Source organism: Mongoliibacter ruber (genome assembly GCF_003003005.1).
GTDB classification, from domain to species: domain Bacteria; phylum Bacteroidota; class Bacteroidia; order Cytophagales; family Cyclobacteriaceae; genus Mongoliibacter; species Mongoliibacter ruber.
Genome location: NZ_PVTR01000009.1, coordinates 1 through 47,530, shown reverse-complemented (window position 1 = coordinate 47,530; position 47,530 = coordinate 1). Strand labels below are relative to the sequence as shown.

Sequence of the window (47,530 nt, the reverse complement as noted above, 5' to 3'; positions counted from 1 at the left end):
CGTCGGGACGCTTTATCCAGCCGATAAAAGAAAAGACCTGCATTTCTGCAAGTCTTGATTTATTGTGGAGGATAACGGAGTCGAACCGATGACCTCTACACTGCCAGTGTAGCGCTCTAGCCAGCTGAGCTAATCCCCCAATATTTATAAGTCGATTGGAGCGAACCTCCAAAATAATCTATCCTCTGAAGAGATTCGAACCGATGACCTTCCCGACCTTCGTCGGGACGCTTTAGCCATTACGATGAATATCGGAATAGTCTCCCTTAGGGTTTGCAAATATAGAAAGGGATTCTATTTGCACAAACCTTTTTTATTAATCTGCGGAATAATTTACCCTTGTCAGGATACTCCTTCCTAGTGTAACTTCGTCGGTATATTCAAGTTCGCCACCTATGGGTATACCTCTTGCTATTGTACTTACCTTGATATTCAGCGCTTTGAGTTTTCTGGTAATATAAAATGATGTAGTGTCTCCTTCCATTGTCGCTGGTAATGCTAAAATCACTTCCTCGACTTTATCTTCGGTTTCTGCAAGTCTTATCCTTTCCATCAAAGACTCAATTTTCAGTTCATCAGGACCTATTCCCTGAATTGGGGAAATCACACCCCCTAATACATGATAAAGTCCCTGATATTGAGAGGTGTTTTCAATGGCCAGAACGTCTGGAATATCTTCCACCACGCAAATGATCGAGCGGTCTCTTCTCACTCCCCTGCATATGCTACATACATCAGTGTCTGAAATGTTGTGGCATTTTTGGCAATACTTGATTTCTTTTCTCAAAGCCAATAGGGCATGGCTCAATTCTTCTGTCACCGATTCTTTTTGCTTGAGTAGGTGCAATACCAGTCTCAAAGCTGTCTTTTTCCCGATTCCGGGAAGACGACTCATTTCATTGACAGCATCTTCGATTAATTTTGAAGGGAAGTTCACAGAGAAACTTTTTAGACGATTGCGGCTTGTATTCCTGCATCAAGAATAGCCTCGCACATTGGTTTGAGCTTATTTCTGCTTCCTTTTTTTACTGTGCATTTGCCCTTATAATGGACGATAAGCGTGCACTGTTCTGCCTGTTCTACAGAGTGTTGGCAGACCTTGATAAGGATTTTAGTTACGTGCTCAAAAGTATTTACATCATCATTGAAGACGACTAGTTCACACTCGTCTGTGTCTATCTCTTCCTCTAGTAAAACTTCTACTTCTTCCAACTGTGGATAAGCTTGTGTATGGTAATTCATTTTGCAAATTTAATTATTATAAACAATTTAGCGCAATTGTCTCCTAATCCCTTATGAATTCAAATTTAGTTTTAATCGTAATAACATCATATTTTGTCCTCCTGTTTTTGATTTCTTGGTTTACTTCAAGAAATGTTTCAAAAGACACGTTTTTCACGGGGGATAGACAATCGCCGTGGTTTTTGGTAGCGTTCGGGATGATTGGCGCCTCCTTGTCAGGAGTAACCTTTATCTCTGTACCTGGCGAAGTGGGCAATACAAGTTTCCATTATTTCCAAGTGGTGTTGGGGTATTCAGTGGGTTACCTGGTTATAGCCAAGGTGTTACTTCCGCTATATTACCGACTCAACCTTGTGTCTATTTACGCTTACCTGGAAGACAGGTTTGGCTTTTGGTCATATAAAACCGGTGCTTTTTTCTTTATTCTTTCAAGAACTTTGGGTTCTTCCATCAGGGTTTTTTTGGTGGCTGGAGTGCTTCAATTGATACTTTTTGACCAATGGGGAATTCCTTTTTGGGTATCTGTTCTGATTACAGTTTCCTTGATATGGATATACACTCACCGTGGTGGAATCAAGACGGTGGTGTGGACAGACACTCTTCAGACATTTTTTATGTTGCTTGCTGTAGGGGTTAGTATATATTTGGTTGCCAAGGACTTGGGTATTTTGGGGATTTCTGACTTTGTAGGAACAATATCAGCAGACTCCAGGTCCGAAATATTTAATTGGGATTGGCAATCAGGAACCAATTTCTTCAAGCAATTCGCTTCTGGTGCATTTATTACCATAGTCATGACAGGCCTAGATCAGGACATGATGCAGAAAAACCTTACCTGCAGAAATATTGGTGATGCTCAGAAGAATATGTTTTGGTTCACCATAATTTTGGTTTTCGTCAACCTTCTATTCTTATGCCTAGGCGTTCTTCTTTATCTTTATTCTGAAGCAAAAGGCATTCAGATCCCACTAAGAACGGATGATTTATATCCTATGCTTGCCACTCAAGAGTTTACGGCATTTGCAGGGATAGTCTTTGTCCTTGGTATTACGGCAGCCGCCTATTCAAGTGCGGATTCAACCTTAACTGCCTTGACTACTTCGTTTTGCTATGATTTCTTAGAAATTGAGAAAAAATACGAAAAACAGAACCAAGTCAAAGTCAGAAAACGCGTTCACTTGGCTTTCACGGCCTTGATGTTTTTTGTGATACTTGCTTTTCGTTGGATCAATGATCAATCTGTCATCAATGCAGTATTCATTATTGCAGGTTATACCTATGGGCCATTGCTAGGCTTGTACTCCTTCGGCTTATTTACCAACTGGAAAGTAAAAGACAAGTTGGTGCCTTATGTCGCAATAGCCGCTCCCACCTTGGCATTTATTATTAGCCAAAACTCAGAAAAACTCTTATGGGGATATAAGTTCGGCTTCGAAGTGCTGATACTTAACGGCCTACTGATGTTTACCGGTCTTTATTTACTTAGGGTAAAAAATAATTAGAGCTCTTGCCTTGCAATGAGCTCATTGATTTTTTTTAGCCTTAGGATGTTGCTTTCCAGATTACTAGATGATCCATCAAGGTCTACCAATACAGATATCTGTCCATTTTGGGGGCTGTGTCCGTTGGTCTTTTTAGAAAAATCATAAGAATGGTTGACAGAAGGAGCTATGGAAATCAATTCCTGAACGTCCACTTCATAAAGTTCAGCCAGCTTGATGGCATCTTCCATTTTTAAATTTGATCGACCCTGCTCATATCGGGAATAGGCAGTGTAGTCCTTCTTTCCCAAATATTCGGCTATATATTCCTGAGTATAACCTCGTAGTACTCTGTGTTTTCTAAGGTTTTCTGCGATGTGACTTTTTAGGGCTGTTTCCATATCTGTTACTGTTTAAAAAATACTTTGCAAAAAGCATACACATTTGACCCATTACGCTAATAAAAAGTTAAAAAAGATTGATTTTGGCAAAAAAATACCAATAAAAGGTGGTTATTGATCTAATTTTAGGTCATTTGGATCCCAGAAAAAATTGGGGAAGTTCTTTATTTGATCCTGTTCAATAATGAGACCTTCTGCTTCTAGCTTTTCCTGCATTTCCCCTGGGTTGCTAAAATGATGCTTGCCAGTCAAAACCCCATTCCTATTGACTACTCTATGGGCGGGTATATCAGGTTGGGTATGTGAAGCATTCATGGCATACCCTACCATTCGAGCACCACTTTTGAGCCCGAGGTAATTTGCTATTGCCCCATAGGATGTTACTTTTCCTTTTGGAATGAGTTGGACCACTTGGTAGATCAGGTCAAAATGATTCTCCTTACTTTTTTTCATATAATATTTCCAATAGAATTTCGTCAAACTCTTCTCTGATTTCCGGCTCTTTTTCCGGGTCTATCCCAATAATTATTTTAAAAGCGATTTTCTCTTTGTAGATACCGCTCAAACCTACGATAAACTTTGATATTTCTTTCGACTGTAACCGGTTCGAAAGTTTAGGCTCGATTTTGTCTCTTATTTCTTTAAGACTCATTTGAGTTTCTACAGGTATTTCAAAAATAAATTCTACATCCTTTCTATCAGTAAACCGGTAGTTGATCACATGAGTGCTGAGCATCAGGTTGTTTGGGATCATCATGGTAAGTCCATCATCTCTTTTGAGCACAGTGTTGAGGAGAGTGATATCTTTGATGATTCCTTTTTGCTCATTGATTTTAATCATATCTCCCAAAGAAAATTGATCGGTAAACATGATTATTAGTCCATTGACGGTATTTGTGATATATTCTTTGGAAATGATTGCAATAGCTGCAGCTACTATGGTCAAACTGGTCAAAAACTCAAAAGGTCGGAAACCAAAGGCCATGATGAGTGCTGAGATGAATACAATTGAATTTAGTATATTGGAAATCCATGTAATACCAAGAAGAAAGTTGCCATGAAGGTTTTCGTCAGATTGTTTTCGAAGATAGAACCTTGCGGTAAGCATTCGGGCGAGGGAAATTAGGATGTTTCCACCCAATAAAAAGAGCAGAGCTCCGATTATACTTTGCAGTCCTGATATCCCTGATGCCCATTGGTTGAATGGGATTGAAGTTTTACTCAAAAAAAATAAGACGATATATAAGAATAACTTAAGGACAAATATTCGCAATTTGCGATTTTCTGAGATCCTGAATACAGATTTTGTGTGTGACATGGATGATTAAAAACATTATAAAAGCACTTAAAACTAAACAAATGTAAATATGGAAAGAAATATAATTATAACAGGTGCAGCTGGAAATTTAGGGCAAGCTGTAGTTGAAAAATTTAAACGTGAAGGGTATAGGGTGATAGCCACGGTTTTACCGGATTCGGGTGAGGAAGTGGAAGAGGCTGATGATGTCTACGAAGTAGATGTGACCGATGAAAAATCAGTTGTCGAATTCGCCAAGGAATACCAGTTACAATACGGAGAAGTGGACGCTATCGGACTATTAGTGGGCGGTTTTGCCATGGGTACAATTGAGGAAACCGGCCTTGATCAGATCCATAAAATGGTTACACTAAATTTTTATTCTACCTATAATATGGTAAAAAGCTTTCTTCCTTTGCTCAAAAAGGCAGATTCTGGATGTTTTCTGTTTGTAGGGGCCCGTCCGGCACTTCAGCCTTCAGATGGCAAAGGTGTTGTGGCATATGCTTTGAGTAAAAGAATGGTAATAGAGCTGGCAGATTACGTGGCTGAAGAAGCTAAGGATACCAATGTAAGATCACATGTATTTGTGCCTAGTGTGATAGATACTCCTGAAAACAGAGCGTCTATGCCCGATGCGGATTTTCCTCAATGGGTATCGCCGGCAGAAATCGCTGAAGCCATGCATTATGCTGTCAATAATCCTGCTTTGAGGAATATGACATTTAAGCTTTACGGTGGAGTTTAAACCAATTACCATACAATATGAAACGATTTACACAATTGACATTCTTTATCTTTTTACTGAGCTTGGGACTGACTTATGCGCAGACCAGTACCGAAACCAGGAGACTCGACAATTTCAATGCGGTCAAGGTGAGTACCTCTATCAAGGCGGAACTCGTCCAAGGGAATGAAAATAAAATTGAAATCAAGGCAACAGGGATTGACTTGGACAAGATTGAATCCAGTATCTCAGACAAGACACTTGAAGTCAAATTGGGAAGGGGTAATTTTAGAAATCATTCGGTCAATGTTGTCATTACTTACAGGGATATTCAAGGTATAGAAGCTACGACCAGCGCCAGTGTAGTAGCCAAAGATGCTATCGAAGCTGCGGAGGCATACCTCTTTGCTGCTACTAGCGGATACATAGAAGCTGATGTCACTTCTGAAGTTTTACGAATTGAAGCGGCAACCAATGCGAGAATTGTGGTCAATGGCGAAGCTGATGAATTGAGGATAAAGGCTTACACAAATGCTGAGGTGGATGGGAAAAATTTTGATGCATCTGATGTAGATGTTTTGGCAAATACTGCCGCATCTGTATATTTCAATAGCACGGGTTCCATTGTAGGTTCTGCAGCCACTGCAGGAAAGATCTATTATGGAGGAAATCCCAAAAGTATGGAAGTGAAAACAAGTACAGGAGGAAGCATTCAGAAAAAATGAGAAAATCTATAATTTTTACACTCCTTTTATTTGGCTTTATGTCTCTTCAGGCAATTGCTCAAGAAGAAAAAAATGTGGAAGCTGTCATTGCCTCATTGTTTGAAGGAATGAAAAGTAAAGATGCAAGCCTTGTAGAAAATGCATTTCACAAAGATGCCTTGATGCACACGGTACAGAGTGGAGAGGATGCTTCTTCATTGGGTAGCAATAGCGTCAGAGATTTTATCAATAGGATAGCAACTACACCGGCCAATACTATATTAGATGAGAGGATCTTGGAGTATCAAATCAAAATTGATGGAGATATGGCATCTGCATGGACTCCTTATGAATTTTATGTCAATGAAGGGTTTAGTCATTGTGGTGTCAATTCATTCCAGTTGATCAAGACCAGTGAAGGCTGGAAAATTACTTATGTAATCGATACCAGGAGAAAAATAGGTTGTAGGTCCAATTAATCGTTTGAAGAATATTTATAAAAAAAGCCCATTGGAGTCCATTTGATGTCCAAGGGGCTTTTTTGTTTTTGATAAAAGCTTACCGTTGAGGGACAAAGCCTAAAAGTTCGGTTGCCCCATCCAATAAGGTGAGCTTGTTTTTGCCCACCTTGAAGTTATTGGCTTTTGATAAGGCAGAAAGAAACTGATTTTCACCATCACCTTCACATGCTTTCTTGGTCATGGCACCAGGGTCGAGATTTATACCATCGGCTTCAATATTGAAGCTTCCCGACAAATTGTTACATCCTGTAAATCCCGTCAACCTGCCTTCGTCCATGAAATTCAAAAATGGCAAGCCGCCTGAGAATAAAGAGCCATCCAATGTATTTCCTAATAAGGAAGAGAGTACCCAGTTGTTACCGGTCAGCAAGCTCATTGGATTCAAATTGCCTACAGAACTGCAGGAAGCAAACGATAGCACTGCCACTAAACTTAAGATTGAGAAAAACTTTTTCATAATGTTCAATAAGGTTAAAATTAATTGGTAGGGTTATTTTAAAACATTTAATACGTATTAAGTTACTAAAAATTGACAATTAAATAATAAAATTTGATTTTTTTGGTGTTACTGTGTTTAGTTGTGTGATATCTCAATTTATCAAAGTGGTTCCCAAATAAAATATGGATCTTTCTTTTATTTTCTACCTAAATTACCTTTATTTTTATTGATGTATTCTCAATAAGTCTATCTAAAAATTAAAAAAACAATAAATCCTTTTTGGATTACGCTTTTTTGTGAGTAAGATTGTCAAGTCAAAAACAAAACAATGAATTCTTTAGCGGCAGTTAGTTTTTTTACCACCATGAACCACATGCAAATGTTGTCATGTTCTGCTTTGTCCATGACAGGTACCTTCTTTTTTGCAAACACTACCATTACGGGGTAATCCCGTTTTACCACTCATATAGCCCAATTACGATGGCCCATTTCTATGGGTTAGCGTTTCTTTAATCATTTGATCATACACCAAGCCATAATCATGAAAGTAATCAAATTCGGAGGTTCTTCCGTAGCCAATCCCAAAAACATAAAAAAGGCCTTTAGTATTCTTCAGCAAAAGAATCAAGAAGGGGAAATTGCAGTTGTTTTTTCAGCTTTTGGAGGAGTCACGGAAATACTACTTCAATCAGCGGAAAAGGCAAAACTTGGAGATAAATCCTACATTGATGATGTCAAACTATTGGAAGAAAGGCATTTTGAAGTAGTAAAGGAAATGATCCCTATTAAACTTCAGTCTCCTGTTTTGACTTATATCAAATTGAGATTCAATGAGCTGGAAGACCTTTATCATGGTATTTTTCTAATTAAAGAATGTTCTCCAAGGACGCTGGATTATGTTGGGAGTTTTGGGGAACGTTTGTCAGCTTACATTTTAGTCGAGCTACTCAAGCTGGAGGGATTTCCTGCGGTGTATTTGGATGCAAGAAGTGTCATTCGGACCAACGATCGCTTTGGGAATGCCAAAGTCGATTTTAGTGTTACCAATGACTTGATTCAGGATTTCTTCCATCAGAATCAAGGCATAAAAGTTATCACTGGTTTTATTGCTTCTACTGAAAAAGGAGAAACTACCACACTTGGAAGGAGTGGGTCAGATTATACAGCCGCTATTTTTGCATCTGCACTTAATGCCGATGCATTGGAGATTTGGACTGACGTTTCTGGGGTAATGACCTCTGATCCAAGACTGGTGTACACCGCTTTTACCATTCCTCAATTGAGTTATGCTGAGGCAATGGAGCTTTCCCATTTTGGCGCCAAAGTCATATTCCCTGCGACCATGCAGCCGGCAATGAAAAAAGGAATTCCTGTTTTTATCAAAAACACCTTTGCTCCGGATAATGCAGGCACACTCATCAATAATGATGCTCCCAATGGAAAGATCATTAAAGGCATATCTTCTATGTCTGGCATTTCATTACTTAATATTCAAGGTGCCGGTCTAATAGAGGTAGTAGGGGTGAGCAGACGGGTTTTTGGAGCCTTGGGGGATGCAGGAGTCAATGTCATTTTGATCTCTCAGGCCTCATCTGAGCATAGTATCTGTGTAGCCATCAAAACTTTTGAAGTAGCAAGAGCCAAAGAAGCCATTGAAGGGGAGTTTATTTACGAAATTCGAAATGGAGAAATGGATCCGGTGATTGTGGTTTCGGAAATGGCCGTTGTAGCTGCAGTTGGAGAAAACATGAAACACAACCCCGGGGCAAGCGGAAGGATGTTTCAGTCTCTGGGACAAAACAATGTCAATGTATATGCCATCGCACAAGGAAGTTCCGAATTGAATATTTCTGCGGTGGTTTCTCAAGCTGATCTTCAAAAGGCACTCAACGCCTTACATGAGGCATTTTTCCTTTCAGATAATAAAGTCCTCCACCTGTTCTTAGTAGGTGTGGGGCTAATAGGCAAAGCACTTACCAAAATGATTTCCAACCAAAGGGAAAAGCTTCAGAGAGAAAATGATTTGGATATTCAGATTCATGGTATAGCCAATAGTAGGTTTATGGCTTTTCATGAGGACGGGTTTGATTTGAAAAATTGTCCTGCTCCAGAGGATGCCGAAGGTGCCCAGAAAATGGATATCGATAAATTTCTACAACAAATGGAGGAAATGAATTTCTCCAATACCGTTTTTGTGGACTGTACGGCAAGTCAAACTGTGGCAGATGTGTATGACAGGATTTTGGAAGCCAAAATAGCCATAGTCACCCCAAATAAAAAAGCCAACTCCAGCTCACTTGAGAAATATAAGGAATTGAAAAAACTGGCTTATAAGCGTGGAGTTAAGTTTTTATATGAAACCAACGTGGCAGCAGGCTTACCAGTTATCAGTACTTTGCAGGATTTGATGTTGAGTGGAGATAAGGTCATAAGGATTGAGGCTGTATTGAGTGGTTCTATGAATTATATTTTTTCAGAATTTGAAAACGGTCTTTCATTTAGCGAGGTTGTTCGTCAGGCTAAGGAAAAAGGATATACCGAACCTGACCCGAGAGATGACTTAAGTGGTATGGATGTTGGAAGGAAAATATTGATTCTAGGGCGTGAGGCAGAGCAGGATTTGCACTTTGATGACATCAGCATCCAAAGTATGGTTCCAGAAGACTGTGTGGATTTAGAGGAGGTGGAAGCTTTTTTTGAACAGCTAAAAACCCATGATGATTCATTCGAAAAGCTTTTGGAAGAAGCCAAGGCCAAAGGAGAAAAACTACGCTTTATGGCCACATTGGAAAATGGAAAAGCGAAAGTTGGATTAAATTCTCTAGATGCTTCTCATCCTTTCTATTCTTTGAAGGGGAGTGACAATATGATCTTGTTTACCACCGAAAGGTATCATGATTTTCCAATGATCATCAGAGGACCAGGTGCAGGTGCAGACGTGACAGCTGCTGGTGTTTTTGCAGATGTAATCAGGTTAGGTAATTACTCCAGGTAAGATGAAAAAAATAACCGCTTTTGCTCCAGCTACAGTCGCCAATGTCTCTTGCGGCTTTGATATTTTAGGTTTTGCGATCGATCAACTAGGTGACAGAGTCACAGTAGCATTGAATGACACGCAAGAGTTGAAGTTGGCGGATATTCAGGGAGACGGAGGGAAGTTGCCATTTGAAGCCAAAAAAAACACTTGTTCCGTGGCGATAAGGGCCATGTTGGATCATTTAGGCTCGGATCAAGGGATGGATATTTACTTGGAAAAGGGGTTGCCATTGGGTTCTGGCATGGGGTCCTCTGCCGCTAGTGCCGCCGCTGCTCTGGTTGCGGCAAACACCCTTTTGGGTACGCCATTTTCCAAAGAGGAATTGGTGCCGTTTGCCATGGAAGCGGAAAAAATAGCTTGCGGCGCTGGGCATGCTGATAATGTAGCTCCTTCATTGATGGGCGGATTTGTATTGATAAGGGATTATAATCCATTAGACTTGATCAAACTTCCTGTTCCTTTGGGTTTGCATTGTACTTTGCTCCATCCGCATTTGGAACTGAATACAGCAGATTCCCGATCAGTTCTGAAAAAGCAAATTTCGCTCAAAGATTCTACCGTTCAATCAGGGAATATTGCCGGATTGATAGCAGGGTTGTTTTTGCAGGATTTCCAATTAATCAGCCGATCATTGAAAGATGTGATTGCGGAGCCTTCCAGGGCATTGTTGATTCCCGGCTTTTACGAATTGCGGGAAAGTATCCAATCCATCGGAGCGCTGGGTTCCGGGATTTCAGGTTCTGGCCCCACTATTTTTGTGCTGTCCCCTGACAAAGAAATAGCCATCATGGCGGGGAAGGTATCTGAACAGATTTTCGAAAAAATGGGACTTGATGTTGATGTTTACATTTCAGAAGTCAATGATAAAGGAGCTTATGTTCTTGAGTGAAATTGAAAGAGATTTAAATAACAGATTATAAAAAAACAGTATGGATTTTTACAGCACCAATAATCCTGAACATAGGGTTTCTTTAAAAGAAGCGGTAATTAAGGGGCTAGCTCCAGATCAAGGTCTTTATATGCCTGAAAGTATTCCTGTACTTTCAGATTCATTTTTCAAGAGACTTCCGAATCTTACTTTTCAGGAAATTGGCTATGAAGTCATTGGGGAGTTGTTTGGAGAAGATTTGGAGAAAGACCAAATCAAGGAATTGGTAGATCATACCTTGGCATTTGATGCGCCTTTGGTCAAAGTGGAGGAGGGGATTTACAGCCTTGAATTGTTTCATGGACCTACATTGGCATTCAAGGATTTTGGAGCCAGGTTTTGCTCCAAGCTGATGTCCATGTTGATGGAAGGGGAGAAAAGAAAAGTTCGGGTATTGGTAGCTACATCAGGTGACACAGGTAGTGCAGTGGCAAATGGGTTCTACAAGGTGCCGGGAGTGGAGGTACATATTTTATATCCAAAAGGCAAAGTATCTTCCTTACAGGAAATGCAATTTACCACTCTGGGAGAAAATATCTCTTGCTTGGAGGTTGATGGCGTTTTTGATGATTGCCAGAAAATGGTCAAAGAAGCCTTTTTGGATCCCGAACTCAACGAAAAAATGCTATTGACTTCTGCCAATAGTATCAATGTGGCCAGGTGGATTCCGCAATGCTTATACTACTTTTATGCTTTTGCCAAATTGCCTCAATTAGGTAAAAAATTGGCTGTCTCTGTTCCAAGTGGGAATTTCGGGAATTTGGGGGCAGGGATTTTGGCACAACAAATGGGCTTGCCTATAGATGTGTTTATTGCAGCCACAAATGTCAATAAGGTGGTGCCTGACTTTCTTTTAGGCAGTGTGTTTCAAGCTAAATCCTCTATGCCTACTATCAGTAACTCCATGGACGTAGGTAATCCAAGTAATTTCTTCAGGCTTCTTGCACTTTATGGCAATGATGAAAATGAGCTTAGAGACAAAGTAAAAGGGTTTTATTTTGATGATGAGGATACAGCTCGTGCCATGCAAGATGTAAAGAATGCCAGTGGCTACACCATGGATCCGCATGGAGCAGTGGGATATCTTGGGCTGAGAAATTTCCTCAAAATACATCCCAATGAGTTCATAGGAATATTTTTAGAAACAGCCCATCCAGGAAAATTCAAATCAGTGGTAGATAGGGTTTTGGGTCTGGAATTGGAATTGCCAGAAAGGTTAAAGGCTTTTATGAAAGGAGAGAAAAAGGCTGAATCTTTAGCCAATGATTATAGTCAGTTTAGGCAATATCTTCTGGATAGCGCTTCTTGAATTGAATAAGAAAGACCTGCCAGGTATTCAAAACGTGGCAGGTCTAAAAAAACGGGTTAGTCTTCAATTTCTTTCATCTTGTTCAGATTCTCTTTTAATTGAAGCTGCATCTCTTTCAATTGCTCCTTCAGGACTTGTAATTCCTCTTGATGTTCCATTTGCCAAGCTTCCATTTCTTTTTTGAAGGCCTCCAACTGTGGTTCGTTAGCTTCTTTCCACTCTTGCATTTTGAGTTTAAATTCCTCTATTCTTGGCTGATTTTGTTCAGTCCATTCCTGCATTTGAGACTTGTAAGCTTCGCTCCATTCTTTTTGTTTTTCTTTCATTTCAAAAATCCTTTCAGCTTGCTCTGCTTTTCGTTGCATTTGTTGGGCTTGGATTTCTTGCCTAATTGCCGCTGTAGATTCTTTCAATTCTCTTTTGAAGATTTCGAGTTGCTCCCTGTCCATCTTGGTTGAATCCATGCTGAAAGGGAATACAGGCATTCTGTACCTACTTTGAGTGGAGTCTGAATGCCAATCAAATTTGGGTAGATTTTCGAAAAACTCAGGTCCAGGAACTATCTTTTCCCATACTTCAGGATCTATTTCTATATGTGGAGGTGTGCCAAAATCAATTCGTGGCATTTCATCCAACTTCAACATTGGCATATTGCTGAAGGCCTTGAATTCAAAATCAAGATCTTTGAATGCGATATGCCAGTCTTCTTGTTTTTTGAAGCTTTTTTGGATTCTTTCCCATTCTTCGGGCGACAGTTGGTGCTTTTCAGCAAACAAAGAATCTAAATGAAGCTTTTCGCTACGTTTGTTTTTTGTGGTATCTATAATGGCGAGATTTCCATTGTCATCTATTCTTATGATGACTCCCTCTTCGGTGATGATATTTTTCTCATTTTTGGTAGTGTCCGAAGGAATCAGATCTAGATCTTGGCTTGCAATTCCCGCTTTTTCCTGGTCGAACTCCATGGATTGGGGCTCTCTTTCAGCGCTGACCATTAAGGTGGCACCGATCAGTAGTGTAAGTATCATAGTGATGCTGGTTAATGTAGTTGGTTGAGTTGTATCTGTTTTAATGCCCATAATCCTTTTAATCCTATCCAGGGTTGGTGTTGACTTTTTGCTTGCAGCCATGGCCATTTCAGGTATTTGCTTTTGGGCGTGGTTCAATACAGTGGCCAAGCCATACGCCAAGTCTGTGGGTGCAATTCCGGAGGAGACGGCAATTTCATCACAGGCCATTTCACGGTATTTTCGGATTTCGGAATTGATCCACCAAAACGCAGGGTGAAAAAAGTAAACCACTTCAGTTATGCGCTGTATCAGGTTGAAGGCGTAATCATATCTTTTGATATGTGCCAATTCATGTGCGATTATAGCCTCCAATTGTGCTGGGCTGATGTGCAATAGTAGGCTAGTTGGAACCAGTACCACTGGTTTCAAAATCCCATAAGTTATGGGCATGTCTAAGGATGTGCTTTGTAGTATTTGCACTGCATGACGGATTCCCAATTGGCGACACTTTTCTAATCCAAACTGCTTTATCCCTTCTTCCAATGGAAAATGCTTTTTTTGATGGAGTTGACGGATATCAGCTAGGCTGCTTGCCAGTCTTATCATAAACAAAATGACACCGATAGACCAAATATTTACCAAAGAAGGGATATGTTTTTCTATTTCATTTCTCCAAGATAGGATAGGTGTCTGCAGCGATCCAAACTCCTGAGTTTGTTGTCCGAGCATTGCCTCTGACACCACAGTTACTGAAATGTCTGTGTCAGCCTGTGTTGTGGTTTCGAGGTGAAAGAAAAATGTGCCGGAACCAAGCAAAGGAATCAGGAGTAGGGCTGCAAAGGAAAGTCTATACTTGAAGCCGGGACTTTTTGATGAGAATATTTTCAGCATCAACCAAAGGAGGAGGCCTATTCCGGCAATTTGCCAAAGCGCATGAATCAACATCCAGCCTAAAGCATAAAGGTAATTCTCAGCGAAGAGTTGGTTTAACCATTCCATTATTTTTCATTTTCAAGTTGGTCGAGAAAAGCGCGGATTTCATCTATTTCTTCCTTTGAGGGGTTGCCCTGACCCAAAGCCTGCATGACCAGGTTTTTGGCAGAGCCGCCGAATGCTGCATTCATAAAGTTGTTGACCAGCCCTTTCTGAGTGGCTTTTTCATCTACAGAGGGATAGTAAATATGCGTCCTGCTTGCTTCGTCCCTTGAGACCAAACCCTTGGCGTGCATAATTTGCATCAGCTTCAGGGTGGTGGTATAACCGGTGTCTTTGTTTTCGGAGAGTCTTTCATGGATTTCCCTGACAGTGGCTTTTTTAAGTTGCCAAAGTAGGGACAAAATTTCCAGTTCAGATTCAGTAGGTTTATTATTCATAGAGGTTAATACGATTCATTTCGTACAAAGTTATATATTCTGAAATTCAATGCAATAGTTTGTACGATTATTTTCGTAGTATTTGTAAAAATTAGCAAAATCTTGCTGATAATTAACGGGTTTAGCTGGACCTATTTTAATCAAACATTGATTTTATATTACTTTTATTTATTGAGGAAGAGCTCATTAGAAAAAAAAATAGTTTTTGAAAGAATTATTATATTGCTCAGTGAACAATCCTCTAGTCCTGATGAAAAAATTCTTTTGGCTCCTTATATTTTCAGCATTTTCCTGCATTGATCCCTATGGTTTCAATGCCGAATTAGAAGAACGGGCACTAGTCGTAGAAGGCTATATCACTACCATTCCTGGACATCAAGAAATCCGTTTGCGCAGGGCCGAGGTTTTCGGGCCAGATTATGTAGGTGTCAATAAACCAGAGGGTTTGGCCAAGGTGTTGATCAAAGATGATTTGGGTAGGGTTTTCAGATTGGTGGAACAGGAGGAAAGAGGGCAGTATTTGACTGAAGAAATATTTGCTGCGGAGCTTGGAAGGAGTTATAATTTAGAAATTATCACTCAGGATAAGAAACGCTATATTTCTAGACCTGAATTGGTGAAAGAGGTTCCGAAACTTGACTCGGTGACTTACAGAGCTGTCAGGACACCTGGAACCGACCGACTCAATGATGAGTATGGTGTAGAAGTATTGGGACATTTTCAAGATCCTGAAGGAGAGGAAAATTTTTATTTTTGGAGAACCTTGGAATCAAACTTTGTACTTGTATCTGAGCCTGATTTAGGACATTCAGGTCCTCCTGGTATGCCTACTTGTCCACCTTGCTGTGAAAGAATCTGCTACCATACCGATCTTCCAAAACCCGGGAATATCTTTACAATTGCCGACACTGATTTCGATGGTTTATTTCAAAGCAGGGTGATTGCATATGTGTTTGATAATGGGACGAGATTTAAGGATACATATCGATTGGAATTACAGCACATGTCTGTATCGCAGGAAACCCAGCTTTACCTTCAATTAGTAGATCAACAATTGAGACTGACAGGTTCTGTATTTGACCCGCCTCCAGCCAATATTCGAGGCAATATGATCTGTTTGGATGATCCTGATGAATTGGTATTGGGCCAGTTTTTTGCGGCAGATGTAGAGGCTGTCCAGCTTTATATCCAAAGGGATAAGTTGGAATTTTATAAAACACCTCAATCTCTTATTTTGAGCTGTTGTATACATTATTTATATCAAGACCCTAGAACCCAGTATATCGCGCCACTGTTACCCACCACACCACCTGCTGACTGGAATCCACCAAGAAACTGATGAAAAATTATTCAGCCTTTATATTGACCTTTTTGGTTGGGTTACTTTTCAGTACCTGTATTGATCCTTATCATTTTGAAAGTGAAAGACCGGAATGGTCATTGGGCATGGAGGGATTTATCACCACCTTACCAAAAGCACACAGAATAAGGTTGTCTAGGGTAGATCGTTTCTCTCCGGATTTTAATGGACTCAACCGTCCTGAAACTTTGGCGAAAGTGTTGATCAAAGATGACTTGGGAAACGTGGAAGTACTTACGGAAACTACAGCTGGTGTATACCTTACCCACGAGGATTTTGCTGCGAAAATAGGCAGGTCCTATAATTTGGAAATATTGCTGAATAATGGCAAAAGGTTTATTTCGAGGCCTGAAATTGTTGTGGCCGCACCAATTGTGGACTCACTGTCATATAGGTCAGTAAAAACAGCTACCTCCAATGCCATGATCGATGAGGTAGGAGTCAGGATTTTTGCTCATTTTCAAGATCCTCCAGATGAAAGAAACTTTTACTTCTGGAACATGCAGGTATCAGACTTTCAAATGATAGCTGAACCCGAACTGAACTTGAATAGCCCTTTTCACCCTACATGCCCGAGATGCCCTAACCCATTGGATTGTTGCAGAGTTTGCTATTACAGCGAAAGGCCAAGTCCTCCAAATGTGAATACTGCTGAAGATTCTGATTTCAACGGAGTTTACCAAAATATGCCTATTGCCTATATCAAAGACAATGGATTGCGCTTTAAAGGGATTTACAAAGCTAAAATCCAGCATCTTTCCGTTTCGCAGGAAGCTTACCGCCATTTGAAATTGGTAGGCCAGCAGCTCAGTCTTACGGGGACTGTGTTTGATCCTCCTCCAGCCAATATCAGGGGAAATTTGATTAGCTTAGATGAACCTGATGATCAGCCGTTGGGATTCTTTTTTGCTTCTGATGAGATTGAACTGGAAACCTATATTCATCCTGACAGACTTGAATTTTTGTTTAGGCCCCAAACGCTCTTCCCGACAGACTGCAGGTCTTATGTCGTCGGGATCGGTATCACCAAACCAAATGATCCAACCGCAATCCCAGCGGACTGGAAGCCAAATTGAATTGAAAAAAATGAAAAAGATAGCTTACTTGATGTTGGTTTTAAGTTCACTCCTATCTATTTCCTGTGAAATCGAAGAAGTGGGGACACTCAATCTTTTGACAGAAGAAATTGTCAATGTCAGTGGGGAGCGCGCAATAGTAATGGGTAGAATCGTTGCTTTCGAAAATATTCCTGTGGAGGATCATGGGTTCTATTTCGCTGAAGAAGAGAGTTTTTTGGAACCAATGGTGGTTTCACTTGGAGCCACGGAAAGACCAGGGAGATTTGTAGGGGAAGTAAGTGGTCTACAATTGGGGAGAAACTACTTTGTAAAAGCGTTTGTAGTCAGAAATGGAGAATTGATTTTTGGCAATGTTTTGAGCTTTGAAACACTCAATCCGTCTATTCTCAGGTTTGAGCCTTTGGTCCAATTTGGAGGAGGAGAGATCACCATTACAGGAGTCAACTTGGCTGATGATACCAGGGTGTTTTTTGGAGACCGGGAAGCGGTAGTTAGGGAGGTGATTTTTGGTTTTCAGGTAAGGGTAACTGTTCCACCTATTGCTACAAGTATTTCGGAGCAGATTAGGGTGGTGACAAGTGGGGTAGAGCTTTTAGTAGAGACACCATTCAGGTATGCTGTAGGGAAATACACCCTTTTGGAGGAGGATGCTTTGGAAGGGTTTTCAATTATAGAAAATATCTATTTCCAGCGTGAAGACAGGTTTTTTGTGGGAATGGGCAGAGATAGAAGTAACCGTACTACTAACGGAATATTGGGATATGAAAATCTTGTGTGGGAATATGATTTTGGAAAAGGGAAGTGGCTGGAAACAGGGTTTGAAGCAAGAATGCAAAGGAGAGCCTCAGATTCGCATACTGGCTTTGTTGGAGGAGGTATTTATCAAAATACTGTTTCTGGCCCACAAATACCCAATGACAATTACTGGTATTTCGATGGTGACGATTTTCAGGAAATACCTTCCCCTCCCATCAATATGGCTGATGGATTCGGTTTTGAGATTCAAGGTCAATTTTACATTGCAGGAGGAACTTTGGGAGTTGGTTCACAGGTATACAGGTTTGATCCGGCAACCGATTCATGGGAAATCAGACCCAATTTACCATCGAATGTTGACAAGGGGATGGTCCACTTTGTATACAACGATGATCTCTATTGGATAGACCGTGACAAGAATCTTTTTCAGTATAATCCTTTCACTGCCCAGTCTTCTGCTATTTCCATATACCCATCTCCCATGGTTGAGGCTGTTTCAGACTCTGGCGGTTTTGCGTTGGTCATGGGGCATAAGGTATTTATTGGTTTATACAATAATGCCAGAGAAATGTGGGAGTTAGATTTGGAAACACTGGACTGGGGGAGAAAACAAAACTTCGCAGGCGATGTCCGTGGAGTAGTTGCAGGCGCTTATGCCAAGGATGGTTTGATTTATTTTTTAAGGTCATTTGCGATCAACCCAAGAACTGAGTTTTGGGAATTTGATCCGGAGGCATTTTAAAGAGAATTCAATGGAATGCTGACTTAATTCCCATCAGTTGAACTATCCCCTTTTCTCAATAGTTGTATATACATGAATTTTAACAACCAACTATTATTATGAGTAAACAACCGTTATTGCAAAAATTGACTTTAGGTGATTTGGAATTACAAAATCGCGTCATTATGGCTCCGATGACACGAAGCCGGGCAGACAATCCTGAAAATGCACCTACTGCCATACATGCTGAGTATTATAGACAGAGAGCATCTGCTGGATTGATTATCACAGAAGGTTCTCAAGTATCAAAGAAAGCTGTTGGATATATCAATACCCCTGGCATTTATTCTCAAGCACAGGTAGAAGGATGGAAAAATGTTACCAAGGCAGTACATGATGCAGGTGGAAAGATTTTTATTCAACTGTGGCATGTGGGACGGATATCACACCCTGATTTCCATAATGGGGAATTGCCTCATGCACCTTCAGCTATCAATCCTATGTCAAAATCTTTTACTCCCAAGGGCTTCAAAGAGACTGTCACTCCAAAAGAAATGACCTTAGAGGAGATCCAGCAAACTGTTTTGGATTTTAGAAATGCCGCCAAAAATGCTTGGGCGGCTGGTTTTGATGGAGTTGAAATCCATTCTTCCAATGGTTACCTTCTTCACCAGTTTTTCAGTAGAACGTCTAATTCAAGAACCGATGGTTACGGAGGTTCTATAGAAAACAGAGCCAAGATTTTATTTGAAATCATAGATGCAATCAAGCAGGAAATTCCCGAAAATAGAATTGGTTTGAGGCTCAATCCTTCACTTCACGGAATTTTTGGGATGACTATGGATGAAGAGACTATTCCAACATTTGACTACATCGTAGAAAAATTGAATGTATACAACTTGGCGTACCTGCATCTTTCAGAGCCTTTTAACGATGTTTCTGGAATCCCCTATGCTGAAACTCAAATCGCCAAGAGATACAGACCCATGTATAAGGATGTCTTGATCATCAACGCAGATTTTGATCAAGAAAAAGGCAACAAATATATCTTGGAGGGTTTGGCAGATGCAGTTGCTTATGGCAAGCCATATATTTCAAATCCCGACTTGGTAGAAAGGTTTGCGCAACATGCAAAGCTTTCCTCTTGGGATACGGATACATTTTATACACCGGGAGAAAAGGGTTTTACTGACTACCCCAGCTTACAAGAAGAAAAAGTTTGAAAGTAAAAATTAAGGCCGAAACATTTCGGCCTTTTTATTATTTTGCGCCTATGTGTTTACTAGCTTTTAATTGGAATAACCACCCGCGCTACAAATTAATCTTAGTAGCCAATAGGGATGAATTTTTCGAAAGACCTTCCCAACAGCTTCATCAGTGGGATTCAGGCATCTATGCAGGAAAAGACTTACGGGCAGGTGGGACTTGGTTAGGAATGAATCCTAAGGGACGATTTGCCGCTCTGACCAATTACAGAGACCTGAAAAACCTGAAGAAGTACGAAAAATCAAGAGGTGATTTGGTGAAGAATTTTCTTGAAGGAGCTATCAGTCCTCATGATTATCTGAAAAAATTAGAGGCAGAAATGCACCAATATGATGGTTTCAACCTATTGGTCGGCGATCATGAAAACCTGTTTTACCTTTCCAACAAATCCGCAGAAGGAATTCGGAAGCTTGAACCTGGAACTTACGGCTTGAGCAATGCGCTCTTGGAAACACCTTGGCGTAAGCTTGTAAAGGCAAGAGAAAGTTTGAAAGAACATATTGAAGCGGGAGATTTCCAGCTTGAATCACTGATGAAGGGGCAGCATTCCAAAGAAACAGAATCACCTGATCGACTTCCTGATACAGGAGCTACACCAGAACAGGAAATTTTACTATCTGCCCAATTTATCAATGTGGGAAATTACTACGGAACGGTAAACAGTACGGCTCTACTCTGGAAAGAAAATGGTGAAGTTGAAATGATGGAGCGTGTTTTTGATCAGGTCAATGGGACACATTCGGACAGCCAAGTCAATTTTAAAATACAGGGTAAGGTGGAACAGAATGCAGGATAGTCCTGTTAGCTAAACATGGAAAAACAAGAGGTTTTAGACGTTTTTATAGTGGGCGGAGGACCAATAGGTCTTGCTTGCGGTATTGAATGTGAAAAAGTAGGTTTGAAGTATGTAATTGTCGAGAAAGGTGTTTTGACAAATTCTCTTTACAATTACCCTCTAAATATGACTTTTTTCTCTACTTCTGAAAAACTCGAAATGGGAGGAATTCCATTTATGTCCATTTCCCACAAACCAACCCGAACAGAGGCCCTGGAATATTATCGAAGAGTTGCAAATACATGGAAACTTAAGGTAAACCTTTATGAGGAAGTGAAAACCCTTGACAAAGGAGAAGATTTTTTTGAAATCCAAACTTCCAAAGATAAATACAAGACAAAAAACGTCATCATGTCCACAGGTTTCTATGACTTACCCAACTTGATGAAAGTGCCGGGTGAAGACCTTCCAAAGGTGACTCATTACTACAAAGAACCTTGGCCTTACATAGGGCAAAAAGTGCTCGTTGTAGGAGGCGGGAATTCAGCTGTAGATGTAGCCTTGGAGACATGGAGGAAGGGAGCTAATGTTACCATGGTGCTCAAGGAAAACGGTGTAGATCCAAATGTAAAGTATTGGGTCAAGCCAGATATAGAGAATCGAATCAAAGAAGGATCGATCAAGGCATTCAACAATTCGCTTGTAAAAGAAATCAGAGAGAAAGAAGTTGTCATCAGTACGCCGGATGGAGAAGTGACGGTTGACAATGATTTTGTGCTGGCCATGACTGGGTATGTTCCCAATTTTGCACTATTGAAACAGTTGGGAGTAGAGTTAAGTCTTGATGAAAAGCGGCAACCTTGTTACGACCAAACCAATCAGGAATCCAACATTTCAGGAGTTTATCTTGCGGGGGTGGTGTGTGGAGGATTAAATACAAGGGAATTTTTCATTGAAAACTCTATAGTGCACGCTGAACATATCGTAAAACATATTTTAGAAAAGGAGTGAGTTGAGAAATTTAAGAGATTAGTGTGAATATTTGAGGATCAGGACTGAGTTTTGAAAAAAATAATGTGGCATTGAATATTTTTTAAGATCAAGAGATTTGGGTCTTGTCATTTTTGTGCTGGAAAACAGCGTCACTTACAAATATTTATGATTGACAGCGGATTAACTTAAGACTTTGGTACTTGTACTGTTATCAAAATGAAATTTTTATAAAAGGCCTGTTTGAAATAGGAAAGTCTGTTCCATTAAAAGAGTAAGTCAAAATCAAGCTGCCCAATTGATTTCGCTTTTGATATAGTTTCCATCTACTCTAGTAGTGTTGGTCAACTTATGTTACAAAAAGCACAGGAATCAGGAACTTATGCCTTATTTTTGCGCTTAAATTAGCAAAACCACAAAGATGAGAGCAAGCTGGTGGAAAATTCTGACAATAGGGCTGTTACTGTACACACTCATTGCCGGACTCCTCTTAGACGTACCGAGATTACCCATTCTCAATGAAACTATCCGGGCCTTACATTTTCATGTAACTATGTGGTTTGGTATGATCATTATGTTGGTCGTAGCTGTAGTATACAGTGTGAAGTATTTACGCACAAGTGACATCAAGCACGACGACATGGCTATCGAGTTTACCAATGCTGCCATCTTATTTGGTGTGTTGGGAATTGTAACTGGTATGCTCTGGGCAAAATTCACATGGGGTGATTATTGGAGTGGAGATCCAAAGCAAAATGGCTCTGCTATAGGTTTGCTGATGTATTTTGCCTATCTCATTTTGAGAAATTCCCTCACAGATGTGCATCAGCGAGCAAGAATAGGAGCAGTCTACAACATATTTGCTTTTGCTGCATTTATTCCCTTGATATTTGTCTTGCCAAGATTGACAGATAGCCTTCATCCTGGCAATGGAGGTAATCCAGGTTTTAATGCCTATGACCTTGACAGTAAATTGAGACTAGTTTTTTATCCAGCCATTATTGGTTGGACATTATTAGGCGCTTGGATGGCAAATGTCCGTGTTAGGTTGAGGAGAATAGAAAGGAAAGTAGAAGATAAATTGATCAATCAGGTTTCATAGCATTTAGAGAGAATTGATGAAAAAATGGATAATCATATTCCTGATGGCATTTAGCTTTCAGGCCGTAGCACAAGAAAAGATTGCAATCACAGAAGACGATTACAGTAATTCCAGGGTTGAGATGGCAGATGTAATGCGTTCCGAAGGGAAAATATACGTCTTGGTAGGTGTGATTGTATTGATCTTTGCAGGAATTACAGTTTATGTGATCAACACTGACCGCAAAGTATCAAAGCTTGAAAAGTTGATAAAAGAAGATTCATGACAAAAGTCATTTAACGATATTCATATTTTCCCGTAAAAGGGTATTAAAACAAAATATCATGAAAAAAGGGCATCTAATAGGACTGGGCATCATTGCAGTGGCAATCGTCATCATCATCACCTCAATAGGTGATGCGAGTACATATGAGAGCTTTCAAACAGCCAAAGCAATGAAAATGAAAGGCGAAGAAAAGCCGATTCACGTGGTAGGAGAGTTGAAGAAAAGTGTATCGGGTATAGTGGAAGGGATTGAAGTCAATGATGATAAAACTTCTTTTTATTTTATGATGGTAGATGCAGATGGAACTGCCCAAAGAGTTTTTTATAATGAACCTGTACCGGCTGATTTTGCACGAGCAGAACAAGTAGTGGTTATAGGATCCTACAAAACAGAGGACTTATTCGTAGCTGATAAAATCCTCATGAAGTGTCCGTCCAAATACCAAGAAACTGAAGTCAGCAATGCTGGCATTTAATTTACCCACCTGATTTAAGAATCCATGATCAATACCTTTATCGGTAATTTAGGGCACTTTTCTGCAATCCTAGCTTTTGTAAGTGCACTCGTAGCCGCATATGCATATTACCAGTATACTGTTGTTTCTGAGCTTGAGAAGCCCAACTGGAGAAAATTCAGTAGGATAGCCTTTTATGTTCATGCTGCAGCAAGTATCGCCATTGCCATTACGCTTTTTGAGATTATTTATAACCACAGGTTCGAGTACTTTTATGCATACTCCCATTCCAGCATGGCTTTGCCGGTACACTACATGGTGTCTAGCTTCTGGGAAGGTCAAGAGGGCGCATTCATTTTATGGATAGTTTGGAATGTGGTCTTGGGATTGGTTTTGATTCACACTAATAAATTCTGGGAAGGCCCAGTGATGCTCGTTTTCGCATTGGTACAGGCATTTTTGGTTTCCATGATTCTAGGAGTGGTTATTGGAGACTTAAAAATCGGAAGTTCTCCATTTATGTTGCTAAGGGATGCTGTCTCTGCACCAATATTTTCGATCAACCCTGATTTTGTCCCAGAAGATGGAACAGGTTTGAATCCATTGCTTCAGAATATTTGGATGGTTATTCATCCTCCAACTCTATTCCTAGGTTACGCTTCTACTTTGGTTCCATTTGCCTTTTTAATGGGAGGTTTGTGGACCAAAAAGTATTCAGAATGGGTAAGACCGGCACTTCCATGGGCGCAGTTTTCTGCCATGATTTTAGGAATGGGGATTATCATGGGTGCTTATTGGGCTTACGTAACACTTAATTTCGGAGGATACTGGAATTGGGATCCTGTAGAAAATGCCGTGTATGTACCTTGGCTTATCATGGTTGCTGCAATACACACCATGATTACTTTTAAGAAAAGTAGTACAGCTTTGAAAACTTCAATTGTACTGGTGATAGCCTCCTTTATTTTGGTATTGTATGCTACCTTCCTTGTAAGAAGTGGCGTGTTGGGGGACTCTTCAGTTCATTCTTTTACCGATTTGGGTCTTTCTGGACAATTGTTGATATACATGTTATTCTTCTTGTTTGTAGCAGTATTTTTAGCTGCCAAAAACTGGAAGCATATACCCACCTCAGAAAAGGAAGCATCTGTTTATTCAAGAGAATTCTGGATTTTTATCGGAGCCACTACTTTAGGTTTGATGGCTTTTCAGGTAATTCTTCCTACCTCTATTCCTGTTTGGAATGCAATTGTAGAAATGTTTGGTGGGATTTCAAATATGGCTCCACCTGCTGATCAAGTTGGGTTTTACACAAAATTCCAACTTTGGTTTGCGGTTGTTTTGGCTTTGCTTACTGCTGTAGGTCAGTTTTTCTGGTGGAATAAAATGGATTCTAAAAAGCTAAGAGAGACATTGGTGACACCGTATATCATTTCTGTGTTGCTCTCAGCTGTTATCATTGTTTGGGGGAAAGTATTTGACCTGAGTTATATGATTCTGGTACTGGCAGCCACCTTTACCATTGTAGCCAATTCCACTATACTATTCCAATTAGTGAGAAAATCTACTTTCAAATTAACGGGTGGTTCTTTGGCTCACATAGGTTTGGGGTTGATTTTGATAGGGGTAATGTTTTCATCCGGATATTCTGAAATCATATCCTATAATATGTCAGGATTGACGTATTCTAATAGCTGGGAAGATGAACTTAACAAAGAGCATGTTTTGCTTTGGATCAATAAACCGACCCAAATCAAAGAATATACTGCTGTCTATAAAGGAAGGCATAAAAAACTTGTGGGAGTGCCAGGTCACGTAAGTGTCAACTTATTGGAAGCTACTGGCAATGTCAACGAAGCAATTGCATTGGATGATATAGTGGTCAGAGGTAGGACATACCATAGTAAGGGCGATGTCGTATCTATAGTCTTGGAAGAGAATGATTACTTTAGAATCGATTATTTCAAGGATGAAGAATTTCAGTTCACGCTGCACCCCATGTCACAATTCAATGAAAATATGGGCTTGATATCTTCTCCGGATTCAAGAAGATTCCTAAATAGAGATTTGTATACCTTCGTTTCAGCCCTCAACGACTTTGATGATCCTGAGTGGAGAGAGGATGAATTCTACGAAGTCTCACCGGGAGAAACATTCTATATAGCTGATTTTGTCACTACGTTTGAAGGTGGAGAAGTCGTCACTGATCTTCCTGGCGTGAATCTCAAAGAAGGTGATGTTGCTGTGAAGGCACACTTGGTGATCCAGGATTTTGGTGTTGAAAAAAAGCTTTCACCCGTATTTATCATCAGAGACAATCAGCTGGGAAAAATTCCTGCTGTAGATAGTGAACTTGGTGTTAAAGTGGAGGTTGAAAATATAACTCCTGAATCAAATACATTCTCTTTTAAAGTAAACAGGTATCAAAAAGACTACGTCGTACTTAAGGCTATAATGAAACCCCAAATCAATGTGCTGTGGATAGGGACTATCATCATGTTGATTGGTTTTTGTGTAGCTATTTATAGAAGATACGATGAGTTTAGCAAAATGCGTGATAAAGGGTTGGAATAAGGGTTAGCATTGTCTTTTTGATGAGCCCGTTCACACCATATCTGGATATTGAATGATAGCTGTCCTCAGAGAAGTGGGTTAGGAATTAAAGGATACTGGAGTACCTTTTCAGGTTGCACCTAAATCTATTTAAGATTCTGGTTGGTTCACTCTGACTGAATTCCACATATTATTATATTTCAACCATGAAATTTAAAATAGCCATACTGGGAACGGGAAATGTTGCTTGGCACTTGGCACCCGCGTTGGAAGAGGCAGGGCATACTATCACAGAAGTCTATGGACGGAGTGAAAAAAACATTAAGGGCATCACACAGAAGCTTTATACTGCTGAATCAAAAACTGACCTTGATTTTACAGAGTCTATAGCCGAAATTTTCATCATTGCAGTTAGTGATGATGCTATCAGCGAAATTTCCGATGAAATTATCCTCCCTGAGGATAGTATTTTGCTGCATACTTCTGGATCAGTTTCCATAGAAGCACTTGGATATAGTTCAGCGACTTACACAGGGATTTTTTATCCGCTACAATCTTTTTCTAAGGATCGGGAAATTTCTTTTGGAGAAGTTCCTTTTCTGCTAGAAAGTGAAGATCAGACCACTTTACAGAAACTTAAAAAGTTAGCCAAATCGTTGTCTCATCTTCAGTATGTAGTCAAAAGCAAAGATAGAAAGGCTTTGCATGTAGCAGCTGTTTTTGCGAGCAATTTCTCCAACCATATGATCAGGCTATCTGAAGAAATTATGGCGCGTCAGGGTTTAGATTTTGAAATGCTGAAACCACTGATCATTGAAACACTAAGTAAAAGTTTGGAATTAGGTGCAAAAAAGGCCCAAACGGGACCAGCAAAAAGAGAAGATCTGAATACCTTAGAGGCTCACCACCAATTCTTAAACTATAACGAACAGATTGCTGAAATTTACCGGCTGATTTCACAGGATATTATAGACTCGATCTAAAAAAGGCTCCCTATTAGAGAGCCTTTTTATTTGAAAATCGATTTGTCGAGGTTTTTGATAAAGGGATTACAATTGAATGAATTTTTTTATCAATCGATGATGCAGGTCGAATATCAGTTTATACCAGGAGTACTAAGATTAAAATATCCTCTAAGAATGGTTTCTATTGTGAAAAGAGGAATTTCAATTTCTATTCCCAAGTTCCAAACTTACCCTCCTGATAGTCTTGGTAAGCCTGCATGATCTCCTGATTGGTATTCATGACAAATGGACCTTGTGCGACCATTGACTCATTAAAAGGCTTGGCATGACCCAAAATAACTACTGCATCTTCTGAAGCTTCAAAGGCAACTGACTTGCCGTCATTATTGAACTCTATCAAGTTTCTAAAGGGTACTTTCTCGCCCTGTATTTTCACCTCTCCTCTCACAATGTAGAAAAACACATTTTCTTCCTGTGGTATATCCTTTTGGATTTTACCACCTTTTTTCAAATGAACAGTACTAAGGGAAATTGGCCATAGTGTATCAAATGAACCTTGATTATTTTCCCAATCCCCCGCAATCATCTGTACATACACTTTGCCTTCTTCTAGCTCAAAATGATTTATCTCTTCTTTTTGAAGTCCTATGTATCTTGGCTTAGTCATTTTTAACTTGGCGGGTAAATTCAGCCAAAGTTGAAGAATTTCTAAATCACCACCTTCTTTCTTGAATTTGTCAGATGAGACCTCGGCATGGATAAGTCCACTTCCTGCTGTCATCCATTGAATTCCTCCCGCGTTGATGACGGATTCGTGGCCACCGCTGTCTTTATGCATGATGTCGCCTTCTAAAATAAACGTCACTGTTTCCATACCTCTATGCGGATGTGGCCCAAAAGGCAATCCATTGTTGTTTTTGGGATAGGTTTGGTGACCGTGATGATTGAGGAAAATAAAGGGGTCTATCTGCCTAAGTTTTGGTGAGGGCAGCGGATTGTAGGTGATCAAATCTGCGATGGGATGGTAACTCGCTTTATGTATTTCTTTTATTGTCTTCATAATATTAAATGTATATACATGTAATCGAATTTAAACAAAGAATGTTCCCGACCGAGAACATTCTTTGTTGATTTTATGTAAATCACGATAAAAAAAGGCCTGATGTAATATCAAGCCTATTTTGATTATTTCAACCATGCGAGAGCAACCTCATCAGGAGCTTTCATTCGGTCAGCAAGCCTCATGTATCTGTCAGACAAGTTGGCTAGGTAGTCTTGTGCTTTGGAAGCCAAGCCATCCAATCCGCTTAGGGATTCAATATCCCAAAGTTTCACTAAGTGATCGATGATTCGTGCGTAATCCCAACCTGTGTAAACTCCGATTTTCTGTGTAATCGCAGAAAATTGATCAAATAATGTTGGGTTGCTGCCTCCTTTGCCCATCAATACCGCAGGCATAACAATCTGTTTTCTCATCATCTTTTCAAATGCTAGTATGGCACCATTAGGATCAATTTCGAAAACTTGGCTCATAAAGCTTTTGTAAGCTTTTTCATGTCTAGCCTCATCACCGGCTATGGTCTTACATATTCTTGAAAGTACATCATCTCCTGCTTTGTCAGCTAATTTACCCGTATTTACATGGGAAATTTTGGTAGCTCTTTCTTGGAATGAAGTGTATATGAGGGCTTGATATGGATCTTTTTCAGACCTCGGATCAAAACCGTTGTATATCAATCGATGAATGGTTTGCTCTACTTTTTTCATGTCGCATCTGCCTGATAAGTAAAGGTACTTGTTCAATAGATCACCATGTCTGTTTTCTTCTGCAGTCCAAGCTTTGGACCATTTTACCCAGCCTGAGTTACTCAGTAGGTTACCTTCGACATTTATACCTTCAAGTAAATTAAAATAAGTCTGGTAACTTGGTAGGGCCTCTTCAGTTATCATATTACCTACCAAGGAAGTAATTACTGTATCGGGAATTCCTGATGCTCTTTCCTGAAGCTTTTTAATTTCATCGAAAGCATCCATTTTTGACATATCTGGCAAGAAGTCTGTTGGCTGCCAACAATCATCTGGATCTACCAAAATATTTTCAACCGCATGGGTCACAAAGCCATCTAACTGGCTAATGACTTCCATGTTTTTTTCCAATTCGTAGTTTATATTATTTGATTTACTCATGATATTTAGATTTTTCTGCAATTAGCTTTGTGATTATTATGGCTCAAGTACAGTGTGTTCTCCCGTAAAGGTAAGGACAAATTGTTGTATATAGTTCAGGGAAACTTGATTTATGCAATCGGTTTCCGTATTAACTTCACCTATTTAGCACCCAAGTTCTTTGATTAAAATCAGATGGCGCGGTCTTTTTTAATCGATTGGCAATTCTGTCTAGGTACATGGTGTGGTATCGTAGACGTGTTATGTAATTGGGCTGATCAGGATCTCCATTCCAGCAATGTTCTGCCCGATCTCCGTAAAGCACCTCACCGTCGTAGTAGGGGTTTTCTGTTTTTTCCAAAAAATCCTCTGTGAGATAAACAGCATTGTTGAGGTAGTAATTGTCCATATCACCACAGTAAATGTGTATTTTGCCTTCCAGTTTTTCGCCTAAAGTATCCCAATCTCTCTCCATAATATAGCGTAAGTCAAAATTTTCTTTCCAATGATCAGCAACTTCTTTGTCAATCTCTCCACTGTATTTATTCCAAATAGGTTTTGGGTAGCCATCTGTGCCTACAGGTGAAAATACAGCTTGCCAAATATCCCATTGATCTCCAGACCTGCTTTTTTCTCCACCCAATGCCAGTTCCTTGTAGTTCATGTCTTTTAGCATGGCAGATACATGCCCAAGATAATTCCTCCTTCCGACACGTTCAGTAGTTCTAAAAGGCCCATTGATAAAGTAAGCATTATCATCCTCATATATATTGACTGTGGTGTAAGCCCTAAAATCTATTGGGTCTGGACAAGCTGCAAAACAACCATTGTATTCATCAGGATACTTAACCTGCACTGCCAAGGCTTCCCAGCCTCCCGTAGAACCTCCATAGGTGAATCTTGCCCAACCTTCTCCAATTCCTCTGAATTCTTTTTCGATATGAGGGATCAATTCATAGGTGATTGCATCTCCATAAGGGCCGATATTTTCCGAATTGACGGCATAACTGTCATCATAGAATGGATTTGCATGCTGGATTTCTATCGCAATAAATTTTGGAAAATCAGGAGAAATCCATTTTTGGTAAAAATTATATGCTTCTTCTTGCTGAATTTTATTGTATCCATAAATCCCAAATCTAGGACTGTATTCTTCTTCCATATCCTCATCTGGAGGTGTAGTTCTAAATCCTCCAAAATTAGGTGTAAAGTGCCCATGAAAAATCATCAAAGGATAGTATTCATTCGTATTCTCTTCAAATTCTCTGGGGATTAAAATATGGGCACCAAGGTAGATGTCACGACCCCAAAATTCAGAAAGTAAGTCTGATCGAAATTTGATATGCTTGATGTATTCAGTGTCTTCAGGTTCTTCAACCGGGGGATTGATTTGATCTATTTCGATTGAGAAATCCGATTTCCCATCCCAATTCACTTTTTTGGGTTTGCTGAATACGTTTCCAGGTGTACGGTTCCATTGTCGGCCTTCCCATTGGTCCATTGGCATTTTGATAGTGTGTCCATCAGCCCTGTTGAAGGTCTCATATTTGACTATATAGGCCTGTACCCAATATTCTCCACTCGGAATGTCTTTAAAGTTTTCAATGGGGTATCCAAAACTGGAAATGTCAAATTCAAAAGAATTTCCTTTTTGATAATTTTCAAAATCCATACCAATTACCTGGGCGGAGTTTACATCATCACTGACTGCAAAACGTGGCTCAGTATTATCCGAACCATGGAACAAAAGCAAGAGCCGTCCATCGCTGACTTCTGAGGCCAATTCCTCGGAGAGAGAGATGGATATTTTTGGGGATTTGTCTTCCTGACAAGAATACAGGAATAGTAAAAGAATAAATAGAGATAATCTGTTCATTTCGCAGAGGTTGGTTTCTAATCAATTTACCTAAAAATCTTAATGGTTGAATATGGCAGAGAATTTATTTTACAAGCGGAATTTTCATGCTTTGAAATTTAGAATTAACCGTTTATAAATCTTAAACCATGCTTATAGCATGAATACCTTAAATTATGACTTGTACCAAAACAGTCATTATGAAAAAGAATATGATTTTGGCTTTAGCAGCCCTGTGTATGTGGGCCTGTGGTCAAAGCACTGAACAAAATGAAACCGATTATACTCAATTGTCTGATGAGGAAAGGTTAGAAATCGCTCATGAAATAGCAAATAGCACCATTATAGTGGATGGTCATATGGATTTGCCATTGAGGATTTACAGCCAAACTGATGGTAATCCTGAATTGACTTATGATTTTATTAACCGTCAAGCGGAAGGCAATATTGATTACGTGAGGGCTAGAGAGGGTGGCGTAGATGCTCCTTTCATGGCGATTTATATTCCGGCCTCATACCAGGAGACTGGTGGAGCCATAGGTCTTGCAGATACCCTGATCATGATGGTAGAAAAACTCGCCAGTTCTTGGCCTGATAAGATTGCCATGGCATATTCTCCACAGGATATCAAGGACAATTTTGAAAAGGGTTTGCTCTCACTTCCAATGGGAATAGAAAATGCTGCGGCCATAGAAGATGATCTTTCCAACTTGGAATATTTTTTTGAAAAAGGAATCAGATACATGACATTGACTCACGGTAAGGATAATCTGGTGGGAGATTCATCTTATGACGATTCCGAAACTCATGGTGGGCTGAGTGATTTTGGGAAAGAAGTGGTAAAAGAAATGAACCGATTGGGGATGATCATTGATGTTTCTCATATTACGGACAAGACTTTCTTTGACGTAGCGGAAGTCAGTAAGGCGCCTATTGTGGCTACCCATAGTTCGGTGAGGAATTTCACCCCTGGTTTTGAAAGGAATGTATCTGATGAAATCATCAAGAAAATAGCTGAAAAGGATGGTTTAGTCATGATTACCTTTGGTGGAAGTTTCTTAGATCAGGCTTATGCTGATGCCAATGCTGAAATTAGAGCCCATATAGTGAGATGGTTAGAGGAAAATAATCTTACCTACCGAGATGCAGAGGCTCAGGAATATATAAGGCAATATTCGGCTGACAAAAAACCATCAGTTCATGTCTCAAAAGTGGCTGAACACATTGATCACGTTATCAAACTAGTAGGAATTGACCATGTTGGCTTAGGGTCTGATTTTGATGGTGTTGGTGATACTTTGCCTGAAGGACTAAAAGACGCTTCCATGTACCCTAATTTGATTGCTGAATTACTCAAATTAGGTTACTCAAAAGAGGAGATTGAGAAAATTTGTAGTGATAACTTTTTTAGAGTTTGGGAAAAAATCTTGTCTGTCGCTGAGGAGGGATGAGGAAATAATCAAATCAATTATAGGTCAAAAATTAAAGCGGTCTAGGTTTAAAAACCTAGACCGCTTTTTTTATGAGTAGTTGATAATAGAAAAAGCGCCTGAAAACTCAGACGCTTTTTGCCAACAAACGAACTCTAAAATTAATTTTATCAACTGCCACACATATCACATCCTTCCGGATCATCCAGTGAGCATGCAATGGCGTCTTGGTTTTGTGATTTTGCAGCATTTGCCAGTGCAGCATCATTGACTTTATCAGCGGCTAATGCAGCTTTGTCAACAGTAAACTGAATGGCGCTTGCAGCTGCCTGTGATCTCAGGTAATACATACCGGTTTTGAGGCCCTTTTTCCATGCATAGAAATGCATGGAAGTCAATTTACCAAAGTTAGGATCTTGCATGAAAACATTCATACTCTGTGATTGACAAATATATGCTCCTCTGTCTGCGGACATATCGATAATCACTCTTTGGGAAATTTCCCAAACTGTTTTGTAAATATCTTTGATGTTCTGAGGAATGTTAGGTATTGCCTGAACTGATCCGTTTGCTCCAATAAGCCTGTTTTTCATATTGTCATTCCACAATCCTAACCTAATGAGGTCTTTCATCAAGTGTTTGTTGACCACAATAAATTCGCCTGATAGTGTTCTTCTGGTGTAAATATTAGAGGTATATGGTTCAAAACACTCATTGTTCCCCAGAATCTGAGAAGTTGAAGCTGTTGGCATTGGTGCTACCAAAAGTGAGTTTCTAACGCCATACTTTTTGACTTTTTCTTTGAGATCATCCCATGCCCATCTTCCTGATTTTGGGGTCACACCCCAAAGGTCAAACTGGAATTTTCCTTTAGAAACAGGAGACCCTTCATAAGTCTCGTAAGTGCCTTGGGTTTTGGCTAGCTCCATAGATGTTTCCATGGCAGCAAAGTATATCGTTTCGAAAATATCCTCATTGAGACCTTTGGCTTCCTGAGATTCAAATGGCATTCTCAAGGCGATAAAGGTATCTGCTAATCCCTGTACACCTAGACCAATTGGTCTGTGTCTGAAGTTAGATCTCTTGGCTTCCTCTACAGGGTAATAGTTTACATCAATGACTTTGTTTAGGTTCTTGGTCGCTACTTTGGTGATCTCATATAGTTTTTTATGATCAAAGTACTTTTTGCCATCAGTGCCTGTCGCCACAAACTTAGGTAGTGCCAGCGAAGCCAGATTACATACAGCAACTTCATCAGGGGCTGTATATTCTATGATTTCAGTACATAAGTTTGAGGACTTGATAGTCCCTAGGTTTTGCTGATTTGATTTTTTATTTGCGGAATCCTTGTAAAGCATATAAGGAGTCCCCGTTTCTATTTGAGATTCGAGGATTTCGAACCATAGCTCCTGAGCCTTTATGGTTTCACGTGCTCTTCCTTCTCTTTCGTATTTTTCGTATAGTTTTTCAAACTCCTCACCATGGCAATCACCTAATCCTGGAGCTTCATTTGGACAGAATAATGACCACTCGTCATTTTGCTCAACCCTTTTCATGAATAAATCCGGAATCCACATCGCATAGAAAAGATCTCTTGCCCGCATCTCTTCCTTTCCGTGGTTTCTCTTCAATTCAAGAAAATCTTTCACATCAGCATGCCATGGCTCCAAATAGATGGCAAAACTACCTTTCCTTTTTCCACCACCTTGATCTACATATCTAGCGGTCATGTCAAAGTTTCTCAACATGGGGACTATTCCATTTGATACTCCATTTGTTCCTCTGATATAACTTCCTTTTGCTCTTACATTGTGAATAGAAAGACCAATCCCACCGGCTGATTGAGAGATTTTGGCAGTTTGTTTCAAGGTATCATAGATACCATCTATACTGTCATCTTTCATGGTCAGCAAAAAGCATGAAGACAATTGTGGTTTTGGAGTACCCGCATTGAACAGCGTAGGGGTAGCATGGGTAAACCATTTTTCTGACAAAAGATTATAAGTCTCAATAGCAGCTTCGATATCCTCTTTATGTATACCTACAGCTACTCTCATCAACATGTGTTGAGGCCTTTCTACTACTTTATTGTCGAGCTTGATAAGGTAGCTTTTTTCTAAGGTCTTGAATCCGAAGTAATCGTAATCAAAATCTCTTTTGTAATCTATCGCCTCATCAAATTTGGCAGCATGCTTTTTGACCACACCGTATACATCAGGAGCAATCAGGGCTGCATTTTCCCCGGTTTTTGGATTGATGTAGGTGTAAAGCCTTTTCATAGTATTGGAAAAGGATTGACTGGTAGTTTTGTGGAGGTTAGATATAGCAATCCGTGCCGCCAATACAGCATAATCAGGATGCTTCACTGTCAATGAAGCACATACTTCGGCTGCAAGATTGTCAAGTTCTGTGGTGGTGACACCGTCATAAAGACCATCAATTACCTTTTTAGCCACTTCTATTGGCTGTATATAGCGGCCATCTAGGTTGTAGCAAAGATTTTCTATCCTAGTGGTTATCTTATCAAACCTGACAGATTCTCTTCGTCCGTCTCTTTTTATTACTAACATGCTTATGAAATTTAGGTGGGTGGATGGGTTACTTTGGTTTCTAGAATTCTTCTCCCATAGAGAATTTAGGTGAGTCTACGGCATCTTTGGATTTCATCACACCCGCTTTTTGGTAGTCACCAACTCTTTTTTCAAAGAAGTTTGTTTTTCCTTGAAGCGAAATCATGTCCATGAAATCAAAAGGATTAGTACTGTTCCAAACTTTGGCACATCCTAATTCGGCCAAAAGTCTGTCTGCCACAAATTCAATATATTGGCACATTAAGTCTGAATTCATTCCGATCAATTTTACCGGAAGCGCGTCAGTAACGAATTCTTTCTCAATTTCCACTGCATTTTTGATAATGTCTGTCACCGTTTCTTTAGGTAATGAATTGATCACATGCTTGGTATATAAATGACAAGCAAAATCGCAGTGCAATCCTTCATCTCTCGAAATAAGTTCGTTGGAGAAGGTTAGTCCTGGCATAAGCCCTCTTTTTTTCAACCAGAAAATAGAACAAAATGAGCCCGAAAAGAATATCCCTTCTACTGCAGCAAAGGCAACGAGTCTCTCTTGGAATGATCCATTATCGATCCACCTCAATGCCCAATCAGCTTTTTTCTTGACACAATCAATATGCTCTATCGCATTCAAAAGTTTATCTCTTTCTACACTGTCCTTTATATAAGTATCTATCAAAAGGCTGTACGTTTCAGAATGGATGTTTTCCATTGCGATCTGAAAGCCGTAGAAAAATTTAGCTTCTGTGTACTGTACTTCAGAAACAAAATGTTCGGCTAGATTTTCATTCACTATACCATCACTAGCGGCAAAAAATGCCAATACATGTGATATAAAATGCCTTTCTCCGTCATTTAAGTTTTTCCAGTCTTTCAAGTCCTGACTAAGATCGATTTCTTCTGCCGTCCAAAAGCTTGCTTCTGCCTGCTTATAATACTGCCAGATGTCGTCATGCTGGATGGGGAATAATACGAATCTACCGCTGTTTTCTTGGAGTATAGGTTCTATTTGTTGCATTGGTGTTGATTTTTGTTTCAGAATATTCTCAGTTTAAAGCCTGATCGCTTTCCTTACATGAACTGGACAGAAAAGGCCGTCTTTTGGAAACAGCCTTTCAACAAATATGATTAACTATTTTCAAAAATAAAACCCGAAAACCTACGAATTCAATAGTTTTTTGAATATAGTTCAAAATACATATAAAAAACTAATATACAATATTTTATACTATATAAATTAAAGCAAAGATTTAATCATTTACGCCATTATCTGGCCATAAAAGTTTTTTTAAATAAATTGAAAAAGATTTTTCAGGAGAAATTTGAAGTAAAATTTGAATTTGGTTCAAGTTATTGAGCGGTTATAATTCTCCTAATATGGTTAGATTAAATAATTGTAAATCAATATGTTGTTGGATGATTGTTTGGCTTTTATCCAAACATCTGAAATTTTTTTCCCCATTTTAGTAAATGAATTTGAGTAGAAAAGTTATCTTTTTAAGTGACAATTAAAAGGCTGTGCATCTATTGTTTTGAGTAGCTTTTGGAATGGTTTTCACCTTGCAATTCTTTGTTATTTTCTACATTTGTTTTTTTATTCTGTAGAGGCTTCCTATATTTGCACCTCAATTTCCTAAAGTAATATTTATAATATAATATGTACGCAATAGTCAACATCGCAGGAAAGCAGTTCAAAGTAACAAAAGATCAGTCTGTCTATGCACCATTAATGCAAGGCGAGGCTGGCGCTTCCGTGGAATTTGACCAAGTATTGTTAGCTGATGATAACGGTACTGTGTCAATAGGAGCACCAATCCTAGAAGGTGCTAAGGTATCAGGGAAAATCCTTGATCACGTAAAAGGTGACAAAGTTATAGTCTTCAAGAAGAAAAGAAGAAAAGGCTATAAGAAGAAAAACGGTCACAGACAGAATTATACCAAAGTATTGATTGAAAATATCACATTGTAAGATTTCTGTTGAAATCATAAACTAATATAATTATGGCTCACAAGAAAGGTGTCGGTAGTTCCAGAAACGGTAGAGAATCCCATAGCAAGAGACTAGGGGTTAAGAAATTTGGTGGTGAGGCAGTTATTGCCGGTAACATCATCGTAAGACAAAGAGGTACCAAGCATCATCCAGGCTTGAATGTAGGTGTAGGCAAAGATCACACTTTATTCGCTCTGACAGATGGTAAGGTTCAATTCAGGAAAAAATTTGACGGAAAATCTTATGTAAACGTTGTTTCTGCTGAAGCATAAGTTCACAAAGATTCTATCTGAATATTAAAGGTTGCCTATTTATAGGTGACCTTTTTTTATGTTAAATTTTTGCAGTATGCCATTTTGTTAAAGACACAGCTGGCATTCGTTTTTTTTCTGAATTATGATTATCCTGTTCTTTGCCAGTAAGCTCAGATTTTAGTATTTGTGATAGCTTTGGTTCAAACTGCCTGGGCAGGCAGGTATCCACAAACATCTTGTCCACCGTGGCAGATCTTATATCTAATTGAATCCAGAATCAGGCGTTTATTTTTTCCGGCATCATTCCGTATATACATATACAGCAATTTAATATCTCATAAATCTCTCAAAAAGTCGAATTTTTTACTGTTCAAGAGTACTAGTAGGCAATTTCCTTATTTCATTAATTACTTTTTAGTAGAAAGAAAGCCTGTTATAGGTATTTAATTCAGTAAATTCTATCAATACGATACTGTTCAGAATATAAATTTGTATAAGGTTTTAATATTAGAATTAACATGAATAAAATATTAAAATTTCAGTTTTTTCACAAATAAATTTTGCGGAATTTACCTGTGCTTTAAGTTCTTTCAATACTCTTATTTGACCATTCATCATAGTTCACATTGGTTCTTGGATTTAATTTCAATTAAATTTTAGTAATGAATATAAAACCTTAACAACTATGAAGAAAATTTTACTTGCAGCCATATTATATTTGGTTGTTGCAGCCGGGCATGTATTTGCCCAACAACGAACGGTGTCTGGGACGGTGATTTCCAGCGCTGACAACCAGCCCATCCCGGGGGCTAACATTCAGATCAAAGGGACGAATATTGGAACTGTCACAGATATTGACGGACAGTATTCCATACAGGTGCAGGATGGCAGTGCTGTTCTGATCTTTACTTACATTGGGTACGTCACTCAAGAGTCTTTAGTCGGTAATAGAGATGTCATAGATATGACCTTAAATGAAGATTTAAAGCAACTGGGTGAAGTCATTATTGTAGGCTATGGAGAGCAGGATAGAAAAACACTTACTTCATCCATATCCTCCGTAAGTTCAAAGGATATTGAAAACCTACCTATGCCAAGTCCGGATCAAATGATGCAAGGCCGGGCAGCTGGTGTCCTGGTATCAGCCAATTCGGGAACTCCTGGAGGTGGTATGTTTGTGCGGGTTAGGGGTTCTACTTCAATCAATGCAGATAACGATCCTTTATATGTAGTCGATGGGATACCCATCGTATCAGGAAACCTATCCGCTGTAGGCCTAGGTGGTGGTACAGCAAATGCAATGGCTGACATCAATCCTGCAGACATCGAGTCTATGGAAATTCTCAAAGATGCTTCTGCAACAGCTATTTATGGAGCAAGAGCTGCTAATGGGGTAGTTTTGATTACCACCAAAAGAGGCAAAAGCCAAAAAGCAAAAGTAAGCATTGGAGCATATCATGGCGTTCAAAGTGCTTGGAGAAAACCTGATTTGGTTGATGGTTCTACATTTGAAATGCTCAGAAACGAGGCGGCTGTCAATAATGGCGGTGAGCCTATTTATGCCAATCCATCTCAGGCAATCAGTACTAATTATTCTGATCTGATTTTCAGAGATGCACCAATCACAAATTTTGATGTATCTGTTACCGGAGGCAATGACCAAATCAGGTACTTGGCATCTGCATCTGATTTCAACCAGGATGGAATCGTAGCTCCTACCTCTTTTGCCCGAAGAACAGGTAGGTTAAACCTGGATGCGTTTGTTTCCGATAAATTGAAAATCGGGACGAGTATCCTTTACTCACGAAATATCAGGAACAGGGTCAACAATGATGATAATATTGCCGGAGCACTTGGTGGTACGCACTTTTTCCCGTCAAATTTGCCCCCATTCCAGCAAGATGGTAGTTATACCAAGTTTTCCATTTTTGAAAATCCTCTTGCAGTAATCAATGAAAACGATATCACAATGGTGACCAATAGGGTTTTGGCTACTGTGTATGGAGAATATGAGTTTTTCCCTGGGTTGACTCTTAGAAGTAATTTCAGTGTGGACTATAACAATGTCAAAGAGGATACCTATATCAATACATTCCTTAATGCCGGAGCAGCAGTCAACGGTCAGGCCTCTTCTATAGTTTCAGTCAATGATAACTGGATTCAGGAGAATGTGCTTAATTACCAAACGAGCTTTGGAAGTGGGCATAGCCTCAGTGTGTTGCTTGGAACTTCACTACAGCAGTCGACTTTTGAGAGAACTACTGCCACAGGACAGCAATTCCCATCCAATGATTTTAAAAGGATTGCCTCTGCCGCTGTTCAGACCTCTTCGTCTGATGGATCTGTATGGGGTATTGCTTCTGTTTTCAGTAGGGTGAATTATTCTCTTAACAACAAATATTTGCTGACACTTAACTTAAGAAGAGATGGAAGTTCACGATTTGGTGCAGCAAACCGTTGGGGAACATTCCCATCAGCTGCAGTGGGATGGAGAATTTCTGAAGAAGACTTTTTCAATAAAGGAAAGTTTGTTTCTGATCTAAAAGTCCGATCAAGTTACGGGGTGACAGGTAATCAGAATGGAATCAATGATTTCCAATCAAGAGGACTTTGGGCTGGTGGAGCCAATTATGCAATTACTCCTGGTACAGAGCCCTCTCAACTTGCAAATCCTGACCTGAGATGGGAACGTACTGCCCAATTTAATATAGGTGTAGATGTAGCTTTCTTCAACGAAAGGCTTAACATGACTTTTGACTACTATGATAAGCAGACAACTGATTTATTGTTGGCTGTACCAATTCCAAGATCTAGCGGTTTTACCAGTATCTTCCAAAATTTTGGAGAAATGGAAAACAAAGGTTTTGAATTGTCTATTACGGGAACCCCTATCTTGAAGCAAGATTTTACCTGGGATATCAATTTTAATATTGCTCAAAATAGAAATAACATCAAAAGACTGGCGCAATCAATACCTGTATACAATAGGGATATCATCAGAATGGAGGAAGGAATTCCAATGTATTCATTCTGGATGCATAATCAATTGGGTGTAGATACTGAAACAGGTGACCCAATTTGGGAAACCAGTGATCCAAACAGACCATTTGACCCTAATATTGACAGGTTTATCGTAGGGAATGCATGGCCTGATTTCTTTGGTGGATTGACCAATACATTTAGGTATAAAAACTTCGATGCCATGATATTTTTCCAATACTCATATGGAAATGATCAGTTATTCTGGAATAGATTCTTTCAGGAACATGGGGGTACTCGAAACACCAACTTTTTGGGAAGTCAACTCGACAGATGGCAACAACCGGGTGATGTCACGATGGTGCCTAGGATGACCAATGCTAACTATGCCGCTAACCTGAGGCCATCAAGGTTTGTGGAAGATGGATCTTATGTAAGACTTAAAAACTTGAGTATAGGATATACCCTTCCTCCATCATTTGCTTCAAAATTGGGAATGACATCTGCCAGAATTTATTTCAGTGGACAGAACCTACTGACCTTTACCAATTACAGTGGTCTCGATCCGGAAGTCAATTCTACTGCTTCTACTTCTACTACGCAAGGTGTGGATTTTTACGCCATGCCTCAGCCAAGAGTATTTATGGGAGGGTTTAATATCACATTCTAAATTCAGAAAATCATGAAAATCAATTATATATATACCGGAATCGCAGTACTGGGGATTTGCTTTATAAATGCCTGTAATGTGTTGGACCAAGAGCCTGAAATACAGATATCAGATGAAGTAGCTTTTGCTAACGAAAAGAGTGCCGATGCTGCATTGGCAGGACTCTATCACCAGTTACAGGCAGGGGCTTATTATGGTAGGAATTTCCAGAATATTTGTGAGGTTTCCAGTGATATTTCCCAAAGTGTAGGTACTTGGGACTTTTATAGAGAGTTGGATACTTATCAGTTGGATGCCTCCAATTTGGAAGTTACCAATTTTTACACTGCTGCTTATAGAGCAATTAATCAAGCAAATAATATTATTGCTGAAGTTCCTGGGATAGAAATGAATCAAACCAAAAAAGATGGTATTATCGGACAGGCTTATTTTGTCAGAGCCCTTGCGGTATTCGATCTTAATAGGGTATTTGGTGGAGTTCCTGGAGTAATCGGTGATCAAAGTGTGGTCCTACCTTTGACGCCGTCTAGAGCAGTCAATGATGATTTGTTCCCAAGCAGGCCTTCTCTGATTGATGGGTACAATCAGGTCGAGGCAGATCTATTAAATGCCTTGAACTTACTCCCTGAGGCTGGTGCCAATAATACTGCTACAAGAGCAAAGGCCGTAAAAAGTACCGCAAGAGCATTGCTGTCTAGGTTTTACCTCTATACTAGAAATTATAATGAAGTCATAAGGTTGGCTACTGAAGTAATAGAGGATGGTAAGTATAGTTTATTGGAAGACTACCTCGGTATTTATGCAGGGGAATTTACTACCGAATCAATTTTTGAATTGGAGTTTATTGCAGCTGATCAGAGTGGAATGAGGTTCTGGTATTTCCCAGGCGCTCAAGGTGGAAGAGGCGAACTTGCTGTTCACGAAAGCTTTATTACCGATATTCAGTCTGATGAAAATGACGTGAGAGGTGCCATGTTTGGTTTTGATCCTATCCAAGGAGTCTATTTTCCGACGAAATATCAAAAACCTGGCAACATTGATAATTTTCATGTCATTAGGATAGCAGAAATGTACCTCAATAGGGCAGAAGCTTATGCTCAATCTTCCGGTTCATTAGCGCTTGCGGTAAATGACCTCAATGCCATTAAAGAAAGAGCAGGTGTGGCCCCTTATTCAGGACCTATGACACAAGAAGCGGTTTTATTGGAGATTGAAAAAGAAAGGAAATTTGAATTGGCTTTTGAAGGACACAGTTTCTTTGATCTTGTAAGAACTGAGCGTGCACTTATTGTTTTGGGAAGTGTGGAAAGAAAAAATTCCTCTGCACCTGTGAGCTTAGATCAGCCTTGGAAGCAAATTTTGCCCATTCCTAGAGATGAATTGCTCTCTAATCCAAATATGGTTCAAAATCCGAACTATGGTAATTAGTATTGCCTTTGTAGTGTCTTTTTACTTCGTGGCAATTTAGTCGTGAAGTAATAAGACACTACTTTATAATTATAGTACACCGATTTATTCAATCAAATTATTACACTATGAAAAGAATATTTATCCCAATAGTCTGCTTATTTCTATGGTTTTTGGTTTTGCCAAGCCAAGAGATACAGGCTCAAACTTATGACGAATCACTTTATGATGCAGTCCAATGGAGATTAGTTGGCCCACATAGAGGTGGTAGGTCGGCTGCAGTAGCCGGAGTCACTTCAGATAGAAATACATATTATTTTGGAGCTACGGGTGGTGGTGTTTGGAAAACCGAGAATGCCGGTAGAACATGGGACAATATCTCAGATGGCTTCTTTGGGGGTTCCATTGGAGCTGTTACTGTAGCTGAATCTGACCCTAATATTATTTATGTAGGAGGTGGAGAAAAAACTGTAAGAGGCAATGTTTCCTATGGTTATGGTTTTTGGAAGAGTACCGATGCTGGCAAGACTTGGGAGCATTTGGGAATGGAGGAAACGAGGTTTATTTCCAGAATAAGAGTACATCCAGAGAATCCTGATGTTGTGTATGCAGCTGTTTTAGGTGATATTTTTAAACCTACAGAAATGAGAGGGGTTTACAAGTCTACAGACGGAGGGAAATCCTGGGAAAGAAAATTGTTTGCAGGACCGGTAGCTGGTGCGGTAGATTTGATTCTTGATCCTAACGATCCGGAAACTATGTACGCTTCGACATGGGATGTGAAAAGGACACCGTACAGTTTGGAGAGTGGTGGGCCAAATTCAAAAATGTTCAAAAGTACTGATGGTGGAGAAAACTGGACAGAAATCTCAAGAAATCCAGGTTTACCGGATGGCTTACTGGGCATCATGGGTATTACTGTATCTCCTTTAAATTCAAATAGACTTTGGGCAATAGTAGAAAACCTGAATGGTGGTGTTTTTAGATCCGATGATGCAGGTGCCACTTGGACCAAAACAAATGAAGATAGAAACCTGAGACAAAGGGCTTGGTATTATACTAGGATTTATGCAGATACTCAGGATGAAAATACTGTCTATGTAGTCAATGTAGATTATCATAAATCAACTGATGGAGGAGAGACTTTCAAGGGGTCAAGAGCCCCTCATGGAGATCACCATGACCTTTGGATTGACCCTAATGACAATACAAGAATGGTGATTGCCGATGATGGTGGTGCGCAAGTGTCCCTTGATGGTGGAGAATCCTGGTCTACTTATATGAACCAACCGACAGCCCAATTTTACCGGGTGACAACGGACAACCATTTCCCTTACAGAATCTATGGTGCTCAGCAGGATAATTCTACTATGAGAATTAACCACAGAAATGATGGTTATGGAATTACTGAAGATGATTGGGAAGTAAGCGCAGGAAGTGAAAGTGGATGGCTGGCTGTTGACCCGACTGACAATGATGTGGTTTTTGGTGGTAATTATGGAGGTTTGCTTCAATTGCTTAATCACTCTTCAGGCGCAAGAAGAAATGTGAATGTTTACCCTGACAACCCAATGGGCCATGGTGCAGAAGGAATGAAATATAGGTTCCAGTGGAATTTCCCGATTTTCTTTTCACCACATGATCCAGAAGTTTTGTATACAGCCTCTAACCAATTTCACAGGTCTACGAATAAGGGGCAGACTTGGGAAACTTTCTCTCCGGACCTTACTAGAAATGCCAAAGAAAAGCTAGGCCCATCTGGAGGACCTATCACCAAGGATAATACTTCTGTGGAATACTATAGTACTATTTTTGCTGCGACCGAATCTCCACTTAAGAAGGGGGTACTTTGGACAGGTTCTGATGATGGTTTGATCCATGTCTCAAAGGATAATGGTGAGACTTGGGAAAATGTAACCCCGGCAAATTTTCCGGAATGGACTCAGGTAAACAGTGTAGAAGGGCATCCATTTGAAGAAGGAGGCCTCTATGTAGCTGCTACTTCATACAAAAATGGCGATTTCGCTCCATATCTATATAAAACTACTGACTATGGAGTTACGTGGACCAAAATCGTTGATGGGATTGACCCGCAACATTTTACCAGGGTAGTAAGAGCTGATCCAGCAAGAAGAGGAATATTGTATGCCGGCACTGAAACAGGCATCTATATGTCTTTTGATGATGGAGCTAGCTGGCAGTCAATGCAGCTTAATTTGCCGATTGTTCCTATTACAGATTTGACAATCAAAGATAACAATCTGATTGCAGCCACTCAAGGAAGAAGTTTTTGGATCATCGATGACTTGACTGTTTTACACCAGCTTTCCGATGATGTGAAAAACAAGCCTTTCCATTTATTTAAACCTCAGGATTCGTACTTGTTGGATGGTGTGAGAAGAGAGTCAGCTACTGCTGGTACAAATAGACCTGGTGGTGTTTTGGTATATTACCATTTGAAAAACGACCCCAAAGAAGAACTTAAAATTGAGTTTTTTGATAAAGATAAAAACCTGATAAGAGAATTTTCTTCGAAGGGTGTAGAGGGAGATACGTTGAAGTATAAATCAGGTTCAAATGAATTCAACTGGAACTTGAGAGTGCCTGATGCAATTGGATTTGAGGGAATGATCATGTGGTCAGGTCCTTTGAGAGGACCAAAGGTGGTTCCTGGCGATTACCATGTCAGGTTGACTGTTGATGGACAATCGCAGGAGGAATCATTCAAAGTGTTGCCTGATTTAAGGTATCCATCTTCTCAGCAAGACTTGCAGGCCCAATACGACTTTCTTATTGATGTCCGAGACAAGTTGACAGAAACGCATGAGGCAATCATTGTCATTAGAAAATACAGAGATGAGTTAAATGAGATTGCGAAGGAAAACCCAAGGCAGAAAAGAAGGATAGATGGTATCGTAAATGCAATATCAGATATTGAAAAGGAATTGTATCAGACCCAAAACAGAAGTGGTCAAGACCCTTTGAATTATCCTATCAGACTCAACAACAAACTCGCTCATTTGAATGTCATTGCCGGAACAGGTGCTTACAGGCCTACAGATGGAGCTGAGGAAGTAAGACAGGAAATCACCAGACAGATAGATGTTCAGTTGACTAAATTTAGAGAAATTGAACAATCTCAAATTTCCAACATCTTAAATATAGAAGAGTTGAAGACTGAATTGAAGAGAAAGTAAATATTATATGATTATCCGCAATTATGCCACTAATCAATTAAAGGATGGATTTTGGGCAAACCGATACTAATGGATATTTTCTGATATTAGTTCGAACTCACAGATTAATTCTATTATATAGATTCTATTGTTATGAAAGCGGATATCATAAAATGGAAAATAAAAAAGGGGCCAATCGAGCCCCTTTTTTATTTGTTTAAATGAAAAGATGTTATTACCATAATCGGCTTCTTTGTCGGCAACCGTAAATTCTAGTATTGGTGGTAACTTTAGTTCAATAGTCACAAATTTCTAATACCCAATAGTATCAAATTGAATCAAAGATTAGTATTTTTTTATTATCGGCTTCAATCCATAGAAACCTTTTCTTTTTTAAAACAATGTAGCTGAGATACCAAAGTTAATCTGATTTGCCTGTGTTCTGAAAGGTCCATTTTCTCCTTCAAAAACCTGATTGAGTCCATAATAACCCCATATATTAAATCCTGGAAATCCTATTCTGGTATAAACCCCATACCTAAGCGGGCTAAAGCCAAAAGATTGTCTGTCCTTTATTTTCCTCGTCAAATCCTGATCATCGGTATATTGCACTTTTGTTTGGGCGTTTAGAAGGTAACCTACCTTTCCTCCAAGAGCTATTCTAAAACTCTTACTGTAGTTTCTTTTGTTGAAATGATACCTAACTTCAAGAGGTAAATCAATATAATTGGCAGAGGCGTTGTTCCTGTTTACTGATATGTCTTCGCCATATACCTCTTCCAATTCTAGCATTTGGCTAGATTCGGGTCCTATAGCAGGATTGTTAAATAGATTTCTATTGTCTCGGAAGGCCATTTTATCTGTTCCAATGCCTATCCCGGGATTGAAGGTGAATCCCGTTTGATTACCGATATTCACCGGATAATGAAAATAAGCATTAAATGTTCTTGAGCCGAAAAAGTTTGTTCCAAGTTCATCAGGTATGTTGTTGAGTCTGTTGAAACCGAAATCTATGAATAAGTCACCTTTTATATCAGGTCTTCCTCCAATTGGGGTTCTTTCTCTTTTCTCCTCTTGTGCGAATAATAATGTCAGAGAGACAAAATTTAATAGTAGAATTAATGATAATCTTTTCATGAAAGAGTTTATTGACTTTAAAATTTCGGCTAAATTATAAAATCATGCTTGATTTGCAGTTCTTTTCCTCTTAATTATTCTTAATTAGAAAATTGAATTGAGAAAAGCTTTTGAAAATGATTTGAATTTGTCTTTTGCAATTTCAGAAAACCTCCCTACTTTTGCAATCCCAAATGGCTTCGTAGCTCAACTGAATAGAGCACCTGATTACGGCTCAGGAGGTTTCAGGTTTGAATCCTGACGAGGTCACTAAAAGCGCTTTTTTAAGGCGCTTTTTTTATTTATGCTGTTTCATTCATCTGATCCAATGTGCAGCATTCACTTGTTGATGGCTTTTTCGTCACATATAATATGCCGATATGCTTATGTGATAATGATAAACCCTTTTTCTGAAATAATAGATTTTTATCGGGGCGGTTTTGCGGATTTTCTGAAATAATAAGTTTTCACTTGTGAGCATTTTTTATGAAATGAAAAGTCCTAAGGGCAAGTGGAGCATGGCGCATAAAATGCTTCGTCAAAAATTGCTCTTTCAGTTTTTGCAATACACTATATATACTATAAGTGTTTTGCTACTTTAAATCCTCAGGTCAAAAAGGCTACTATCGTTTTTGAGTGCTCTTAAGAATTCCAATAAATCGACGCAACCAAGGGTAGCTTGAGAGTCAATACCGATTTATAATATTTGAATCCTGACTTATGTGCTTATCCTTTTTATTAAGAGGTAGATTGTCCTCAAATATCTTGAATACCTAATTTCAGAAACCTATAAAAATGTTTTAATATTTTCAATCTCAAAATCAGTCAGTTGAAAGAAACCTTGCATTAAATGGTTAAAACAGTTGCGTTACCTCTTGCTAACTGAGATAATGTGTTTACCTTTGCAAACCCAAAACGATGGGAACGCTGCGAAAATCAGCAGGAAAAATTGAAATAAGCGAAGGGTAATCGATAAAAAAAAGATTAAAATTTTAACTTTTAATTATTGATAAAATAAAATTTTGTTTTACCTTTGCAGACCTGTTTCGAAAGAGAGGGTAAAGAAGTAAGAAACTAACGGAAAGCGTTGGTCAAGTTCTGATGTAGATTGAAGGTATTGATCTATGATCGGGAGTAAGTTCATTGAAAGGCTGTAACA

The 47,530-nt window shown here is 39.4% G+C and carries 38 protein-coding genes and 2 tRNA genes; 25 read left to right on the top strand and 15 right to left on the bottom strand.

Annotated elements, in window-relative coordinates; all coding sequences use genetic code 11:
- Positions 1 to 65: 65 nt before the first annotated feature.
- From CLW00_RS15105 to CLW00_RS15095, 3 genes are all read right to left on the bottom strand, one after another.
- A tRNA-Ala gene (locus CLW00_RS15105) sits at positions 66 to 139 on the bottom strand.
- Positions 140 to 316: 177 nt separating this feature from the next.
- Complete coding sequence (gene recR, locus CLW00_RS15100) at positions 317 to 937, bottom strand: recombination mediator RecR (protein ID WP_106134532.1); 621 nt, start codon at positions 935 to 937, stop codon at positions 317 to 319.
- Positions 938 to 948: 11 nt separating this feature from the next.
- Complete coding sequence (locus CLW00_RS15095; RefSeq protein ID WP_106134531.1) at positions 949 to 1,242, bottom strand: ATP-dependent Clp protease adaptor ClpS; 294 nt, start codon at positions 1,240 to 1,242, stop codon at positions 949 to 951.
- A 53-nt stretch (positions 1,243 to 1,295) separates the two neighbouring features.
- On the opposite strand from CLW00_RS15095, the gene CLW00_RS15090 reads away from it, so the two are divergent.
- Positions 1,296 to 2,744: a sodium:solute symporter gene (locus CLW00_RS15090; protein WP_106134530.1), complete on the top strand. Its 1,449-nt coding sequence runs from the start codon at positions 1,296 to 1,298 to the stop codon at positions 2,742 to 2,744.
- Here the strand turns inward: CLW00_RS15090 and CLW00_RS15085 are convergent.
- The 3 genes from CLW00_RS15085 to CLW00_RS15075 all read right to left on the bottom strand — a co-directional run bounded on the left by CLW00_RS15085 (position 2,741) and on the right by CLW00_RS15075 (position 4,349).
- Complete coding sequence (locus CLW00_RS15085) at positions 2,741 to 3,124, bottom strand: helix-turn-helix domain-containing protein (protein WP_106134529.1); 384 nt, start codon at positions 3,122 to 3,124, stop codon at positions 2,741 to 2,743. The genes CLW00_RS15090 and CLW00_RS15085 overlap by 4 nt on opposite strands.
- Positions 3,125 to 3,235: 111 nt before the next feature.
- On the bottom strand, positions 3,236 to 3,577 hold the full coding sequence (locus tag CLW00_RS15080) for an MGMT family protein (RefSeq protein ID WP_106134528.1): 342 nt from the start codon (positions 3,575 to 3,577) through the stop codon (positions 3,236 to 3,238).
- Complete coding sequence (locus tag CLW00_RS15075) at positions 3,564 to 4,349, bottom strand: mechanosensitive ion channel family protein (protein ID WP_245917313.1); 786 nt, start codon at positions 4,347 to 4,349, stop codon at positions 3,564 to 3,566. The genes CLW00_RS15080 and CLW00_RS15075 overlap by 14 nt, the downstream gene beginning before the upstream one ends.
- A 142-nt stretch (positions 4,350 to 4,491) precedes the next feature.
- Between CLW00_RS15075 and CLW00_RS15070 the strand changes: the two genes are divergently transcribed.
- The 3 genes from CLW00_RS15070 to CLW00_RS15060 are packed head-to-tail and all read left to right on the top strand — an operon-like array spanning position 4,492 to position 6,331.
- Complete coding sequence (locus tag CLW00_RS15070; RefSeq protein WP_106134526.1) at positions 4,492 to 5,169, top strand: SDR family NAD(P)-dependent oxidoreductase; 678 nt, start codon at positions 4,492 to 4,494, stop codon at positions 5,167 to 5,169.
- Between the two features lie 17 nt (positions 5,170 to 5,186).
- Positions 5,187 to 5,873: a head GIN domain-containing protein gene (locus CLW00_RS15065; RefSeq protein WP_106134525.1), complete on the top strand. Its 687-nt coding sequence runs from the start codon at positions 5,187 to 5,189 to the stop codon at positions 5,871 to 5,873.
- On the top strand, positions 5,870 to 6,331 hold the full coding sequence (locus tag CLW00_RS15060; RefSeq protein WP_106134524.1) for a nuclear transport factor 2 family protein: 462 nt from the start codon (positions 5,870 to 5,872) through the stop codon (positions 6,329 to 6,331). The genes CLW00_RS15065 and CLW00_RS15060 overlap by 4 nt, the downstream gene beginning before the upstream one ends.
- 79 nt (positions 6,332 to 6,410) lie before the next feature.
- Here the strand turns inward: CLW00_RS15060 and CLW00_RS15055 are convergent, their stop codons facing one another.
- Complete coding sequence (locus CLW00_RS15055) at positions 6,411 to 6,830, bottom strand: META domain-containing protein (protein ID WP_106134523.1); 420 nt, start codon at positions 6,828 to 6,830, stop codon at positions 6,411 to 6,413.
- Between the two features lie 523 nt (positions 6,831 to 7,353).
- Between CLW00_RS15055 and thrA the strand changes: the two genes are divergently transcribed.
- The 3 genes from thrA to thrC are packed head-to-tail and all read left to right on the top strand — an operon-like array spanning position 7,354 to position 12,086.
- Positions 7,354 to 9,807 (top strand): bifunctional aspartate kinase/homoserine dehydrogenase I, encoded by a 2,454-nt coding sequence (gene thrA, locus CLW00_RS15050; protein ID WP_106134522.1) that lies wholly within the window; start codon positions 7,354 to 7,356, stop codon positions 9,805 to 9,807.
- Between the two features lies 1 nt (position 9,808).
- The gene (locus tag CLW00_RS15045; RefSeq protein WP_106134521.1) at positions 9,809 to 10,738 is read left to right on the top strand and encodes a homoserine kinase; all 930 of its coding nucleotides are present in this window, start codon (positions 9,809 to 9,811) and stop codon (positions 10,736 to 10,738) included.
- Positions 10,739 to 10,778: 40 nt separating this feature from the next.
- Positions 10,779 to 12,086 carry a threonine synthase gene (thrC, locus tag CLW00_RS15040; RefSeq protein WP_106134520.1) on the top strand — a complete coding sequence of 436 codons (1,308 nt, stop codon included), beginning with the start codon at positions 10,779 to 10,781 and terminating at the stop codon, positions 12,084 to 12,086.
- A 56-nt stretch (positions 12,087 to 12,142) separates the two neighbouring features.
- Here thrC and CLW00_RS15035 read toward each other — a convergent pair whose 3' ends face one another.
- Positions 12,143 to 14,095: a M56 family metallopeptidase gene (locus CLW00_RS15035; RefSeq protein WP_106134519.1), complete on the bottom strand. Its 1,953-nt coding sequence runs from the start codon at positions 14,093 to 14,095 to the stop codon at positions 12,143 to 12,145.
- Entirely contained in the window at positions 14,095 to 14,469 is a 375-nt protein-coding gene (locus CLW00_RS15030; protein ID WP_106134518.1) for a BlaI/MecI/CopY family transcriptional regulator, read from the bottom strand. Before CLW00_RS15030 ends, CLW00_RS15035 begins: the two co-directional genes overlap by 1 nt.
- 250 nt (positions 14,470 to 14,719) lie before the next feature.
- Between CLW00_RS15030 and CLW00_RS15025 the strand changes: the two genes are divergently transcribed.
- The 11 genes from CLW00_RS15025 (at position 14,720) to CLW00_RS14975 (ending at position 26,773) form a co-directional block, all read left to right on the top strand.
- Positions 14,720 to 15,808: a DUF4249 domain-containing protein gene (locus tag CLW00_RS15025; RefSeq protein WP_245917311.1), complete on the top strand. Its 1,089-nt coding sequence runs from the start codon at positions 14,720 to 14,722 to the stop codon at positions 15,806 to 15,808.
- Positions 15,808 to 16,905 carry a DUF4249 domain-containing protein gene (locus tag CLW00_RS15020; RefSeq protein ID WP_106134517.1) on the top strand — a complete coding sequence of 366 codons (1,098 nt, stop codon included), beginning with the start codon at positions 15,808 to 15,810 and terminating at the stop codon, positions 16,903 to 16,905. Before CLW00_RS15025 ends, CLW00_RS15020 begins: the two co-directional genes overlap by 1 nt.
- A 10-nt stretch (positions 16,906 to 16,915) precedes the next feature.
- Positions 16,916 to 18,406, top strand: a complete 1,491-nt coding sequence (locus CLW00_RS15015) for an IPT/TIG domain-containing protein (RefSeq protein ID WP_170073227.1) — start codon at positions 16,916 to 16,918, stop codon at positions 18,404 to 18,406.
- A gap of 98 nt (positions 18,407 to 18,504) precedes the next feature.
- Positions 18,505 to 19,608 carry an alkene reductase gene (locus CLW00_RS15010; protein ID WP_106134515.1) on the top strand — a complete coding sequence of 368 codons (1,104 nt, stop codon included), beginning with the start codon at positions 18,505 to 18,507 and terminating at the stop codon, positions 19,606 to 19,608.
- 50 nt (positions 19,609 to 19,658) lie between these two features.
- Positions 19,659 to 20,447, top strand: a complete 789-nt coding sequence (locus CLW00_RS15005) for an NRDE family protein (RefSeq protein ID WP_106134685.1) — start codon at positions 19,659 to 19,661, stop codon at positions 20,445 to 20,447.
- Positions 20,448 to 20,462: 15 nt separating this feature from the next.
- Positions 20,463 to 21,437 carry a YpdA family putative bacillithiol disulfide reductase gene (locus tag CLW00_RS15000; protein ID WP_106134514.1) on the top strand — a complete coding sequence of 325 codons (975 nt, stop codon included), beginning with the start codon at positions 20,463 to 20,465 and terminating at the stop codon, positions 21,435 to 21,437.
- 400 nt (positions 21,438 to 21,837) lie between these two features.
- Positions 21,838 to 22,518, top strand: coding sequence for a cytochrome c biogenesis protein CcsA (ccsA, locus tag CLW00_RS14995; RefSeq protein ID WP_106134513.1), 681 nt, complete (start codon positions 21,838 to 21,840; stop codon positions 22,516 to 22,518).
- A 16-nt stretch (positions 22,519 to 22,534) separates the two neighbouring features.
- On the top strand, positions 22,535 to 22,783 hold the full coding sequence (locus CLW00_RS14990) for a CcmD family protein (protein ID WP_211300201.1): 249 nt from the start codon (positions 22,535 to 22,537) through the stop codon (positions 22,781 to 22,783).
- Between the two features lie 58 nt (positions 22,784 to 22,841).
- On the top strand, positions 22,842 to 23,258 hold the full coding sequence (locus tag CLW00_RS14985; RefSeq protein ID WP_106134512.1) for a cytochrome c maturation protein CcmE domain-containing protein: 417 nt from the start codon (positions 22,842 to 22,844) through the stop codon (positions 23,256 to 23,258).
- A 24-nt stretch (positions 23,259 to 23,282) separates the two neighbouring features.
- Entirely contained in the window at positions 23,283 to 25,811 is a 2,529-nt protein-coding gene (gene ccsA / locus CLW00_RS14980; protein WP_106134511.1) for a cytochrome c biogenesis protein CcsA, read from the top strand.
- A gap of 185 nt (positions 25,812 to 25,996) precedes the next feature.
- A complete protein-coding gene (locus tag CLW00_RS14975; protein WP_106134510.1) occupies positions 25,997 to 26,773 on the top strand; it encodes a Rossmann-like and DUF2520 domain-containing protein in 777 nt (258 codons plus the stop codon).
- Positions 26,774 to 26,963: 190 nt separating this feature from the next.
- Here CLW00_RS14975 and CLW00_RS14970 read toward each other — a convergent pair whose 3' ends face one another.
- The 3 genes from CLW00_RS14970 to CLW00_RS14960 all read right to left on the bottom strand — a co-directional run bounded on the left by CLW00_RS14970 (position 26,964) and on the right by CLW00_RS14960 (position 30,797).
- The gene (locus CLW00_RS14970; RefSeq protein WP_106134509.1) at positions 26,964 to 27,815 is read right to left on the bottom strand and encodes a pirin family protein; all 852 of its coding nucleotides are present in this window, start codon (positions 27,813 to 27,815) and stop codon (positions 26,964 to 26,966) included.
- Positions 27,816 to 27,940: 125 nt separating this feature from the next.
- Complete coding sequence (locus CLW00_RS14965; RefSeq protein WP_106134508.1) at positions 27,941 to 28,942, bottom strand: acyl-ACP desaturase; 1,002 nt, start codon at positions 28,940 to 28,942, stop codon at positions 27,941 to 27,943.
- A 136-nt stretch (positions 28,943 to 29,078) separates the two neighbouring features.
- Entirely contained in the window at positions 29,079 to 30,797 is a 1,719-nt protein-coding gene (locus CLW00_RS14960; RefSeq protein ID WP_106134507.1) for a hypothetical protein, read from the bottom strand.
- A gap of 179 nt (positions 30,798 to 30,976) precedes the next feature.
- Here CLW00_RS14960 and CLW00_RS14955 point away from each other — a divergent pair, with 179 nt between their 5' ends.
- Positions 30,977 to 32,227, top strand: coding sequence for a dipeptidase (locus tag CLW00_RS14955; protein WP_106134683.1), 1,251 nt, complete (start codon positions 30,977 to 30,979; stop codon positions 32,225 to 32,227).
- Between the two features lie 149 nt (positions 32,228 to 32,376).
- Here the strand turns inward: CLW00_RS14955 and CLW00_RS14950 are convergent, their stop codons facing one another.
- Both CLW00_RS14950 and CLW00_RS14945 read right to left on the bottom strand, forming a co-directional pair.
- Positions 32,377 to 34,776 (bottom strand): ribonucleoside-diphosphate reductase subunit alpha, encoded by a 2,400-nt coding sequence (locus CLW00_RS14950; protein WP_106134506.1) that lies wholly within the window; start codon positions 34,774 to 34,776, stop codon positions 32,377 to 32,379.
- 40 nt (positions 34,777 to 34,816) lie between these two features.
- Entirely contained in the window at positions 34,817 to 35,797 is a 981-nt protein-coding gene (locus CLW00_RS14945) for a ribonucleoside-diphosphate reductase small subunit (RefSeq protein ID WP_106134505.1), read from the bottom strand.
- 639 nt (positions 35,798 to 36,436) lie between these two features.
- Between CLW00_RS14945 and rplU the strand changes: the two genes are divergently transcribed.
- From rplU to CLW00_RS14920, 5 genes are all read left to right on the top strand, one after another.
- Entirely contained in the window at positions 36,437 to 36,748 is a 312-nt protein-coding gene (gene rplU, locus CLW00_RS14940) for a 50S ribosomal protein L21 (protein ID WP_106134504.1), read from the top strand.
- Between the two features lie 32 nt (positions 36,749 to 36,780).
- Positions 36,781 to 37,041, top strand: a complete 261-nt coding sequence (rpmA, locus tag CLW00_RS14935) for a 50S ribosomal protein L27 (RefSeq protein ID WP_106134503.1) — start codon at positions 36,781 to 36,783, stop codon at positions 37,039 to 37,041.
- Between the two features lie 667 nt (positions 37,042 to 37,708).
- On the top strand, positions 37,709 to 40,672 hold the full coding sequence (locus CLW00_RS14930; protein WP_106134502.1) for a SusC/RagA family TonB-linked outer membrane protein: 2,964 nt from the start codon (positions 37,709 to 37,711) through the stop codon (positions 40,670 to 40,672).
- Positions 40,673 to 40,684: 12 nt separating this feature from the next.
- Entirely contained in the window at positions 40,685 to 42,100 is a 1,416-nt protein-coding gene (locus CLW00_RS14925) for a RagB/SusD family nutrient uptake outer membrane protein (protein ID WP_106134501.1), read from the top strand.
- Between the two features lie 107 nt (positions 42,101 to 42,207).
- Positions 42,208 to 45,276, top strand: a complete 3,069-nt coding sequence (locus CLW00_RS14920) for a WD40/YVTN/BNR-like repeat-containing protein (RefSeq protein WP_106134500.1) — start codon at positions 42,208 to 42,210, stop codon at positions 45,274 to 45,276.
- 372 nt (positions 45,277 to 45,648) lie between these two features.
- On the opposite strand, the gene CLW00_RS14910 is transcribed toward CLW00_RS14920, so the two are convergent.
- Entirely contained in the window at positions 45,649 to 46,392 is a 744-nt protein-coding gene (locus CLW00_RS14910) for a porin family protein (protein WP_106134498.1), read from the bottom strand.
- A gap of 175 nt (positions 46,393 to 46,567) precedes the next feature.
- On the opposite strand from CLW00_RS14910, the gene CLW00_RS14905 reads away from it, so the two are divergent.
- Positions 46,568 to 46,641, top strand: a tRNA-Arg gene (locus CLW00_RS14905).
- Positions 46,642 to 47,530: the final 889 nt, after the last annotated feature.

What these genes read in the sequence shown, in the direction of transcription:
- CLW00_RS14965 (WP_106134508.1), bottom strand. Translation starts at nt 28,942, where the DNA reads ATGAGTAAATCAAATAATATAAACTACGAATTGGAAAAAAACATGGAA.
- CLW00_RS14985 (WP_106134512.1), top strand. Translation starts at nt 22,842, where the DNA reads ATGAAAAAAGGGCATCTAATAGGACTGGGCATCATTGCAGTGGCAATC.
- CLW00_RS15025 (WP_245917311.1), top strand. Translation starts at nt 14,720, where the DNA reads ATGAAAAAATTCTTTTGGCTCCTTATATTTTCAGCATTTTCCTGCATT.
- CLW00_RS15010 (WP_106134515.1), top strand. Translation starts at nt 18,505, where the DNA reads ATGAGTAAACAACCGTTATTGCAAAAATTGACTTTAGGTGATTTGGAA.
- CLW00_RS15065 (WP_106134525.1), top strand. Translation starts at nt 5,187, where the DNA reads ATGAAACGATTTACACAATTGACATTCTTTATCTTTTTACTGAGCTTG.
- CLW00_RS14955 (WP_106134683.1), top strand. Translation starts at nt 30,977, where the DNA reads ATGAAAAAGAATATGATTTTGGCTTTAGCAGCCCTGTGTATGTGGGCC.
- CLW00_RS14920 (WP_106134500.1), top strand. Translation starts at nt 42,208, where the DNA reads ATGAAAAGAATATTTATCCCAATAGTCTGCTTATTTCTATGGTTTTTG.
- CLW00_RS14910 (WP_106134498.1), bottom strand. Translation starts at nt 46,392, where the DNA reads ATGAAAAGATTATCATTAATTCTACTATTAAATTTTGTCTCTCTGACA.
- CLW00_RS15055 (WP_106134523.1), bottom strand. Translation starts at nt 6,830, where the DNA reads ATGAAAAAGTTTTTCTCAATCTTAAGTTTAGTGGCAGTGCTATCGTTT.
- CLW00_RS15085 (WP_106134529.1), bottom strand. Translation starts at nt 3,124, where the DNA reads ATGGAAACAGCCCTAAAAAGTCACATCGCAGAAAACCTTAGAAAACAC.
- CLW00_RS15060 (WP_106134524.1), top strand. Translation starts at nt 5,870, where the DNA reads ATGAGAAAATCTATAATTTTTACACTCCTTTTATTTGGCTTTATGTCT.
- CLW00_RS14930 (WP_106134502.1), top strand. Translation starts at nt 37,709, where the DNA reads ATGAAGAAAATTTTACTTGCAGCCATATTATATTTGGTTGTTGCAGCC.
- rpmA (WP_106134503.1), top strand. Translation starts at nt 36,781, where the DNA reads ATGGCTCACAAGAAAGGTGTCGGTAGTTCCAGAAACGGTAGAGAATCC.
- thrA (WP_106134522.1), top strand. Translation starts at nt 7,354, where the DNA reads ATGAAAGTAATCAAATTCGGAGGTTCTTCCGTAGCCAATCCCAAAAAC.
- rplU (WP_106134504.1), top strand. Translation starts at nt 36,437, where the DNA reads ATGTACGCAATAGTCAACATCGCAGGAAAGCAGTTCAAAGTAACAAAA.
- CLW00_RS14945 (WP_106134505.1), bottom strand. Translation starts at nt 35,797, where the DNA reads ATGCAACAAATAGAACCTATACTCCAAGAAAACAGCGGTAGATTCGTA.
- ccsA (WP_106134513.1), top strand. Translation starts at nt 21,838, where the DNA reads ATGAGAGCAAGCTGGTGGAAAATTCTGACAATAGGGCTGTTACTGTAC.
- CLW00_RS15080 (WP_106134528.1), bottom strand. Translation starts at nt 3,577, where the DNA reads ATGAAAAAAAGTAAGGAGAATCATTTTGACCTGATCTACCAAGTGGTC.
- CLW00_RS15070 (WP_106134526.1), top strand. Translation starts at nt 4,492, where the DNA reads ATGGAAAGAAATATAATTATAACAGGTGCAGCTGGAAATTTAGGGCAA.
- CLW00_RS14950 (WP_106134506.1), bottom strand. Translation starts at nt 34,776, where the DNA reads ATGTTAGTAATAAAAAGAGACGGACGAAGAGAATCTGTCAGGTTTGAT.
- CLW00_RS14990 (WP_211300201.1), top strand. Translation starts at nt 22,535, where the DNA reads ATGAAAAAATGGATAATCATATTCCTGATGGCATTTAGCTTTCAGGCC.
- CLW00_RS14925 (WP_106134501.1), top strand. Translation starts at nt 40,685, where the DNA reads ATGAAAATCAATTATATATATACCGGAATCGCAGTACTGGGGATTTGC.
- ccsA (WP_106134511.1), top strand. Translation starts at nt 23,283, where the DNA reads ATGATCAATACCTTTATCGGTAATTTAGGGCACTTTTCTGCAATCCTA.
- CLW00_RS14960 (WP_106134507.1), bottom strand. Translation starts at nt 30,797, where the DNA reads ATGAACAGATTATCTCTATTTATTCTTTTACTATTCCTGTATTCTTGT.
- thrC (WP_106134520.1), top strand. Translation starts at nt 10,779, where the DNA reads ATGGATTTTTACAGCACCAATAATCCTGAACATAGGGTTTCTTTAAAA.
- CLW00_RS15045 (WP_106134521.1), top strand. Translation starts at nt 9,809, where the DNA reads ATGAAAAAAATAACCGCTTTTGCTCCAGCTACAGTCGCCAATGTCTCT.
- CLW00_RS15020 (WP_106134517.1), top strand. Translation starts at nt 15,808, where the DNA reads ATGAAAAATTATTCAGCCTTTATATTGACCTTTTTGGTTGGGTTACTT.
- CLW00_RS14970 (WP_106134509.1), bottom strand. Translation starts at nt 27,815, where the DNA reads ATGAAGACAATAAAAGAAATACATAAAGCGAGTTACCATCCCATCGCA.
- CLW00_RS15095 (WP_106134531.1), bottom strand. Translation starts at nt 1,242, where the DNA reads ATGAATTACCATACACAAGCTTATCCACAGTTGGAAGAAGTAGAAGTT.
- CLW00_RS15035 (WP_106134519.1), bottom strand. Translation starts at nt 14,095, where the DNA reads ATGGAATGGTTAAACCAACTCTTCGCTGAGAATTACCTTTATGCTTTA.
- CLW00_RS14975 (WP_106134510.1), top strand. Translation starts at nt 25,997, where the DNA reads ATGAAATTTAAAATAGCCATACTGGGAACGGGAAATGTTGCTTGGCAC.
- CLW00_RS15030 (WP_106134518.1), bottom strand. Translation starts at nt 14,469, where the DNA reads ATGAATAATAAACCTACTGAATCTGAACTGGAAATTTTGTCCCTACTT.
- CLW00_RS15005 (WP_106134685.1), top strand. Translation starts at nt 19,659, where the DNA reads ATGTGTTTACTAGCTTTTAATTGGAATAACCACCCGCGCTACAAATTA.
- CLW00_RS15000 (WP_106134514.1), top strand. Translation starts at nt 20,463, where the DNA reads ATGGAAAAACAAGAGGTTTTAGACGTTTTTATAGTGGGCGGAGGACCA.
- CLW00_RS15015 (WP_170073227.1), top strand. Translation starts at nt 16,916, where the DNA reads ATGAAAAAGATAGCTTACTTGATGTTGGTTTTAAGTTCACTCCTATCT.
- CLW00_RS15090 (WP_106134530.1), top strand. Translation starts at nt 1,296, where the DNA reads ATGAATTCAAATTTAGTTTTAATCGTAATAACATCATATTTTGTCCTC.